The sequence below is a fragment of the Bradyrhizobium sp. Mp27 genome, from assembly GCF_029953005.1.
Lineage (GTDB): Bacteria > Pseudomonadota > Alphaproteobacteria > Rhizobiales > Xanthobacteraceae > Bradyrhizobium > Bradyrhizobium barranii.
Map to the genome: position 1 here is coordinate 57,543 of NZ_JASAUS010000008.1, position 56,693 is coordinate 114,235.

Genomic DNA, 56,693 nt, shown 5'->3' on the forward strand with positions numbered 1-56,693 from the left:
CCTGGGGGTCGTCACCGGCTCGATCCGTTTCAGCTATTTCCACGAATTGTTCGAGCGCCTGAACCTCGATCCCGACGATACCATCACCGTGCTGACGCGCGATCGCACCATCATGATGCGGCGGCCGTTCGATCTCGACGTCATCGGCAAGAATCTCGGGACGCAGCAGAGCTGGAAGGCCGACAATCTCAAGGCCGGCGGGTCCTATGCGGGCCAGGGCCCGGTGGACGCGACGCCGCGCCTCTACGTCCGCAGCACCGGCCCGGGTCCGCTGTTCGTGGTGGCAGGCAAGCCGCTCGCCGCCGTGTTCGAGCTCTGGCAGAAGGAAGCCTACCGCATCGGCGCCGTGGTCCTGGCGCTCATCCTGTTCATGCTGGCCTCGACGCTGGTGCTCGCCCGCGAGATCAGCCGGCGTGCCGAAGCCGAGCGCAAGCTCGAGGAGATGGCGACGACGGATGCGCTCACCGGCCTGAAGAACCGCCGCAAGTTCGACCAGGTCATCGACGTCGAATGGCGCCGCGCGATGCGCCAGAAGACGCCGGTCGCGCTGCTGATGATCGATGCCGATCACTTCAAGGCCTACAACGACACGTTCGGCCATCAGGCCGGCGACCAGGTGCTGGTCGGCATCGCGATCTGCATTTCCGATTCGGTGCGGCGGTCCGGCGACTGCGCCGCGCGCTATGGCGGCGAGGAATTCGCGGTGCTGCTGCCGAACACTTCGGCCGCCGAGGCCTTCAAGGTCGCCGAGACGATCCGCGCCAAGGTGCAGGGCTGGTCCGACGACCAGGCGGCGTCGACGGTCTCCTGCGGCATTGCGGGCCTGGTTCCTACCACCGGCCTGGACTGGCCGATCCTGGTCGCCGCCGCCGACAAGGCGCTCTATGCGGCGAAAGCCGGCGGCCGCAACCAGTCCGTGGTCGCGAGCCTTCCGAAGCTGTCGCTGGTGGCTTGAGGCCTCCGTGTCGTCCCCGCGAACGCGGGGATCCATACCGAGGAATCTATCAATCGTTGCCGGCAGCAGTACCGAACGGCGAGTCTTCGCCAAACTACTCCCTGTGATTATGGGTCCCGGATCTGCGCTTCGCTTGTCCGGGACGACACCGAGAGTGGCAGCTACTGCCCCAGATACTTCTTCATCTCCGCAATGAGCCCATCACGCAGTTCCGGCCGCTTCAGGCCGTAGGCGATGTTGGCGCGGAGGAAGCCGGGCTTGGAGCCGCAATCATGGCGCTCGCCCTCGAACTCGACGCCGTAGAATTTCTGCGACTTGGCGAGGCCGATCATGGCGTCGGTGAGCTGGATCTCGCCGCCGGCGCCGCGCTCCTGGGTCTCCAGGATCTTGAAGATCTCCGGCTGGAGGATGTAGCGGCCGGTGATGGAGAGGTTGGAGGGCGCGGTGCCCTTGGCCGGCTTCTCGACCATGCCGTCGACCTCGAACATCTTGCCGGTGCGCTTGCCGACGCCGCAGATGCCGTATTGATGGGTGAGATGGTCGGGCACGGCCTCGACCGCGATGACGTTGGATTTTTCGCCGAGCGTTGAAGCCGTCTCGATCATCTGCTTCAGGCAGCCGGTCGTGTTGAGCACGAGCTCATCGGGCAGCACCACCGCGAACGGCTCGTTGCCGACGATGTCGCGCGCGCACCAGACCGCGTGGCCGAGGCCGAGCGGCGCCTGCTGGCGGGTGAAGCTGACGGCGCCGGCCTCCGGCTGGTTCTGCGCCAGGATGTCCTGCTCGGCTTTCTTGCCGCGCGCGGCGAGCGTCGCGTCGAGCTCAAACATCTTGTCGAAATGATCTTCGATGACGTTTTTGTTGCGGCCGGTGACGAAAATGAAATGCTCGATGCCGGCTTCCCTCGCCTCGTCATAGACGTACTGGATCAGCGGCTTGTCGACGATGGTCAGCATTTCCTTCGGCATCGCCTTGGTGGCGGGCAGGACGCGGGTGCCGAGGCCGGCGACGGGGAATACGGCTTTGCGAATTTTCATGGGACAGATCGAATACCTGAGGACGTGAAGGGAGCAATGGTATCTTGCTAACTTGTTTGCAGCCGCTAACAAAGGCGGATGTGGGGCCTCGCGCTCACAGAGTTGAGAAAAAGGCCGACACCAAAATTTCACCTTTGTTAAGCTATTGGCAACCGGTACCGGGCCTCCTGAAGGCGGATTTTCGGCCGGACAGGTAGGGTATGATGCAATCAGTGGCAGCGCTGGCGAAACGTGCTGGATTTGTGACCGGCGCAATGATGCTTGCGGCCGCTGTGCTGCTGCCTGTCAGCGCGCACGCCCAGGCGCAGAACGGCTTGTCGAACCTGTTCGGCGGTATTTTCTCCGGCTCGAATCCAGCGCCCTCTCAGCCGGCGCCCGGCCCCGGCGGCGCCTTGCCGTGGACCGGCGAGGACGGCGCCTCCGGCCACCCGCTGATGACGGCCGCCGCGATCCGCGAAGCGGCCGCCAACTTCAACAATTGCGTTGCGGGGATGTGGCCCGATGCCGCACGGCGCAACATCACGCAGGAGAATTTCCAGCGCTTCACGGCCGGGCTTACACCCGATTTGCGCATCATGGATCTGATGGACTCGCAGCCCGAGTTCACCAAGTCGATCTGGGACTATCTCGACATCCTCGTGAACGACAACCGCCTCGCCAAGGGCCGCGAGGTCCTCGCCAAATACAAGGCGCAGTTCGACGCCACCGAAAAGGCCACCGGCGTCGACCGCTACATCATCGCCTCGATCTGGGGCATCGAGTCCAATTACTCGACGCAGATGGGCGACCGCAGCGTGCTGCAATCGACCGCGACGCTCGCCTGCATCGGCCGCCGCCAGGCCTATTTCAAGGACGAGTTTCTCTCCGCGCTGGAGATCCTCAACCGCGGCGATCTCAGGCCTGAGCAGATGCGCGGCTCCTGGGCCGGCGCCTTCGGCCCGACCCAGTTCATGCCGACCGCGTTCAAACGCTTTGCCGTGGATGGCGATGGCGACGGACGGCGCGACGTCGTCGACAATCCCACCGATCTGATCGCCTCGACCGCCAACAATCTGAAGAAGGACGGCTGGCAGGCCGGCCAGACCTGGGGCTACGAGGTCGTGGTGCCCCAGGGCTTCAACTACATGCTGGCTGATCGCGCCAAGGCGATGACGATGGCGCAGTGGGAGAAGCTCGGGCTCAAGCGCCCGGCCAACCAGCCCTTCCCGCATCCGGCCGAGAAAGCCTATCTGCTGGCGCCCGCCGGCGCGCAGGGTCCGGGCTTCCTGATGCTGCAGAATTACCGCGTCATCATGAAGTACAACCCGGCCGAGGCTTATGCGCTGGCGATCGGCCATTTCGCCGACCGCCTGCGCGGCGGCCAGCCCTTCGTGCAGCCCTGGCCGCGGCAGGAGCGCGAGCTGTCCCGCACCGAACGGCTGGAACTCCAGCAGCTGCTGGCCCAGCGCGGCTTCTACAAGGGCACCCCGGACGGCCAGTTCGGCGGCCAGACCCGGGAGGCGCTGCGCAATTTCCAGGCCTCCATCGGGGTCCCCGCCGACGGATTTGCCTCCTCGGACGTGCTGGACCGCCTCCGCGGGCGGTAAAACCACCCCGAAAGTAACCCTGAACAGGGATTTTGCCCGATCGCCTTGACGGGGACGGCTGTTCCCCGGTGTATGGCAGAAGAATCCGCAAAGAGAATCTGCCCGTTTGGCGCCTGATTCCGCTATTATATCGAGCCTGTCCCGATCCCCATTGCGCGTGCCTGAGATCGCATGTCGAAGAAGTCCCTGTTCAAGGCGCTGACCGAGACCGGCCCGCTGATCGCGCTGGGGACGGCGCTTGCGATTCTGGTCTCCGTCGCGGGACCCGCCTCGGCGCAGTTCTTCAACTTCCCCGGCTTCGGCGGCCCGCCGCAGCGGCAGGCCCCGCCACCGCGAAACGGTGGAGGCGGCGGCTGGTTCGGTGGCGACTTCTTCGCGCCATTCCAGCAGCCGCAGCAGCAGCAGGCGCCGCGCCAGGATTTTTCGCGCGCGCCGGCACCAGCCAAGCGCGACACCACGCCCGACAAGAACGTGCTGGTGATCGGCGACGCCATGGCCGACTGGCTCGCCTACGGCCTCGAAGACGCCTACACCGAGCAGCCCGACATGGGCGTGATCCGCAAGCACAAGACCACGTCCGGCCTGATCAAGTACCAGCCGAAGGGTGAGCCCGCGGACTGGACGGCAGCAGCGAAGGGGATTCTCGAGACCGAGAAGCCTGATGTGATCGTCGTCATGCTCGGCCTCAACGACCGCATCTCGATCCGCGAGGCCGCACCCGACAAATCCGACAAGGCGACGGACAAGAAGAACGACAAAGGCGCGCGCGCCAAGCCACCGGCCAAGCCGGGCGATGCTAAACCCGACACGGCCGCCAAGCCGGACGACAAGCCGGCCGACGCCGACCTGCCGCAAGACGATGCCGACAACGCCGACACGCCGGCCGTCGCAACACCGGAGAAGACCGCGCGCAACCCGAACGGCCTCTACGATTTCCGCGACGAGCGCTGGGTCGAGCTCTACGGCAAGAAGATCGAGGAGCTGGCCAACGTCCTCAAGTCGAAGGGCGTGCCGGTGCTCTGGGTCGGCCTGCCCGCAATCCGCGGCCCCAAGGGCACCGCGGACATGCTGTTCCTGGATTCGCTCTACCGCGAAGGCGCGGCCAAGGCCGGCATCACCTATGTCGATGTCTGGGACGGCTTTGTCGACGAAGCCGGCCGCTTCCTCCAGAAGGGCCCGGACTTCGAAGGCCAGATCCGCCAGCTCCGCAGCTATGACGGCGTCTATTTCACGAAACCCGGCGCACGCAAGCTCGCCCACTATGTCGAGCGCGAGATCACGCGCCTGCTCGCCGGACGCTCCGGCCCGTTTGCGCTCCCGAGCGAGCCTGCGACCCCCGACACCAGCGCCGAGCCCGGCAAGCCCGCGCCGCGGCCGCTGGCGGGACCGATCGTGCCGCTGGTAGCGGCCTCGATCTCGGCCGATCAATTGCTGGGCGGACCGGGTTCGCGTCCCGCTGCCGTCGATGCGCTCGCCGCGAAGACGATGGTGAAGGGTGAGCCGCTGGCCGCGCCCGCCGGCCGTGCCGATGATTATGCCTGGCCGCGCCGCGAAGTCGGCCGCGAGCAGGCCAAGGGCGATACGCCGATGGCTGCGACGACGCCGGATGGTGCTGCTGCGGCTCCCGGTACGCCAAGCGCTGCCGCTGCAATCGCGCCGCCAAGACTCGCGCCGAAGAAGCCGCCGGTACAGCAGCAGCCGCAGCAGCCGGCCCAGGCAACGCCGGCATTCCGCGATTTCTTCGGCTTCGGCTCTCCGCAACCACCGCCGCGTCAATTCGCGCCGGCGCCGCGTAATCCCAATCCCGCGATCCCGCGCCCGCCCGGTAACGTCGGGCGATCGGCGGAGATGTTCCGGTGGTAGTTTTTCTGAATTGAGATCTCGTGTCCCGGACGCGCTGCAGCGTGTAACGCTGCTGCGCAGAGCCGGGACCCAGCACTGCGACATTCACAAAAGATGGGCCCGGCTCAGCAAAGCGGCGTTACCGGACGATGCTACGCATCGCCTAGGCCGCGTGGCGTCCGGGGCACGAGAGACGGGAGCTTTGGCTCAGCCGTAATAGCGCCAGCGCGGCGGCGGGCGACGGGCGGGACGCGACATCAGAAGCGCGAGTGCGAAGCCGATCCCGCCGGCGATCAGCAGCGCACCGAGCGGATTGTCCTGCACCTTCTTGGCAATCGCCTGCGAACCGTCGCGCAAGGTCTCGGCCGGCTTGTCGTAGGCATCCTTGGCGTAGCCGGCCGCAGTCTCGCCGGCGTCGCGCACGGCGTCCTTGGCCTGGCCGTAGAGATTCTGCACGGTGCCGGCGGCTTCCCGCGCCTTGCCTGACGCCTGTGTCTGCGCATCGCCAGCGAGATCACCGACGGCGCCTTCTACGCGCCCAGCGAATTCCTTGGCCGATCCGACGATCCGATCCTTGTCCATGTTGCTCCTCCTCGGGGGTCAACCCAAGTAACCGATCAGGAGCAGCGCGGTTCCAAGTGTTTGCGAAAGTGTAGCCCGCACGAAGGTGCGTAGCCCGGATGGAGCGAAGCGAAATCCGGGGCAGCGTCAACCGTATTGAAGAATCCCGGATTGCGCTTCGCTCCATCCGGGCTACGGGACGGGCTACAAGATCAGTCCCCCATCGACCACCAGCGTTTGGCCAATGATGTAGGACGACAGCGGCGAGGCGAGGAACAGCGCCGCGCCCGCCATGTCAGCCGGCGTGCCCAATCGCCGCAGCGGAATGCGCGACAGCGCGCCTTCGAGCCGCTTGGGATTGTCGGTGGTCACCTTCGTCATCTTGGTGTCGACGAGGCCGGGCGCGATACCGTTGACGCGGATGCCATCCTCGGCCCAGGCCTCGCCCAGCGTCCGCGTCAATCCGACTGCGCCGGTCTTCGAGGCGTTGTAGGCGGGATTGCCCATGGTGGAATGATAGGCTGCGGTCGAGGACACCATGATCAGCGCGCCCTTGCTATCGCGCAGCATGGAGTGAAACCGCGTCGCGCAGGCCATCAGGCTCATCAGATTGACCTCGACGACCTTGCGGAAGCCGGCCATCTCGAACTCGCCGCGGCGATAGAGCACCGCGCCCTGCGCGAGCACGAGCACATCGAGACGATCGAAGGACGGCGTGAACGCTTCCACCGCGCCGGCGTTGCCGACGTCGAGCTGCTCATAGGAAAGACCCGTGAGATCGGAGCCTTCTTGCGCCGAATATTCCGCAGGATGAGCACGCGTGCCGCAGACTGCAACTTGCGCGCCCCTGGTGCGAAAGGCTTGCGCGATGCCATTGCCGATGCCGCTGGAACCGCCGACCACCAGCACCTGCTTGCCTGAGAAATCGAGCTCGTTCGCCATCGCGGCCTCCCCTTTTGTTTTGCTTGTTTGACCTGTCTGCGGATCGATGCCAGCCTTGTCCATCTCATAACAAGAAACAAGAGACGCGAGGAAACGGCATGTCCGAATTCAAGGAGCTCAGCCGGTCGGTGAGGGGCCTGACCGTTCTCGTCACGGGTGCGGCGAGCGGCATGGGGCGCGCGACAGCGCGCGTGTTCGCCGCTGACGGCGCGAACGTCGCCGTCACCGACTTTGACGAGCAGGGCGCGCTGTCCGTTGCCAAGGAGACTGCCGCGAACGCCGGATCCGCGAAGGCGTGGAAGCTCGATGTCGCCGATGGCGGCGAGATCAAGCGCGTCGTTGGCGATGTCGCGGCGCATTTCGGCGGGCTCGACATCATCGTCAACAATGCCGGCATCTCCGTGCGCGTCGCGATTGACGACGAGGCTTACGAAGACGCCTGGGCCAAGGGGATCGCCGTGATGCTGACGGCGCATCCGCGCATCATCCGCGCCGCGCTGCCGCACCTGCGCAAATCGAAGAGCCCGCGCATCGTCAACATCGCCTCGACCGAAGCACTCGGCGCCACCGCATTGCACAGCCCCTATTCGGCGGCGAAGGGCGGCGTGGCGAGCCTCACGCGCTCGCTCGCCGTCGAGCTCGGGCGCGAAGGCATCACCGTCAACTGCATCTGCCCGGGCCCGATCCGCACCGCCATCACCGACCGCATCTCCGAAGAGCACAAGACCATCTACGCCAAGCGCCGCACTGCACTGGGACGCTACGGCGATCCCGAGGAGGTCGCGCATATGACGCTGAGCCTGTGCCTGCCAGCTGCGTCTTTCCTCACCGGCGCGGTGATCCCTGTCGACGGAGGCCTGATGGCGCGCAACGCGTGAGCGGTATCAAAGGCGCGTAGCCCGGATGGAGCGTAGCGCAATCCGGAAAGGTCTTTCCGCGGGGCAAGAACCCCGGATTACGCTGCGCTCCATCCGGGCTACGGGCTGCCATGCGTGGCAAGCGTTGACATCTGCTAGTGCGGGAGTAGCTTTTTTCATCGGCAGAGCGGGACCAACCGCTCGCGGTTCGCGGGAGAAACACCATGACGATCGCCATCCGGCAGCTTCAGAAACATTTTGTCGGCGAGGTTTCGGGCCTCGACCTGCGAAAGCCTCTCACCGAGACCGAGGCGCGCGAGGTCGAGGCTGCCATGGACAAATATGCGGTGCTGGTCTTCCACGACCAGGACATCACCGACGAGCAGCAGATGGCCTTCGCGCTGAATTTTGGCCAGCGCGAGGACGCGCGCGGCGGCACCGTGACCAAGGAAAAGGACTACCGGCTGCAATCGGGCCTCAACGACGTCTCCAATCTCGGCAAGGACGGCAAGCCGCTGGCGAAGGACAGCCGCGCGCATCTGTTCAACCTCGGCAACTGCCTGTGGCATTCCGACAGCTCGTTTCGCCCGATCCCCGCGAAATTCTCGCTGCTGTCGGCGCGGGTGGTGAACCCGAAGGGCGGCAATACCGAGTTCGCCGACATGCGCGCGGCCTATGACGCGCTCGATGACGACACCAAGGCGGAGATCGAGGATCTCGTCTGCGAGCACTCGCTGATGTATTCGCGCGGATCGCTCGGCTTCACCGAGTATACTGACGACGAAAAGCAGATGTTCAAGCCGGTGCTGCAACGCCTGGTGCGCACCCATCCGGTGCATCGACGCAAGTCGCTGTATCTCTCATCGCATGCCGGCAAGATCGTCAGCATGAGCGTGCCGGAGGGGCGGCTGTTGCTGCGCGATCTCAACGAGCACGCGACGCAGGCCGAGTTCGTCTACGTCCACAAATGGAAGCTGCATGATCTCGTGATGTGGGACAACCGCCAGACCATGCATCGCGTCCGCCGCTACGACCAGTCCCAGCCCCGCGACATGCGCCGCGCGACGGTGGCGGGGACGGAGCCGACGGTACAGCAGCAGGCGGCGGAATAGGCGCGCGGCATATTCCGCTGTCGTCCCGGACAAGCGCAGCGCAGATCCGGGACCCATAACCACAGGCTGTGGTTTGGCGAAGACTAGTGGTGACCAGCCCGCTTCAACAACGACTTCCTGGGATTATGGGTCCCGGATCTGCGCTCCGTTCTGGACAACGCTACGCGTTGCCAGAAGCTCCGCTTGTCCGGGACGACAGCGGAGGTTGGCGCAACAGCTACGCGTGTCCCGCCTCGTTCGAGAGCATGCCGGGATCGATGCCGATCTTGCGCAGCGCGCGGCCGTACTTCTCGTCGACATCGTCGCCGAAAATCAAATCCGAATCCGCATCGCAATGCAGCCAGCCGTTGCCCTGGATTTCGGTCTCGAGCTGGCCCGGCGCCCAGCCGGCATAACCAAGTGCGAGGATGGCGTGCTTCGGGCCGGAGCCGTTGGCGATCGCCCGCAGGATGTCGACGGTCGCGGTGAGGCAGACGCCGTCGTCGATCCGGAGCGTCGCGTTCTCGATGTAGAAATCGCTGGAATGCAGCACGAAGCCGCGGCCGGTATCGACTGGGCCGCCGCGCAGCACCTTCATGCTTTCGGCGTTCTCCGGCAGCTTGATATGCTCGCCCTTCTTGATGATGCCGAGCTGCTGCAGCAGCTCCGGGAAGTCGATGCTGCCGGCGGGATGATTGACGATGATGCCCATCGCGCCCTCGGCGGAATGCGCACAAAGATAGATCACCGAGCGCTCGAAGCGCTCATCACCCATCACGGGCATCGCGATCAGGAGCTGGCCGTCGAGATAACCGGCCGAACTGGGGAGCGCGGGGGCCGCGCTGCGGGTGCTTTCGCCCGTCCTTTTGCCTGTGGGAGCCATCGGTGAAGCACTCCGGTTTCAATTCCTATCCTGATGTCGGGCCGGGCCGCTGTCAAATCAAGGCTTGCATGGACTTGATTCAGGTGCATCCATCACAAGCAATTCAATGGTTTGCCCAGGGGCGACCCTGTAAAGACGTGCCATGCTGACAAGAGTTCCCCTGCATGCGGCGATTGGCGTCGCAACAACCCTGCTTGCGTCGTCGATGACGCTTGCTGCCCGCGCCGACGACGCTTCGCCCTGGCAGCGCGACGGCCATTCCGCAGTGCGATTGCTGGCGGGATCGCGCAGCGGCGCCGTCCTGCTTGGCGGTATCGCCTTCCAGCTCCAGCAGGGATGGAAGACCTACTGGCGCATCCCCGGCGATTCCGGCGTTCCGCCGCGGTTCGATTTCTCCAAATCGGACAATGTTGAAGCGGTGACGGTGATGTGGCCGGCGCCGCTGAAATTCGATGACGGCGCTGGTGGGCATTCGATCGGCTATCACGGCCAAATCGTGCTGCCTCTGCGCATCGTACCCAAGGCGCCCGACAAGCCGGTGACGCTGCGCGCCGAGATCAACTACGCCGTGTGCGAGAAGCTCTGCGTTCCCGTCGAGGCCAATGTCGAGCTCGGCTTCAACAACGTCGCCTCGACCGAGGACGCCAATCTGCGTGCCGCGCTCGACACCGTGCCAAAGCCTGCCACGATCGGTGATCCCAATCCGCTGACCATCCGCGACGTCAGACGCGACGGGCCCAAGAATGTCGTGGTCGACGTGGTCGTGCCCGATGGCCGCGGCGTCAATTTGTTCGTGGAAGGGCCGACGCCCGATTGGGCGTTGCCGATCCCGGCGCCGGTCGAGCGCAGCCCACCCGGCGTGCAGCGATTTTCCTTCGAGCTCGACGGACTGCCGCCGGGCGCCAAGCCCGACGGAGCGGCGCTGAAGTTCACGCTCGTCGCGCCTGAGAAGTCGTACGAGTTCAATACGAATCTGGAGTGAGCCGGAGCTGAGTTGCGCTGCCAGCGCGACATATTCAGCTGTCGTCCCGGGGCGCGCGCAGCGCGAGCCCGCGACCCATAGCCACAGGGAGTGGTTTGGCGAAGACTCGGAGTTACCAGCCAGCGCAACAATTTCTCGCTGGGGTTATGGGTCCCCGCCCCCGTGCGCAATTGCGCATTAGGCAGGGACGACGCCGGTGGCTGGAGTGGCAGCATGCCTCACCCAACCCAATCTTAACGAATGGTTGCTAATCCCCAAGGGCTACCGCATCAGGCCTGCCGCAGCATGCGGGACGTCTGATACGGACGCCCTGGGGATCTCGAATTGGCCGTGATGGATGCAGAACCCGCAACGACCGGACCTGCCGGCCTCATCGCGCGGCTGCGCGCGAAGCTGACGGGCGGGTCGAACGAAGCGTCGCTGACGCGGCGGTTGGCCGGCACCATCTTCATCATCCGGGTGATCAGCGCGGGACTTGCCTATTTCTCGCAGGTTCTGCTCGCGCGCTGGATGGGGACGTCCGACTACGGCATCTATGTCTATGTCTGGACCTGGGTGCTGCTGCTCGGCAGCATGATGGACTTCGGCATCTCGGCCTCCGCGCAAAAGATCATTCCCGAATATCGCACCAGCGGCGAGCATGCGCTGCTGCGCGGCTTTCTCTCCGGCAGCCGCTGGCTGACCTTTGCCGCGTCCACGCTGATGTCGCTGGGGCTCGCCGGTATCGTCAAGCTGCTCTCGCCCTGGATCGATCCGACCGAGGTGCTGCCGCTCTATATCGGCTGCATGACGCTGCCCGCCTTCGTCGTCGCCAACACCCAGGACGGCATCGCGCGCTCGCATGACTGGATGCGGCTCGGCCTGATGCCGCAATTCATCATCCGCCAGGCGCTGATCATCGGCATCACGGCCGCTGCCTTCCTGCTCGGCTATCACCTCGGCGCGGTCGCCGCGATGGTCGCGAGCGCCGGCGCGGTGTGGATCGCGATGACCGGGCAGATGGTGGTGCTGAACCGCAAGCTCGCCGATCACATCGAGCCGGGGCCCAAGACCTACGACATCGGCGGCTGGCTCGCCGTCTCGCTGCCGATCCTGCTGGTCGAGAGCTTTTACCTGCTGCTGTCCTATACCGACGTGCTGGTGCTTCAGCAGTTCCGCCCATCGGACGAGGTCGGTGTCTATTTCGCGGTGGTGAAGACGCTCGCCCTGGTCTCGTTCATCCACTACGCGATGTCGGCGACCACAGCGCATCGCTTCGCCGAGTACAACGCGCTCGGCGACAAGGCGCGCCTGTCGGCCTATGTCGCGCATGCCATCAACTGGACGTTCTGGCCCTCGCTGGCCGCGACCATCGTGCTGCTTGCACTTGGCAAGCCGCTACTCTGGCTGTTCGGCCCGCAATTCACGGTCGGCTACGACATCATGTTCGTCGCCGCGATCGGCCTCGTGGTGCGCGCCGCGATTGGACCGGTCGAGCGCCTGCTCAACATGCTCGGCCAGCAGAAGATCTGTGCGCTGGCCTACGCGCTGGCCTTCGTGATGAACCTCGTGCTCTGCATCGCGCTGGTGCCACGCTTCGGCGGTCACGGCGCCGCGGCCGCGACCTCGATCTCGCTGACATTCGAGACAGTGCTGCTGTTCTGGATCGTGCGCCAGCGGCTCGGCCTGCACGTGCTGGCGTTTGGCAAATAGGCGCTGCCACCCGGGTTGCCGGCCTGGAGAATGGCTGTTTCGCGCCTTGCGCGGCGGCGACTAAAACCCCCTCCCCGCCCGCCGCCTGTAGCAAGATTTTTCTTATTCAACCCAAGAGGTTGCGCTTCAGGGAAATTTTATTCTACGTCATATTGCCCGACCGACGAGATAAACCTAAGATTCCCCAGACATGATTGATCCGCTCTATGTCGCCTCCGGATTTGGCGTCGGCCTGCTTGTCGGGATGACCGGCGTGGGTGGCGGCTCGCTGATGACGCCGCTGCTGATCCTGCTGTTCGGCATCCACCCCTCCACCGCCGTCGGCACCGACCTGCTCTATGCCGCCGCCACCAAGACCGGCGGCAGCGTGGTGCATGGCTGGTCGCGGAGCGTGCACTGGCCCGCCGTGCTGCGGCTCGCCTGCGGCAGCATTCCGGCGAGCGCGCTGACGCTGCTCGTGCTGTGGAAGCTCGACCTCAGGAGCGATTCCGAGCGCAGCCTGGTCAACTTGGTGCTGTGCTTTGCACTGCTGCTGACCGCGACCTCGCTGATCTTCCGCAAGGCCCTCATGGAGCGCTATCGCGGCCGGCTGGAACGTGTCGACGATCGTACCACGGCGATCGCGACCGTCGTCACCGGCATCGTGCTCGGCGTGCTGGTCTCGATCTCGTCCGTCGGTGCCGGCGCGGTCGGCGTCACCGTGCTGCTGCTGCTCTATCCGCGCCTGCCGATGGCGACCATCGTCGGCTCGGACATCGCGCATGCGGTGCCGCTGACGCTGGTCGCCGGGGCCGGACATTGGGCACTCGGCGACGTCGATTGGGCCCTGATGGGCGTGCTTCTGCTGGGCTCGTTGCCCGGCATCATCGTCGGCAGTCTCAGTGCGACGCGCGTCCCCGAGACGGTGCTGCGCCTGACGCTTGCCTGCGTGCTGTTCGTGGTCGCAGGCAAGATCATGTTCGCGGAGCTGAACCTGTCGTCGGCCATCGTGACGGCGCTGGCCTGGACGCATTAGGCCAGCCACCCGCCCCAGCTGTCATCGCCCGGCTTGACCGGGCGATCCAGTATTCCAGAGCCTGACGTTGGCGAACTCGCTCTTGCAACTTCCGCCGCGGCGTACTGGATGCCCCGCTTTCGCGGGGCATGACACCGGTCGTTACTCCGCCGTCCAGCCGCCGTCGATCGACAGGTTGGTGCCGGTGATCTGCGCGGCATCGTCGCCGCACAGGAACAGCGCGAGCGCTGCGACCTGCTCGGAGGTGACGAACTCCTTGGTCGGCTGCGCGTCGAGCAGCACGTCGTTGATGACCTGCTCGCGCGTGAGGTTGCGCGCCTTCATCGTGTCGGGGATCTGCTTCTCCACCAGCGGCGTCCAGACATAGCCGGGGCTGATGCAGTTGCAGGTGATCTTGTGGGTCGCGACCTCGAGCGCCACGGTCTTGGTCAGTCCGGCGATGCCGTGCTTGGCCGACACATAGGCGGACTTGAAGGGCGAGGCGACCAGAGAATGCGCCGACGCCGTGTTGATGATACGGCCCCAGCCCTTCTTCTTCATGCCGGGCACCGCCGCGCGGATGGCATGGAAAGCCGAGGACAGGTTGATCGCGATGATCTGGTCCCACTTCTCGACCGGGAATTCCTCGATCGGCGAGACGAACTGGATGCCGGCATTGTTGACGAGGACGTCGACGGAGCCGAACGACTTCTCGCCGAGCGCGATCATCCCGGCGATCTCGGCGGGCTTGGTCATGTCGGCCGGCGAATACACCGCCTTCACGCCGAAGTCGGACTCGATCTTGGCGCGCTCCTTCTCGATGTCTTCCGGCGAGCCGAAGCCGTTGATGACGACATTGGCGCCGGCGGCGGCGAAGGCGCGCGCATAGGCGAGCCCGATGCCGCTGGTCGAACCGGTCACGACGGCGTTCTTGCCTGACAGACTACCCATGTTATTCGCTCCTTTTTGGCGGGGGCGCGGTGACGTCCCCCGTGAGATCGTAGGTCACCATGGTCTCGCCGGACTGCGGCCGCTCGAGCCAGTCCTTGTGGCGCATCGACAGATGCACGTCGCGCACGCCCGCTTCCCAATGCTCGACCATGGCGACATGCGAGAAGTCGTAATCCTTCGACGAGGATTCGTAGTTCTTGCTGCGATAGATCAGGTGCACCACGGTGACCGTGCTTTCACGCGATACCTTCGCGAGGAACTCCACGGAAGGATCATTCTTCAGATAATCGGGCAATTTGGAAATCAGATCGCGCACGGCCCGGCGCGCATTATGGATCTGCTTGTTCTTGTCGGTGTTCATCCGCGTGCGGCTGGAGAAGCGGATGTCCTTCTCGCGCTCGGTCGCCTCGAGCAGCGAATTCGGCAGATCGCCGCGGGCGCTGAACAGGTCGACCTGGAAGATCAGCATGTCGCGAGCGACCTCGGCATCGAGCACGTAGTCGAGCGGCGTGTTGGAGGCGATGCCTCCGTCCCAGTAGTGCTCGCCTTCGATCACGACGGACGGAAAGCCCGGCGGCAGCGCGCCGGAGGCCATGATGTGCTCGGGGCCGATGGTCTTGCCGAGCTTCTTGAACTCGTAATTGTCGAAATATTTGAAGTTGCCCGAGGTGACGCCGACGGCGCCGACCGACAGGCGCGTCTTCAGATCGTTGATGCGATCGAAATCGACCAGGCGCTCTAGCGTCTTCTTCAGCGGCGCGGTGTCGTAATAGCTCTCGGCCTGCTTGCTGCCGGGCGGCCAGAGCGGTGCGGGCGGAATGCGCGGCGTGAAGAAGCCAGGCACGCCGAAGGTCGCGATCAATGCGGCACTGGTCGAATTGAACAGCTCGCGGCTGTGATCGCTCTTGCCGATCGGCTTCCACGGCACCGGCGCCGACACCATCTCCCAGAATTCCTTGAGCCGCTTGACGCGGGTTTGTCCCTCGTTGCCGGCGATGATGGCGGCGTTGACCGCGCCGATCGAGATGCCGGCGACCCATTCCGGCTCGAAGTCGAAATGGCACAGCGCCTGATAGGCGCCGGCCTGATAGGAGCCGAGCGCCCCACCGCCCTGGAGGACCAGGACGCGCTGCGCCTTCGCGGGGACTGTTGCGACTTCCGGGCTATGATCTGTCATCTGGGAACAATAGCAAAAGGCGAGCCACCGTGGCGACAGTCCGCCGCGGCGTCAATGCATCCCGGGATCAAGTCTGGCTTATCGGGGGTCGGTCGAGGCCAGGATCATGGTCCAGAACACCTTGTATTTGGTGCCGGGAGCATAGCCCGCCGCGATGCCCAGTTTTGTGACACCGCTCTTGAGCATGTTGGCGCGATGCGGGGGCGAGTCGCGCCAGCCGGAAAACGCTTCCGCCAGCGTATGATAGCCCGCCGAGACGTTCTCGACCGCCACCGTTGCCGGATAGCCGCCCGCGCTGAGGCGCTTGGCCAGCGGCGCGCGGACGTCATGGTCCATCTTGTTGGCCGCCGCCATGGCCTGGGACTGGGATTCGGCGAGCCGCATCAGATCGGGGTCGATCACGACGGTCCCGAGGGCGTTGTTCTGGCGGTATTGCGAGATCATGATCGCTGCCGCCTGCGCATCGAGCTTGGCGCCCGGGACCGACATGTCGGCATACATGGTCGGCTGCTGGACCGGTGCTTCGTTGCCCGCGCAGCCGGCGAGAAGCAAAATGATTGATATCGCGGCCGCGGCGCGCATTTTCAGGAGCCCCCAATGAGGGGCCGTTGTTGCATACCAACCGTGGCTGAAAGGTGAATATTGAGGAAGATTTGAGCTTTTGGCCGAGGCGCTTAGCCCGCAAATATCCGGTAGCGGCGCGGTTCGAGGCCGATCGTGTCGCCGGCGCGCAGTTCCCTGTCGCGGGGGGCGTCGATCTCGATGGTCTCGCCGCCGGATAGCTCCACCTCGGCCCGCTGCACCGGGCCGAAATTCCGGACGTGCTGCACGGCGCCCTCGAAGGCACCGCTTCCGGGCGGGCCGACCAGCATGTCATGTCGCCGCACGAACAGTTTTGACGCGCCAGGCGTAAGCCCGTCCGCCGCGAGCCGAAGCGGGCGGTCGCCGAGCCTGATGACGCCGCCTTCGACCTGGACCGGCAGCTCGATGGATTCGCCGATGAAGCCGTGGACGAAGGCGGTCGCTGGGCTTTCATAGACGTCGTCGGGCGAGCCGATCTGCTCGATCCTGCCCTTGTCCATCACCACGACGCGGTTGGCGACTTCGAGCGCCTCCTCCTGGTCGTGGGTGACGAAGATCGAAGTGACGTTGATCTCCTGGTGCAGCGAGCGCAGCCATCGGCGCAGCTCCTTGCGCACCTTGGCATCGAGCGCGCCGAAGGGCTCGTCGAGCAGGAGGATGCGCGGCTCGATCGCGAGCGCGCGGGCGAGTGCGATGCGCTGGCGCTGGCCGCCGGAGAGCTGGCTCGGATAGCGGTCGGCGAGCCAGTCGAGCTGTACGAGATCGAGCAGCTCCTTGACGCGCGCACGAATGGTGGACTCATCCTTGCGGCTGGCGCGCGGCTGCACGCGCAGGCCGAAGGCGACGTTCTCGAACACCGTCATGTGGCGGAACAGCGCGTAGTGCTGGAACACGAAGCCGACGTTCCGTTCGCGCGCGCCCCGCGCCAGCGCATCCTCACCATTGAAGGAAACCTCGCCGGAATCGGGCCAGTCGAGGCCGGCGATGATGCGCAGCAGCGTGGTCTTGCCGGAGCCGGACGGACCGAGCAACGCCAGCAGCTCGCCATTGTCGACCTTGAGATCGACGCCATCGAGGGCTTTGAAGCTGCCGAACTGCTTGACGAGATTCCTGACTTCAATGGTCACTTGCGTCGTGTCCTTCGTCGAGGTGACGTTCGAGAACGGTCTTGGCGATCAACGTGATCAGGGCCAGCATCGCCAGCAGCGAGGCGATCGCAAACGCAGCGACGAACTGGTACTCGTTGTAGAGAATCTCGACCAGCAGCGGCATGGTGTTAGTCTCGCCGCGGATGTGTCCTGATACCACCGACACGGCGCCGAATTCGCCCATCGCGCGCGCATTGCAGAGCAGGACGCCGTAGAGCACGCCCCATTTGATGTTGGGCAGGGTGACGCGGAAGAAGGTCTGCAGGCCCGAGGCACCGAGCGAGATCGCGGCCTCCTCCTCCTGCGTGCCCTGCTCCTGCATCAGGGGGATCAGCGCGCGCGCCACGAACGGGAAGGTCACGAAGGTGGTGGCGAGCGCGATGCCGGGCACCGCGAACAGGATCTGGATATCGTGATCCCTAAGCCAGCTGCCGAAATAGCCCTGCGCGCCGAACAGCAGCACGAAGACGAGGCCCGAGATCACCGGGCTCACCGAGAACGGCAGGTCGATCAGCGTGATCAGGAAGGTCTTGCCGCGAAACTCGAACTTGGCGATGGCCCATGCCGCGACGAGGCCGAATACGAGATTGAGGCCGACCGAGATCGCCGCCACGATCAACGTCAGCTTGATTGCAGCCAGCGCTTCCGGCTCGGCAAGCGCAGAGACATAGGCGAGAACGCCTCTCGAAAAGGCCTGCGCGAACACCAGAACCAGCGGCAGCACGACGAAGACGCTGAGGAAGATCACCGCCAGAGCGATGATGGCGAAACGTATTGCGGGCGGCTCGGTGCGGAGGCTGTCGCGTGCCGCAGCGGCGTGCGCACGTGCGCGCGCATCGGTCGAAGGCAGCGAGACGGAATCTGCGATCTGCATCGTCATGATCTGCCCTCAGCGCGCCGGAATCCGGCTCTGCGCCCAGCGCTGGAGCCGGTTGACGGCGAAGATGATGACGAAGGAGACGACGAGCATGACCACGGCGATGGCGGTCGCGTCGGCATAGCGGAATTCGGACAGCCGGATCACGATCAGGAGCGGCGCGATCTCGGAGACATTAGGCAGATTGCCGGCGATGAAGATCACCGAGCCGTATTCGCCGACCGCACGGGCGAAGGCGAGCGCGAGGCCGGTGAGCAGCGCCGGTCCGAGCGAGGGCAGGATCACGCGGATGATGGTCTGCCAGCGGCTGGCGCCGAGGCTGCCGGCAGCCTCCTCGATCTCTGGGTCGAGGTCCTGGAGCACCGGCTGCACGGTGCGCACCACGAAGGGGATGCCGATGAAGATCATGGCGACGAAGATGCCGATCGGCGTGAACGCCACCTTGATGCCGAGCGCGGCGAGCGGCGCGCCCAGCCAGCCCTTCTCGGCAAACAGCGCCGTCAGCGCCACGCCGGCGACCGCCGTCGGCAGCGCGAACGGCACGTCGACGATGGCGTCGAACAGCCGGCGTCCGGGGAAGCGGTAACGCACCAGCGCCCAGACGATGATGCTGCCCATGACCAGATTGACGCAGGCCGCCGCAAAGGCGAGGCCGAAGGAGACGCGCAAGGCGTTGAGGGTGCGGCGGCTGGACAGGATGTTCCAGAATTGCTCGGGGCTCAGCTCCAGCGATTTCAGGAACAGCCCGGCAAGCGGAATCAGAATGATGATGGAGAGCCAGGAAAGCGTCAGTCCCATCGTGAGACCGAAGCCCGGCAAAGTCCGTCGTCGTGCTGCAACTGCGCTCACCAGGCCCCCTGCTATAGCCTCCTAAGACGGCGCCCGATCAGTTCTTGTAGATCTGATCAAAGACGCCGCCGTCGGCAAAATGTTCCTTCTGCGCCTTGGTCCAGCCCCCGAAAACGTCGTCGATCGTGAATAGTTCGACCTTGGCGAAGGAGTTTTCGTACTTCTTGGCGATCTCTGCGTCGCGCGGACGGTAGAAATTGCGCGCGGCGATTTCTTGGCCTTCCTTGGTATACCAATACTGGAGGTACGCATCGGCCGCGTTGCGGGTGCCTTTTTTATCGGCAACCTTGTCGACGATCGCGACCGGCGGCTCGGCGAGGATCGATTGCGGCGGCGCCACGATCTCGAACTTCTGCGCACCAAACTCCTTCAGGGCGAGATAGGCCTCGTTCTCCCAGGCCAGCAGCACGTCGCCGACGCCGCGCTCGACGAAGGTCACGGTGGCGCCGCGCGCACCGGTGTCGAGCACCGGCACCTGCTGGTAGAGCTTGCCGATGAAGTCCTTGGCCTTGTCGGCCGAGCCGTATTTCTTTTGGGCAAAGCCCCAGGCAGCGAGATAATTCCAGCGCGCCCCGCCGGAGGTCTTCGGGTTCGGCGTGATCACCGAGACACCTGTCTTGAGCAGATCGTCCCAGTCCTTGATGCCCTTCGGATTGCCCTTGCGCACCAGAAACACGATGGTCGAGGTATAGGGCGATGAATTCTGCGGCAGACGCTTCTGCCAGTCGGTCGCGGTGAGGCCCTTGTTCGCGACGGCGTCGATGTCATAGGCAAGCGCGAGCGTCACCACATCGGCCTGCAATCCGTCGATCACGGCACGCGCCTGCGAGCCGCTGCCGCCATGCGACTGCTTGATCTCGACGCTCTTGCCGGTTTCCTTCTGATAGGCATTCGCGAACGCCTTGTTGAACTCGGCATAGAGTTCACGCGTCGGATCGTACGACACGTTCAAGAGATTGATGTCAGCGGCGAGAGCCGAGCTTGCCAACAATCCAGTCAAGAGCAGCCCTGCCGCGAGCGGAACGATACGGCGCATCATGTCCATCTCCATTCACCTCGACGACGTCATCGTCATCGATGGCACGCGGGCATAACTCGGGGCGAAACGCTCTCAAGTCAACGGAACCGGATTTTCTTGTTCGTAGCCGGACAGCTCGACTGTGCTACGAAGTCTTCATCGTGTGGATGCCGCATTCTGTCTTGGCCCGGCCGCGCCAGCGACCGGCGCGTGCATCCTCGCCCTCGGCCGTTCTGCTGGTGCAAGGCATACACCCAACCGACAGGAAACCGGACTCCACCAGCGGATGACGCGGCAATTTGGCGCGGACGAAAATGGCTTCGAGTTCCTCGCGCGAGACATTGGCGAAGGGGTTGAACTTCAACCGCGCGCCATCGTCCTCGACCACCGGAATGTCGGTGCGCGCATTGCCCTGAAAGCGCTTGCGGCCATTGAGCCACGCATCGAACGGCTTCAGCGCGCGCGCCAGCGGCTCGACCTTGCGGATGCGGCAGCAGGCGTCTGGATCGGAGAACCAGAGGTCGCGGTCGGGATCTTCGCGCGACAGCGTCTCCTCGGCAGGCTTGATCGAGCGGACGTCCTTCAAGCCGAGTTCCGCGATCAGCGTGTCGCGATAGGCCAGCGTCTCCTCGAACAGCCAGCCGGTGTCGAGGAAGATCACGGGGATCGCCGGATCGACGTCGGCCATGACCTTCAGCAGCGTCGCCGATTCCGTGCCGAAGGACGACACCAGCGCAAGCTTCTCGCGCCCGACCGCCTGCAACGCCGCGGATATGACCTCCGCGGGCGAAGCATCGCGCAGCGCGCGGTCGAGCTCCTTCGCCGAGGGCAGCGCAGACGCGGACACCGAAGCGACCTGGGGCGCGATTGCGTTCACGTGCCGACACCTTCGGAGTGACGCAGCTGCATGCGCCGGTGCAGCGCGGTGATGCGGCCGTCGCCGGTCGGCTGATAGAACACCGAATAGCGCTTCGCGGTCTGCATGAAGGCTTCCGCGTCGGCCTGCTTCTTGACCTCGAAGGAATCGAAGCCGGCGCGCAGCATGAACACGAACTGGTCGCGCAGGATCTGCCCCGTTGCACGCAAATCGCCGCGGTAATTGTATCGCTCGCGCAGCAGCCGTGCCTGGCTGTAGGCGCGCCCGTCGCGGAAGGTCGGGAACACCAGCGCCACCACTGCGATCCTGCCGAGATAGGGCACCAGCTCGGCGATGTCGCGGTTGTTCGGCCAGATCACCCCGACCTTGCCAGCGCGCGCGAGCAGCAATTCCGTATCGCTCAGGAAGCGCTCGGCCGGCACCAGGATGTCGCCGCCCTCGGGCAGCGGCGTGTCGACGGCCAGCTTGGCGAAGCTGTCGTCGGCGATTTTTCCGCCGTTAACGAGTGGCATAGACGCGCTCCTTGAAGGGTTCGACGCCGAGGCGCTTCACCGTGTCCATGAACAGCTCTTCCGGCCGCTCGCGCAGCGCCAGATAGGCTTCCACGATGTCCTCGACGACGTCGGCGACCTCGTCGAACTTGACGCCGGGACCGATCAGGGTCCCGAGCGCGGCGCCCTCGTCCGCGCGGCCGCCGATGGTGATCTGATAGACCTCCTCGCCGTTCTTCTCGACGCCGAGAATGCCGATATGGCCGACATGGTGATGGCCGCAGGCATTGATGCAGCCCGAGATGTTGATGTGCAGACGGCCGATCAGATTGGCGAGCTCGTGATTGGCGAAGCGCCGCGTCAGCTCCTGCGCGATCGGGATCGAGCGCGCGTTCGCCAGCGAGCAATAGTCGAGACCGGGACAGGCGATGATGTCGGTGATCAGATTGACGTTCGGCGTCGCCAGCCCGAGCTTGTCGAGCGCCTTCCACAACGCCGGCAGGTCGCGCTTGGCGACGTGCGGCAGCGCGAGGTTCTGCTCGTGGCCGACGCGGATCTCGCCGAAGGAATACCGGTCGGCGAGATCGGCGAGCGCGTCCATCTGCTCGGCGGTAGCATCGCCCGGAGGCGCGCCGATCGGCTTCAGCGAGATCGTGACGATGGAATAGCCCTGCACCTTGTGCGGGGCCACCGAGTTCTTGCGCCACGCCTCGAAATCAGGATCGGCCGCGGCCTGGCGCAGCTCGTCCGGATTGTGCGGCAGCTTCTCGTAGGACGGATAGGTGAAGCGCGAGCGGATGTCCTCGATCACCTCGTCGTCGATCTGGAGCGAGGAGTTGCGGATGTGCTGCCACTCCTCCTCGACCTCGCGCGAGAACTTCTCGATGCCGAGCTCGTGCACCAGGATCTTGATGCGCGCCTTGTAGATGTTGTCGCGGCGGCCGTACTGATTGTAGACGCGCAGGATCGCCTCGATGTAGCTCAGGATATCGCGACCATGGACGAAGTGCTTGATGGTCTTGCCGATGAACGGCGTGCGGCCGAGACCGCCGCCGACCAGCACCTCGAAGCCGGTCTCGCCCTTCTCGTTCTTGATCAGCTTCAGGCCGATATCGTGGATCTTGATCGCGGCGCGATCGTGGTCCGACGCGGTGATCGCGATCTTGAACTTGCGCGGCAGGAACGAGAATTCCGGATGCAGCGTCGTGTGCTGGCGGATCAGCTCAGACCAGATCCGGGGATCCTCGATCTCGCCGGGCGCGACGCCGGCCCACTGGTCTGACGTGACGTTGCGCATGTTGTTGCCGGAGGTCTGCATCGCATGGATGCCGACCTCGGCGAGATCGGCGAGTGCATCCGGCAATTCGGCGAGCTTGATCCAGTTGAACTGGATGTTCTGCCGCGTGGTGAAATGGCCGTAGCCGCGGTCGTATTTGCGCGCGACATGGGCGAGCGCCCGCAACTGGTTCGACGCCAGCGTTCCATAGGGAATCGCGACGCGGAACATGTAGGCGTGCAGTTGCAGATAGACGCCGTTCTGAAGCCGCAGGATCTTGAACTCGTCCTCGGTGAGCTCGCCGGAAAGGCGCCGCTTCACCTGGTCGCGGAACTCCGAGACGCGCTCGTTGACGAGCGTGCGGTCGATTTCATCGTAAGCATACATAAGAGAGTGCCTTAAACCTGGACCGACGACCCGATAGTCACGCCGGTGCGGCGGATCTGTTCGCGCAGATTGCCGGGTTCGATCTTGCCGTCGGCGCCGACCTGCACCGGTGCGATATAGGGACCGATCGCGCCGACGTCATCGGCAACGGACTCCGCAAGCAACGCTTTGGCCTCGTCCGAGTTGCGCACGATCGCGGCTTCCGACAGGTCCGCGGACCAGCTCTTGGCGGCAGTGCGGTAAACCACGATGCCATCCCAGGTGCGGTTGGCGGTCACGACCGACGGGCCGGCGATTTTGATCTTCTTCTGTTCAAGCGGGGAGGTCATTCGGCTGCATCCAATAGGTCAGAGATGATGTGTTGAGGTGTCTGGCGGCGAAGTGAACCGGCATGCCGGACCACGTCGCCGATGATGAGGATGGCGGGACCGCCATGGGTGCGCCGCACGAGCTCGGGCAGGTCGCGCAGCGTGCCGATCGCGCCTTGTGCGTCCGGCCGCGTGACGCGGGCGAACACGCCGACCGGCGTCTCCGGCGAACGGCCGGCCGCGAACAAGCCTTCGCGGATCGCGGGGGCAGCGGTCATGCCCATGTAAACCACGACGGTCATCTTGGTGTCGGTCAGCGTCGACCAGTCCACGTTCTCGGCATCGCGCGCCTTGTGCGCGGTGAGGAAGGTGATGCGGGTCGCTTCATGACGATAGGTGAGCGGCACCTCGAAATCGGCGGCGCCGCCGAGCCCTGCGGTGATGCCGGGAATGATCGAATAGGCGACGCCGGCCGCGCGCAGCGCTTCGACCTCTTCGCCGCCGCGACCGAATACGAAGGGGTCGCCGCCCTTCAGCCGCACCACGCGCTGGCCGGATTGCGCGGCCTCGATCATGCGCCTGTTGATGGCGTCCTGGCCGATGCCGGGCTTGCCGACGCGGCGGCCGACCGGAACGCGCGTGGTGTCGCGGCGGATGCGGTCGAGAATTTCGCCCGAGACCAGTTCGTCATGAAAGACGATGTCGGCATCCTGGAGCGCGCGCAGCGCCTTGATGGTGAGAAGATCAGGGTCGCCGGGCCCGGCGCCGACCAGCGCGACGGAGCCTTCCGGCTTGTCGGCACGCGCGAACGCGGACGGATCGGAGATCGCCTTGATCGCGGCGTCGGCCTCGCCCTTGCGGCCCGCGAGCACGGACGCGCCGATCGGACCGTCGATGACGCGCTCCCAGAAGCGGCGGCGCAGCGGAAACTCGGCGATGCGCTCGTTGATCGATTTGCGGAAGCCGCCGATGAACTCGGCGAGCTCGCCGATGCGGGCCGGCAGCAGCGCCTCGATCTTTTCGCGCACGCGCCGCGCCACCACCGGCGAGGTGCCGCCGGTGCCGACCGCGACCACGACGTCGCCGCGATCGACGATCGCCGGGAAGATGAAGCTGGAATGTTCGAGATCGTCCATGACGTTGACGGGCAGGCCGAGCGCCTTGGCGCGCGCCGACATGGCAACGCCGACATCGCCCGCGCCTGCGCAAACGATGGCAATGACGCCCGAGAGATCGGCGGTGAGCGGGTCGCCAGTGGCGATTTCGATCCGCGCCGCGTCGTCGGAGCTGAGGCTCAGGTCCTGATTGCCGTCGATCGCATGCACGCGGATGCGCGCACCGGCAGCGGCGAGCACGCGCAGCTTGGCGCGCAAAAGCTCACCCGCGCCGATGAGGACCACCGGACCGGCCTTGAGATCGAGGAACACCGGCAAGAACCGCATGCGATACTCGCTTCCCCCACATCCGGGGTTGACTGGAATTATTTTCTATATATGTGTCGTTTCGAGCGCGCAAAGAGAAAATTTTTTCTTCTCTTCTGCACCGCAACTATAGAAAATTCGCCTCCAAACGCAAAGTGGCAGAGATGCATCTTCTCAGGACCGATTCCGGTGCAGATGGACGGGACTCCGTCCCCCTCGTTTCCGAGCAAATTCCCGTCGGGCTGACCGTCCCCAGCATGGACCATTTGGACCAGCTTGAGGCGCAGAGCATCTACATTTTTCGCGAGGCCTTTGGCCGCCTGAAGAAGATCGCCCTGCTGTGGTCGCTCGGCAAGGACTCCAACGTCATGATCTGGCTGGCGCGCAAGGCGTTCTTCGGCCGGCTGCCGTTCCCCGCCCTCCACGTCGATACCGGCAAGAAGTTTCCGGAGATGTACCGCTTCCGCGATCATTACGGAAAGGAGTGGGATCTCGATTTGCGCGTCGAGCCCTGCCCGCCGATCGATGCCGTCGATCCAACGCTGCCGCCGGCCGCCCGTTCCGCCGCGCGCAAGACCGAGGGCCTCAAGATGGCACTCGGCAAATACGGTTTTGACGGCCTGATCGCCGGTATCCGCCGCGACGAGGAAGCAACCCGCGCCAAGGAGCGCGTGTTCTCGCCGCGCGGGCTCGAAGGCAATTGGGACGTCCGCGACCAGCCGCCGGAGTTCTGGGATCATTTCAATGCGTCGCCGCCGCAAGGCGCGCATTTGCGCATCCATCCGATCCTGCATTGGACCGAGGCCGACATCTGGGCCTACACCAAGCGCGAGAACATCCCGATCATCCCGCTCTATCTCTCGCAGAACGGCAAGCGCTATCGCTCGCTGGGCGATCAGGACATCACCAATCCGGTCGCGTCGACCGCGTCGACCATCGACGAGATCCTGGCCGAGCTCGAGCAGACCAAGGTGCCGGAACGTGCCGGCCGTGCGCTCGACCACGAGACCGAGGACGCCTTCGAGCGTCTGCGCGTCGCCGGCTATCTCTGATTCAAGGACGCAACGCGGCTATGAACATGATCGTCACCCCCGCTTCGCCCGCCACTCCGAACGGCACCACGCGTCCGCAGGTCCGCATCGTCATCGTCGGCCATGTCGACCACGGCAAGTCGACGCTGGTCGGCCGCCTCCTGCACGAGACCGGCAGCCTGCCCGACGGCAAGCTCGAGATGCTGAAAGCCGTCAGCGCGCGGCGCGGCATGCCGTTCGAATGGTCGTTCCTGCTCGACGCGCTCCAGACCGAGCGCGACCAGGGCATCACCATCGACACCACGCAGATCCGCTTCCGCACCAATTCGCGCGACATCGTGCTGATCGACGCGCCGGGCCATGCCGAATTCCTGCGCAACATGATCACCGGTGCCTCGCAGGCCGACGGCGCGGTGCTGATCATCGACGCGCTCGAAGGCGTGCGTGACCAGACCCGGCGGCACGGCTATCTCCTGCACCTGCTCGGCGTGAAGCAGGTCGCGATCGTCGTCAACAAGATGGACCGCGTCGATTTCAGCGCCGAGCGCTTCAAGGAAATCAGCGACGAAATCTCGGCGCATTTGCAGGGCCTCGGCGTGACGCCGACGGCCGTGATCCCGATCTCGGCCCGCGACGGCGACGGCGTCGCGGAGCGCACCGGCCGCATCGGCTGGTACAAGGGTCCGACCGTGGTCGAGGCGCTGGACCGGCTCGAACCGGCGCGTCCGCTGGAGGCCCTCGCCCTGCGCCTGCCGGTGCAGGCGATCTACAAGTTCGACGACCGCCGCATCGTCGCCGGCCGCATCGAATCCGGCAGCCTCATTGCCGGCGACGAGATCGTGATCATGCCGGCCGGCAAGATCGCCAGGATCAAGACCGTCGAGAGCTGGCCGGTAACGCCGGTCGCAGGACGGCAGGGCGCGGGCCGCTCGGTCGGCATCACGCTCGACCGCGAATTGTTCATCGAGCGCGGCGACATCGTCGCGCATGTCGGCTCCGCGCCGCGCGAGACCCGCCGTCTGCGCGCGCGGATCTTCTGGCTGCACGACAAGCCGCTCGCCAAGGGCGACCAGCTCCTGGTCCGCTGCGGCCCGAAGGAAAGCCGCGCCACCGTCGTCGCCATCGGGAAGGCGGTCGATCCCGGCGAGCTGTCGAGCGTCGAGAACAAGGCGATCGGCCGCAACCATGTCGGCGAGATCGACATTTCCCTTTCGAGCCCGATTGCCGCCGATCCCTACACCGAGAATCCGCGCACCGGCCGTCTCGTGATCGAGGTCTCGGGGCGCATCGCCGGCGGGGGTCTCGTGCTGTCGGTCGATGCCGGCCAGCGCGCCGTGCCGGTCGACATCGTGCCGGTGGAATCGGCGCTGCGGCCCGACGAACGCTCCGCGCGCTACCGCCACAACGGCGCCGTGGTCTGGCTCACCGGCCTGCCGGCGTCCGGCAAGTCGACGCTGGCGAAGGCGCTGGAGCGGCGGCTGTTCACCAATGGCGGCTCGCCGATCCTGCTCGACGGCGACACGTTGCGCGCCGGGCTCAACAACGATCTCGGCTTCTCCGCCGCCGACCGCAGCGAGAACATCCGCCGCCTCGCCGAGGTCGCGACCCATCTCGCCCGCAACGGGCACATCGCGATCGTCGCCGCCGTCTCGCCGGCACGCGAGGACCGCGCGACCGCGCGCCGCATCGCCGACACCGCATTCCGCGAGATCCACGTCGCGACGCCGGCAGAGGTCTGCGAGGATCGCGATCCCAAGGGCCATTACAAGAAGGCCCGCGCCGGCGCGCTCGCGTCGTTCACCGGCATCGGCAACGATTACGAAGCGCCGCAGGCTGCCGAGCTCGTGATCGACACGTCGGCCCGCACGGTTGCGGATGCCGCGGACGAGATCGAACGGATGCTGAAGACCACCGGCGTGCTGTTCGACGAGCTCGTGGACCTCGCCGCGAATATTTGAGGCCGTCCTATTTTCCCCGGCTGTCGTCGCCCGGCTTGACCGGGCGACCCAGTATTCCAGAGACAGCGTTGGGTCACGGAGAAGCCGCGGCGTACTGGATTCCCCGCCTGCGCGGGGAATGACACCGGTGCGTCGGGCTGCCCACCACGCCTTGACAATTTGACAACTTTTGGAGGCCTTCTCACGGCCCCGATTTTGGGGCTAATAGGCCCTGAAAGCCGCCCCCTATGGGCGCATTTTGCTGCCGTCGGGTCAAAAGCAGCCAAAAAACAGCCATTTCCAACAAGAAAGCCCATCATGAAACGCGTCGACGCCCACGGATTGAAGATCGCTCCCGTCCTTTACGCTTTCATCGCCAAGGAAGCGGCCCCGAAAACGGGGATCGCGCCGGACGCGTTCTGGGCCGGGGTCGCCGCCATCATCAAGGAGCTGGGGCCGAAGAACCGCGCGCTGCTGGCCGTGCGCGACACGCTGCAGGGCAAGATCGACGACTGGCACCGTGCCAACAAGGGCAAGGCGTTCGACCTCGACGCCTATACCGCATTCCTGAAGGAGATCGGCTATCTCGTCCCGGAGCCGGCGACGCAGAAGGTCGAGACCGCCAATGTCGATGAGGAAATCGGCAAGATCTGCGGCCCGCAGCTCGTCGTTCCGCTCACCAATGCGCGCTACGCGCTGAACGCGGCGAATGCGCGCTGGGGCTCGCTCTACGACGCCTTTTACGGCACCGACGCGATCCCGCATGATCCGTCCGAGAGCGGCAAGGGCTACAACAAGGCACGCGGCGACAAGGTGATCGCGAAGGCCAAGGCGTTCCTCGATGCCGCCGTGCCGCTCGCGACCGGCAGCCACACCGACGTCACCGCCTACAGCGTCGTGGCGGGCCAGCTCGCGGTGAAGCTGAAGAGCGGCAATGCCACCGCGCTGAAGAACGCTGCGCAATTTGCCGGCTTCCAGGGCGATGCAGCGGCACCTTCCGCGGTGCTGCTCGCCAACAACGGCCTGCACGTCGAGGTCAAGATCGACCGCAGCAGCACGATCGGCAAGGACGATCCCGCCGGCGTCGCCGATATGATCATGGAGTCCGCTGTCTCGACCATCCTCGACATGGAGGACTCGGTCGCCGCGGTCGACGCCGAGGACAAGGTGCTGGTCTATCGCAACACGCTCGGCCTGATGAACGGCACGCTCTCGGCCGATTTCGAGAAGGGCGGCAAGACCCTGACCCGTTCGCTCAATGCCGACCGCAGCTACAAGACGCCCGACGGCAAGGGCGAGGTCAAGCTGCACGGCCGCAGCCTGCTCTTGATGCGCAATTGCGGTCATCACATGTTCACCGACGCGGTGCTGGACGACAAGGGCGAGGAAATTCCGGAAGGCCTGCTCGACGCGGCCGTCTCCGGCCTGCTTGCGATCCACGACCTCAAGGGCAACTCCAAGGTCAAGAACAGCCGCACCGGATCTGCCTATATCGTCAAGCCGAAGATGCACGGCCCGGACGAGGTCTCGCTGACCTGCGAGATTTTTGACCGCGTCGAGAAGATGCTGTCGCTGCCCGAGAACACGCTCAAGGTCGGCATCATGGACGAGGAGCGGCGTACCACCGTCAACCTCAAGGCCTGCATCCAGCGTGCCTCCAAGCGCATCATGTTCATCAACACCGGCTTCCTCGATCGTACCGGCGACGAGATCCACACCTCGATGGAAGCGGGCCCGATGATCCGCAAGAACGAGATGAAGGCGCAGGCCTGGATCAAGGCCTATGAGGACTGGAACGTCGACATGGGCCTGATCGACGGCCTGCCCGGCCATGCCCAGATCGGCAAGGGCATGTGGGCGGCGCCCGACAAGATGGCGGACATGCTGCAACAGAAGCTCGCGCATCCGCAGACCGGCGCCACCACCGCCTGGGTGCCGTCGCCGACCGCAGCGACGCTGCACGCCCTGCACTATCACCAGGTCAACGTCACCGCGCGGCAGCAGGAACTCACCAAGGGCGGTCCGCGCGCGAAGCTGTCCGACATCCTCACCATTCCGGTGTCGAAGTCGAACTGGGCGCCTGATGACGTCAAGCAGGAGATCGACAACAACTGCCAGGGCATTCTGGGCTACGTCGTACGCTGGATCGACCAGGGCGTCGGCTGCTCCAAGGTGCCCGATATCCACGATGTCGGCCTGATGGAAGACCGCGCCACCTTGCGCATATCGAGCCAGCATCTCGCCAACTGGCTGCACCAGGGTGTCATCACCGAGGCGCAGGTGATGGAATCGCTCAAGCGCATGGCCGTCGTGGTCGACAAGCAGAACGCCGGCGACGCGATCTACAAGCCGATGGCGCCCGCCTTCGACGGCGTCGCGTTCAAGGCGGCCTGCGACCTGATCTTCAAGGGGCGCGAGCAGCCAAACGGCTACACCGAGTACATCCTCACCGCCCGCCGCCGCGAGGCCAAGGCTGCGGGCTAAAGCCCGATCATTCAAACACCAAAGCCCCGGCTCGCGCCGGGGCTTTGGTGTTTTCGGGCCGTAGCCCGGATGGAGCGCAGCGCAATCCGGGACCGGCGTTGCTTGGAGCAGGCCCCCGGATTGCGCTGCGCTCCATCCGGGCTACGCGTCCCACCCCGCTAAAACACCGTCAGATATTTCAGCAGCGACACCACGCCGATGATGATGACGACCACGCGCGCGATCTGCTTGGCGCGACCGTCCATGGGCAGCATGTTGATGAGATAGAGCACGAGAATGACAACGAGAAAGGTGACGAGTACGCCGACCAGCATCGCAAGGACCCCCCTTCAGGCAAATTGTCTGACGGTGTTCTAACGCCCATCTCCCGCGCAGGTTCCATCACGGCAACCTGCTGCAACTTCCAGTAAATACGTACTTCTACGATCAGGCGGCCTGCCTAAAACTTTACCCTTTTCGTTTCAGATGCAGAAACCGTTTGGGTGATGCGCCGCAAACGGCATGCGATTGCCGATCTGCGTGCCCCTCCGTTTTCGATGTTGCCGGGGCGTCTCGACGAACTTTGCAATGGGAATTTAGGGGGGCTTCGATGCTGAATCGTCTGACCGTGTCCGCGCTGCTGAAGGCGGTGATCGCCATCACATCGGTCTGTGTGGTGATTGCGCTCTCACTCACCGCCTACGCCTCCTGGGACCGCCTCAAGACCGCCAACCGCATCTCGCAGATCGCCGACGCCTCCGCCGATCTGTTCAAGGCGATGCACAATCTGCGCACCGACCGCTCGACCACGTCGCGGCTGCTGAACGCGACCGAGCCGATGGACTCCGAGATCGAGAGATATCTGCGCGCGCTGCGCGATGCGCAGATGCCGGCGATGGCCCGCGCGCTCGAGCTGCTGCCGAGCATCGACTTCCCGCAATCGGGCACGCTGGTGCCGGAACTCGCGCGGCTCTACAAGCTGCTGGGCGAAGAGCAGAAGCAGTTCTGGGAGGATGTTGCCAAACCGAAGGACCAGCGCCGCGCCGGCCTGACCAAGGAATACATGGAGACGACGCAGGGGCTGCTCGACGTGCTCGACAAGCTCTCGGGCGTCCTCGCCGCCACCGTCAACCACCAGGATGCCGTGATCGACCAGCTGCTGTCGATCAAGCAGAGCGCCTGGCTGCTCCGCAACACCGCGGGCGAGGCCTCACTGATCGTCTCGACCGGACTTGCGGCCGGCAAGATCACGCCGGAGGGCCGCTACAACTATACCCAGTTTGTCGGCGGTACGGCCGCGATGTGGAAAGCGCTGGAATTGTCGACCTCGGGCATGCAATTGCCGCCCGCGCTCGCATCCGCCATGACCGCGGCCAAGACCGCTTACTTCGAGCCGCAATATCTCACCTTGCGCGACCGTCTCGCGGACACCCTGGTCAAGGGTGAGAAGGCCGAGCTGACGGCCAACCAGTGGAGCCCGCTCACCGTCGGCCGTATGGCCAGTGCGGTCGCGGTGGCCGAAGCCGCGCTCGACGCCGCCCGGAGCTACACGCAGGAGCAGCGCAGTACCGCGCAGCGCGCGCTGATCGTGCAGCTTGCACTCTGGCGCTTGCCATCGGCCTCGCTGTCGGCGCAGTCATGCTGGTCAGCCGCCGCGTCATCCATCCCCTCAACACCATCCGCGACGCCATGCTCAAGGTCGCCGGCGGCGACCTTGCCGTCGACAGCGGCTATCTCGACCGCCAGGACGAGATCGGCGCGCTTGCTGGCGCGCTGGAAACCTTCAAGCAGCAGGCGACCGAGAAGCTCAAGATCGAAGAGCAGGAGCGCGAGCGCAATGTCGGCGCGGCCGCGCGCCAGCGCGCCGTCGAGACCTATGTCGGCGAGTTCGAGGGCGCGGTGCGCAAGACGCTCGGCGAGCTGAGCGAAGCGTCCGGCGAGATGCGCAAGACCTCGGGCGACCTGTCCGCGGTGTCGCGCCAGACCAACGACCGCGTCCAGATCGCCGGCAAGGCCTCCAACGACGCCTCCATGAGCGTCGACAGCGTCGCCGCCGCCGCCGAGGAGCTCTCTGCGTCGATCAACGACATCAGCCAGCAGGCGGCGCACGCCGCAGGCATTGCCAGCCGCGCCGTCAACCAGGCCCGCGAGACCGACGGTACGGTGCAAGGGCTGGCGCAGTCCGCAGGACGCATCGGCGAGGTCGTCGGCCTGATCAACACCATCGCGGCGCAGACCAATCTGCTCGCGCTCAACGCGACGATCGAGGCCGCACGTGCCGGCGAAGCCGGGCGCGGTTTCGCGGTCGTCGCCTCCGAGGTGAAATCGCTGGCCAGCCAGACCGCGAAAGCCACCGAGGAAATCTCCGGGCAGATCGCCGACATCCAGCGGGTGGCGAGCGACGCCATCAACGCGATCCAGACCATCGGCGGCATCATCGGCGAGGTCAACGAGGTGGCGACCGCGATTGCCGCCGCCGTGCAGGAGCAGGGCGCGGCGACCCAGGAGATCACGCGCAGCACGCAGTTTGCGGCACAGGGCACCAGGAACGTCTCCGACAACATCACCGGCGTGAAGGCCGACGCGGATGCTGCCGCCGGTGCAGCGGACAACGTCAAGCAGGCCTCGGAAACGCTGGAGACGCAGAGCCGCCAGCTCGGCCAGCAGGTCAGCGACTTCCTGGGGAAGATCCGCGCGGCGTAAGGCTCACTAGATTAGCGCGCCACTCTCGGTGTCGTCCCCGCGAACGCGGGGACCCATAACCACAAGGAGCCGACGTGGTGCAAGCTGGTAACTCCGAGCCATCGCAAAGCCACTCTCTGTGGTTATGGGTCCCGGATCGGCGCTTCGCTTGTCCGGGACGACAGCTGGGGTTGAGGCGATAGCGCGCGCCCCACTCAAGGCCCCCCTACTCCTTCGCGACCACCGGCACCTGGCGGAACCTGGCGCGCACCGACTCCGGCAGCGGCGAAAAATTCATCGCGACGCCGCGGCGGTCGTTGGCGTTGCGGTTGGCGACCACCAGGCCGTCGCTGCCCGCGACGATGTCACCCTTGCGCAAGGTCGGATCGTCCTCGACCTTGACCTGGGCGAGCCCTACCGGATCCTTGCCGTTGCAGGTGCAGCCCACGACGATCTCGTTGCGGTAGCGGAACGCATTGGGCAGGTCGGAATAGGATTTTCCCTTGTCCGTCGTGGCGTCGTCGATATTGCTGCCGTAGACCAGCGAGGTTTCGGACGTCGGGCAGAAGCTCTTGCAGGACTTCGCCTTGCTTTCGGCGTCGTTTCCTTGCGCCGGGAAGTAGCGGCCATCGCAACCGCGCACGCAATAGGCGGTGCCGCCACCATAAGAGGCCCGCTGGCGCGGCGTGTCGTAGCGCGGCATGTCATCAGTCGGGAACGGCATGCGGATCTCCGGCGCGGAGCGCGCGCGGAAGCCGCCGAACAGCGCCGAGAAGAAGTCTTCCGCATGCGCCGACGGCGTCAACGCGAGGCCGAGCGAGGCGACGGCGAAGCACGCCGCCGCGCCACCGGCCAGTTTGCCGATCGAACGTCTGTTCATATGACCTCGCTCAACTCTCAGTTCACTGCCGACGTCGTGATGTTCAGTGCCTGCCGTCCCGAAGGCAGCGTCGTCACGGGCGGGCGCTTGCGTACGGGGTCGCCGCCCTTGTCGTACCCCCTGGCCATCAGCGGGGCGTTCTTCGGCAGCACCACCACCTTGGCGCCGACATTGACGCGGCTGAACAGGTCCGTGACGTCCTCGTTGGTCATGCGAATACAACCGGAGGACACGAACTTGCCGATCGTGGTGGGATCGTTGGTGCCGTGGATGCGGTATTCGCTGGAGCCGAGATACATCGCGCGTGCGCCGAGCGGATTACCGGGACCGCCGGCGACGAAGCGCGGCAGATAGGGCTGACGCGCGATCATCTCGGCCGGCGGATGCCAGTCCGGCCACTCGGCCTTGCGGCTGACGCTCTGCACGCCGGCCCAGGTGAAACCTTGTCGGCCGACGCCGACGCCGTAACGGATCGCGCGGCCATTGCCGAGCACGTAATAGAGGTAAGTGTTGCCGGTATCGATGACGATGGTCCCGGCCGGCTCGTTCCGGTCGAAGCTGACGATCTGCTTGCGCAGCCGGTCGGGCAGCGCGGCATCCTCGTCGGCAGCCTGAGGCGCTGCGTTGACATAACCCCGCGAATAGCTCGGGTCCTGCGGATAACCCTGCGGCTGCATCGGCGCATAGCCGAGCGTCTGGGCCTGTGCCGCGAAGGGCACGGTCAGCAATGCTGTCGCGAAGGCAATGGCGGTGGTGGCGCGCAGCGAGAAGCGGCGACGGACTGGAGAGAACCTTGTCATGTGCTGCCCCGTTGAATGTGTGCATCAGGGTGATGCGGCTCCCAACAAACGCGGCTGGACCGACTCAAGTTCCACCGCTCGCTGCGGCGGCGACGTCACAGTCAAGCGAGCAAAACTTCACGAAACCGCGATGGAACCGGAACGTCCTCCCGGACGTTCTACTGCCAACAATGGGCGCGCGGAGGCTTCCGTGCGGGAGGAGATATTGTGCGCGTCCTTCCCACTGAACGTCTGATTTCCGGCAACAACGAGGGCGCTCCGCTTCCCGACAGCCATGTCGAGCTGCCGCCGGTGATCCGCCGCACCGAGTTCGTCGCCTTTGCGCTCGCCGGTCTGTTCCTGATTGCCGTGGTCGCCGTGCTCTACGTCGCCAGGGCATTCTTCCTCCCGGTCGTGATGGCGGTCGTCGCCGGCACCATGTTGTCGCCGGCCGCGAGCTTTCTCGAGCGGCGGCATGTGCCGCGCGCCCTCGGCGCCGTGCTGATCGTGATCGCGGTGACGACAGTGGTCGCCTTCGTCGTCGCGCTGATCGCCGTGCCAGCGATGGAGTGGAGCTCGCGCCTGCCGGAATTGGGCGCGCAGTTGAAGGAGAAGATGCACGTCTTCGACCGGCCGCTGGCGCTGTGGAAGGAATTGCAGACGATGGTGGGCGGCTCAGAGGGGCTGCCTAGCCTTCCGCTGCCGAAAGCCGAGTGGGTGCAACCGACGCTGGAATTCCTGTCGCCGACCTTCGCCGAATTCCTGCTGTTCTTCGCCACGCTGATCCTGTTCATCGCGAGCTGGCGCGACCTGCGGCGGGCGCTGATCATGAATTTCGGCGATCGCGATGCGCGGCTGCGCACGCTGCGGATCCTCAACGAGATCGAGGTCCATCTCGGCAACTATCTTTTGACGGTGACGCTGATCAACGTCGGCATGGGCGTCGCAACCGGTCTCATATGCGCCGTCACCGGCATGCCCAATCCGGCCGGGCTCGGCGCGCTTGCCGCGGCGCTCAACTTCATCCCGATCATCGGACCGGTCGCGATGTTCGTCATTCTGGTCGTGGTGGGGCTCGTCGCTTTCCCGACCATCGGCGGCGGACTGATGGCGGGGCTCGCCTTCGGCGGCATCACCTTCCTGGAAGGGCACTTCGTCACGCCGACCATCATCGGGCGCAGGCTTTCCCTGAACGCGCTTGCCGTCTTCATCGCGCTGGCCTTCTGGACCTGGCTGTGGGGACCGATGGGAGCATTCCTGTCGTCGCCGCTCCTGATCGTCGGGCTGATCCTGAAGGAGCATCTGCTGCCGGAGAATTCGCCGCAGCTGCCGCAGGCATGACGGGTTTCCCCGAACGGAACTTACCCGGGCACGAAACGTTTTCCGGCTATCTCAGCCGCCAACAGCTTTGGAGCTCCTGATGTCAACCAACGGCGAAACCGGGATGAGAGACTGGACCGACAAAGCCACCAGAGAACGCCTTGAGAAGGATGTAGCAGCCGTGAAAAGCGATATCGCCGCCCTCACCGATCAGATCACCGACGCGCTCAACACCTTTGCCAACTCCACCAGCAAGCAGGCCCGCCGCGGCTATCGCCAGGCCCGCGAGAGCGTGGATTCCGCGGTCGACGACATGTCGGATCGCGGCAGCGCCATGATGGAAGCTGCGCAAGACGCCTACGGCTCGATCGAGGAAACGCTGGAAGACGCCATCACGCAGCGGCCGCTCGCGACCGTCGGACTCGCGCTCGGCATCGGCTTCCTGATCGGCGTCGCCTGGCGCCGCTAGCGCGGGCGCAAGACGTTGACGTTACGGCGGCGCTGTCGCGCCGTCGCTGCCGGCTTGCGGGGATCTGAGGAGCAAGGCCATGTTACAGCGCATCATCGACGGCATCAGCGCATCGACGGGCGCGACCGTCCGCCTGACATCGCTCGCCGCGGGCGCAGCACTCGCGCTCTTCATCACCACGGGCTTTCTCTGCGCGGCCGCCTTCATCTCGGTCCTTCAGACCTACGGACCGGTGCAGGCCTGCCTCGCCGGCGCAGGCATCTTCTTCCTACTGACGCTTGCCGCGGCGGGGAGCTATTGGGGCTACAAGCGGGAGATGCGGAAACGCGCCCGGATCGCCGCCGAGCGCGCCGCGAAGTCGGCCGCTTCGAGCATGCTCGCCGACCCCATGCTGCTCGCGACGGGTCTCCAGATCGTTCGCGCCATCGGAATCAAGCGGCTGCTGCCGATCCTGGCGATCGGCGGCGTCGCCCTTGGAATCATGGCGAGTCGCGCTGGCGCATCCGACGAAGCGTCGGCTGAACCGGCCGAATAACGGTCGAAGCGCTAAGATAATTTCGTCGTCGGCAGAACGAGCGAGCTTGCGGGAATTCCATCCGGCGATCATGCGCAATTTTGCGCCAGATTGGACAATTCCAGCCCCCCTCACGCAAACGCTACTCGGATAGGCGGGCGGTTGCCGCTAAAAGCAGCGCCCGTGATTCCAAAAGTCATTTTCCGCGATGAAACCGTCCGTCAAGGCGAACCTCGCCGCATTCCATCACGATGCCAGATTGTATTTGACGCTCGGCATTGCCAACTGGTCGGTGTTCGTCGACCACATCCCGAACAACGTCGTTAATCTCCTGACGCTGCGAAATTTCGGCTTCAGCGGCGCCGCTGACCTGTTCGTGTTCGTGGTGGGTTATGGCGTCGCCATCATTCACGGCAGGATGGCGCTGGAGCGCGGCTACGTCGTCGCGGCGACGCGCATCTTCCGCCGCGTCTGGCGGCTCTACGCTGCGTATGTCGTGCTCTTCGTGATCTATATCGACACCATCGCCTATGTCGCCTCGCAATCGATGGCGCCGGAGATCATCCACGAATACAACATCTCGGGCATTCTCGATCATCCGCTGCGCATCCTGGTCCGCGGCCTCGTGCTCCAGGAAGAGCCGCTGAACCTCGACCTCCTGCAACTGATGATCCCGCTGATGGCGTTCTTTCCGTTTGCGCTATGGGGTTTGTTGCGGCGGCCGAACCTGACGCTGGCGGCATCGGTCGCGCTGTACGTTGCGGCGCGCTGGTTCGACTGGAATTTCCGGGTCTATCCGGACCAGGACTGGACCTTCAATCCGCTGTGCTGGCAGATGCTGATGGTCCTGGGCGGTTGGTTCGCCGTAACAGGCGCCTCCGGACGCGCGTTGCACGGCATGTCCTGGCTGCGGATCCTCGCGGGTGCCTATCTCATCTTCGCGATGGCCGTCACCTTGATGCGGCATTCGCCCGCGCTGGCCGTCTATTTGCCGGACTTCGTCGTCAACAGCATCGCGCCGACAGACAAGGAAAACCTCGCGCCCTATCGCGTGATCCATTTCCTCGCGCTCGCCTTCCTCGCGACCCATCTCATTCCGGCCGACCACCCCGGCCTGAAGTTGCGGCCGCTTCAGGCGGTGATCACATGCGGCGAGGAATGGCTCGCGGTGTTCTGCGTTGCCGTGTTCCTGTCCTTCGCCGGCCATCTCATCCTGATCACCGGACCGAACCTCCTGGTGATGCAGATCGCGGTAAGCCTCGTTGGCTTCGCGGCCATGACAGCAGTGGCCTATTACATCTCGTGGTCGAGGCGGCAGGACCTTCCGGCCGCCCTGCGGCAGCAGGCCTAGAGCTCCGTTCCGATTTAATCGGAACGGAGCTCCAGATTCCTGCCTTGACGCGTTTTCTTCACGCGAACCGGTATCCACTTCGCTCGAAAACGCTCTAGCCAAATAATCGTGCGATTCTGCTAGGCCGAGACCTGTGGCTGCGCTATGCGGGAAGCCTCTGCGTGAGGGGACCGGGCGTGGCGATGGCAAAGGGCGGGGGTGATGAGGCTGACAGCGCGCCCCGGCGCGGCCGGCCGCGATCGATCGAGACCACCAACGCCATTCTCGAAAGCGCCTATGCGCTGATGGCCGCCACCGGCCTTGCCGCCACCTCCATCGACGCCGTCGCACGCCACTCCAGCGTCTCCAAGATGACGATCTACAAATGGTGGCCGTCGCGGGAAGCGCTGCTGATCGACGCCTTCCTTCATCATGCTGCGCAGATGCTGCCGCTGCCGCCTGCGAGCTCCGGCAGCCCCGCGGCGCGCGCACGCCGCCATGCCGCGGCCTATGCCGAGGCGCTCCAGGGCGAGTTCGGCAAGGTGCAGCTCGCCGTCGTCTCCGAATGCATTTCCAAGACCGGCTCGGCGGAGCTGTTCTATGCCCGCTACCTGCAATTCCGCCGCGACGCACTGGTTGAGATGATCGCCGCGGGCCAGACGGATGGCAGCATCCTGGCGGAGGCAGCGCCCGAGGATCTCTACGACGCCATCTATGGCAGCCTGTTCTACCGCTACGTCTTCGGCATCGCACCGATCACGCCGGCCTACGCGCGCAATCTGGTCGACCTGGTGCTGCGGCCGAAGGGTTAGAGCATGATCCGGAAAAGTGCGAAGCGGTTTGCCGAAAAGATGATGCTCAAAACAACAATCTGAAGCGCGATCTCTATCGCACCGGCCTGACCGGAGCCGAGATCTTGTCCGTGCGGTCGCGCTCGGACATGTCGACCACCGTCTCCATCGGCGCCGTCAATTCATAGACGTAGGAGGCGTCGGTGAAGTAGCGCTTGGCGGTGCCGCCGAGCGCTTCGGGCGCGACACGGTCGAGCAGGATCAGACCGAAATCGGAATCCGGGCGGCGCGTCGCCTCGCTGGTGTTGAACTCCTCCCAGCGGAAATGGAAGACCTCGTCGGTCCCCTCGCCCGTCACCGTCCAATTCGCGGTGATGTGCGGATGCTTTCCGACCAGCGACAGACCTTCGTCGGAGTGCGAGGCGAGCTCGAAGAACAGGAGCGACAGGCTCTGCGCGGCGCGCGCGCTGACCGCGATGTCGGGGCCGGTGACGGCGATGCGGTCGGCATGCGGGATGGCGCGCGCCTCGAACAGGCCCTTCAGCTTGACGCCCTGCCACTGGCTCTCGCTGAGCAGTGAGACCACGTTGGACATGGCGTGGATGCGGCCGATCAGCAGTTCGCGCGCAACGTCGATGTCCGAACCGTGGCGCAGCGTGCGCGTCACGATCGACTGGATCACCGCCAGGATGTTCTTGACCCGGTGGTTGAGCTCGTCGATGACGGCGGTCAGCCGGCGCTCGAAGCCGATCCGCACCTGGATTTCCCGGCTGAGCCGCAGATTGTTGTAGGCGACATAGCCGAACAGGCCGCACACCATCGCGGTGATGGCAAAACCGATCGCCGCCACAATGATCGCCGTCTGCTCGGCGCGCCGCGCCGAATTGGTCTTGGCGTAGTAGCCGAGATGCCAGTCGCGTCCGCCAAAGCTCACCGTGCGCGTCGCCGACGGCGCCGGCCCGTCCGCTGCCGTCATGCGTGACGAGACCACGCCCTGGTCGTTGGCAACGAGCTCGCCACCTTCCCTGCGCGGATCCTTCAGCGCGACCGAGAACAACGACATGTCGTCATTGGTCAGCATCAGGGAGGCGAGCTCGTAGGAAAATGTGACGAAGCCGGCCGGCTCGGTCGCGCCCTCGGGAATGACGGGCGCGGCCACGATGATGCCGATGGGCCCGCCGCCCCGCAGCAACTGAACCGGGTCTGAGGCGACCGACCTCTTCTCGACACGTGCACGCGTCAGCATGGCGCTGCGCACCTGATCCTGCTCGTAACTGCGGCCGGGCAGCGCCTTGGTCTCGTTGCTGCGCGGCTCGAGGTCCATCAGCACGTCGATCGGCTGGGTGACCTTCGCAAGATCGATCGGCTTGTCGTCATACGAGCGGATCTGCGGATTGGGGAAGCCTGCGCTCGCGATCGCGTCCTCCGCCGGCAGAAGCTCGTTCGGCTTCAGCCGGGCGACCCACCCGGCGACCACGAAATCGGTCTTGAAGGCGTAGATGGCCGAGCGCAGCGGCTCCAGCATGTTCGGCTTGATGACCGACGGCGCACGGAACAAGCCTGAGGCGACACGCGCAAGCAGCTCGCGCTCGGTCAGCCGGTCCTGGACCAGGCTCGCGTGGACGTCGATCGCGCGCGCCAGCGCGATCCGGTCGAGTGCCAGCTCCTGGTCGTGGACGCGATAGGCCGCGAGCCCGGAGAGCAGGGCTCCGAGCAGGGCGATGAAACCGATGATAAAACCCAGCCGGACCACTTCGACTACTCAGGCGAAAACAGCAGGTCGGCAATAAACACGGAGCATATCAACGCCGCTCGAACGGCCATGTGCCGAAACAGAGTGGACCCCAGTAACGGAGATAATGAAGGAGGAGGCATCAGTACGCAACTTCGGTCGCCTGAAAAGCTTAATTCGCCCGGCCGATGGTCTGGCCATGAAGGCTTTGCTCCGGGCACCGGAGGTAGTTAATCGCCGTGTCCGAAATTTGTTCCGCGGATGCGGCTTTTGCCCCAGACGTTAACGGCGGGAAACGCCTGCGCCACGTCGTCGCGCCGTCAGCTCGCCCGTTTCAGGCCGCCTTTGGCCTCGATGAAGCCGACGATCTGGTCGAGCCCCTCGCTCTTTTTCAGGTTGGTCATGACGAAGGGGCGCGTGCCGCGCATGCGCCTGGCGTCCGTCTCCATCTTCTCCAGGGAGGCGCCGACATGGGGCGCGAGGTCGATCTTGTTGATGACCAGGAGGTCGGAGCGGGTGATGCCGGGGCCGCCCTTGGACGGGATCTTGTCGCCGGCCGCCACGTCGATGACGTAGATGGTGAGGTCGGCGAGCTCCGGGGAAAAAGTGGCAGCGAGATTGTCACCGCCGGACTCGATCAGCACGAGGTCGAGCCCGGGGAATTTTGCGCGCATGTCGGCGACCGCGGCCAGGTTCATCGAAGCGTCCTCGCGGATCGCGGTGTGCGGGCAACCGCCGGTCTCGACGCCGGCGATGCGGTCCGGCGTCAGCGAGCCCGAGCGCACCAGGAATTCCGCATCCCATTTGGTGTAGATGTCGTTGGTGATCGCCGCGATGTCGTAGCGCTCGCGCATGGTCTTGCAGAGCAGGTCCATCAGCGCGGTCTTGCCCGATCCGACCGGGCCGCCTATTCCGACACGCAAGGGGCCGTGAGATTTCGACATGTCACTCGCTCTCTCTTGATGGGCTAAAGGCCGCGCCGCTCACGAGCGAAACAGCCGCGTATATTGCGTCTCGTGCCGCAGGCTGGCGAGATCGGCGCGAAACGTCGCGCTGCCGAGGTCGTCCAATGTCGCATTCGACGCACGATTGGCGGTCGCGGCAACGGCGGCTTCCAGCTTCACCAGCACCCGCTGGCTGTCGGTCTGGCCGAGCGGAATGAGGCGGCTCGCCGCCGAAATCCAGTTCGAGACCAGCGCATGCAGGAAGGCGTGCAGCGTCGGCGCCAACGGCACGCCGTGCACCGCGGCAACCACGCCGACGGCGACAGGATAGATCAGTGCCGTGCGACATGCCGCAACCATGGCATCCAGCCCGTCGGCATCCCACGCGGCGCGGGAGATGTCGATGAAGGCGCGGCCCTGCGAGGTCGTCTCGAGCTGCCGCTCGCGCGACGGCACGAAGGCGGCAGCGAGCTCCGCGATATCGTTCAAGGTGGTGTCCTCGCCCAATTCAGTGGCGCGATAGGCGTGGACCAGGAACGTCGCATCGCAAAAGCCGGACCCGTCGCCCAGCATGGCGTCGAGCCAGTCGGCCAGGGTCGCGGTGTCGGTGATGTCGCCCGCCTCGACGGCCCATTCGATGCCGCTGGAATAGGAGAAGCCGCCGACCGGAAAGGCCGGCGACAGCCACGTCATCAGCCGGTACAGCGCCGCCGCCTCGCGCCCGGCGAGGTCACCGGCACTCACCGGCTCATTTGTGGTCATGAGCATGCTTGTGGCCGTGGTGGTGGTCGGGGTGGTCGCAATGCTCGTCGTGGTGATGATGGTGATCGTGCCCATGGTCATGCGCGGCATGATCATGATGCTCGTGGCCGTGATGGTCATGGTGATCGTGGTGGTGATGGCCGTGATCGTGATGCGCATGGTCGTCGTGGCCATGTGCATGGCCGGCATCGGCGTAAGCGCCGCCTTCGGGATCGAACGGCGCCTCGATCTCGACGACGCGCGCACCGAGGCCTTTCACCATGGCTTCGATGACATGGTCGCGGCGGATGCGCAGGCTCTTGGCCATGATCTGCGTCGGCAAATGGCGATTGCCTAGATGCCAGCCGACGCGAATGAGGTGGTGCGGATCGCGGCCGCGGATCTCCAGCAACGGCTCGGGCGCCGCGACCACTTCGACCAGCCGGCCGTCCTCCAGCACCAACGCATCACCGCCGCGCAGCGCGACGGCATTCTCCAGGTCGAGCAGGAATTCGAGGCCCCGCGTCCCCGTCATCGCCATGCGGCGGCGGTGCCGGTCGTCGAAATCGAGCACCACCGTATCCGCCGGCGTCTCCGTGAAGCCGTGCTGTCCCTTAACCTGCGTCGCCCGGATCATGCTTTTACCCCGTTACCGTGTCTCGACCTTCTCGGGCGTGATCACTTCAATCTTCGGCGGCGCCGTAAAACACTTCACCGCGACGCGGCCGAACGTCTTCATGTGCTCCATGGCGCGATGCGGCACCAGCGCCTCGGCGCTCTCCCACTGCTCGACGAACACCATCTTGGCGGGATCGGTGACGCTCTCGTGCAAATCATAGGCGATATTGCCGGGCTCCTTCCGCGTCTCCTTGATGCAGGCGGTGGCGGCCGCAATGAATTCGGCGCGCGTCTCGGGCTTGATGGTCAAGGTGGCAACGACGTAAATCACGAGAAATCCTCCCGGCTTTTCTTTTGAGGTAAGATACCGGGCGGGACCTTAGACCAGGCGGGGTCGAACGCAAAACCGGAAAAGCCGCCCCAGGACATGCAACAAGACATGCAATCGGGACATGCGCCGGGGGCATGCGTCCAGCCGCCATTTCAGTACATGAAATATCGCTGCGCCATCGGCAGCACCTCGGCGGGCGCGCAGGTCAGCAGTTCGCCGTCTGCGCGCACCTCGTAGGTCTCGGGATCGACCTCGATATTGGGCGTGGCGTCGTTGTGGATCATGCTCTTCTTCGAGATTTTTCCGCGGGTGTTCTGCACCGCATAGAGCTTCTTGTCGATGCCGAGCTTTCGCGCGAGGCCGCCGGTGACCGCCGCCTTCGAGGTGAACACCACGGACGACGCGGTGCGCGCCTTGCCGAAGGCACCGAACATCGGCTGGTAGTGCACCGGCTGCGGCGTCGGGATCGAGGCGTTGGGATCGCCCATGGGGGCGGCGACGATCGAGCCGCCCTTGATGATACAGTCCGGCTTGACGCCGAAGAAGGCCGGCGACCACAGCACGAGATCGGCGAGCTTGCCCTTCTCGACCGAGCCGATCAGTTTCGAGACGCCGTGCGCGATCGCGGGATTGATCGTGTACTTGGCGATGTAGCGCTTGACGCGGAAATTGTCGTTGTCCTTGCCCTTGTCCTGGGGAAGCGACCCGCGCTGCTTCTTCATCTTGTCCGCGGTCTGCCATGTCCGGATGATGACTTCACCGAGGCGGCCCATGGCCTGGGAGTCCGAGGAGATCATCGAGAGCGCGCCGAGATCGTGCAGGATATCCTCGGCCGCGATGGTCTCCTTGCGGATGCGGCTCTCGGCGAAGGCGAGGTCCTCGGCGATCGAGGGATCGAGGTGATGGCACACCATCAGCATGTCCAGATGCTCGTCGAGGGTGTTGCGGGTGAACGGCCGCGTGGGATTGGTCGACGACGGCAGCACGTTCTTCAGCCCCGCGACCTTGATGATATCAGGCGCATGCCCGCCGCCGGCGCCCTCGGTGTGGAAGGCATGGATGGTGCGGCCCTTGAATGCCTTGACCGTGTCCTCGACGAAGCCGGATTCGTTCAGCGTGTCGGTGTGGATCATCACCTGAATGTCGTAGTCGTCGGCCACCGACAGGCAGGTATCGATCGCCGCCGGCGTCGTGCCCCAGTCCTCGTGCAGCTTCAACGCACAGGCGCCGGCCTTGATCATCTCGACCAGCGCGGCGGGCCGCGACGCGTTGCCCTTGCCGGAGATGCCGAGATTGACCGGGAACGCATCGAACGACTGAATCATCCGCCCCATGTGCCACGGCCCCGGCGTGCAGGTGGTGGCGAACGTGCCGTGCGAGGGACCGGTGCCGCCGCCGAGCATCGAGGTGACGCCGGACATCAGCGCGTGCTCGATCTGCTGCGGACAGATGAAATGGATGTGGCTGTCGAAGCCTCCGGCGGTCAAGATCTTCCCTTCGCCCGCGATCACGTCGGTGCCGGGGCCGATGATGATAGTGACGCCAGGCTGGATGTCGGGATTGCCGGCCTTGCCGATCGCGGCGATCATGCCGTCCTTGATCGCAACGTCGGCCTTCACGATGCCCCAGTGGTCGACGATCAGCGCATTGGTGATGACGGTGTCGGCCGCGCCCTGCTTGTTGGTGACCTGCGACTGGCCCATGCCGTCGCGGATCACCTTTCCGCCGCCGAACTTCACCTCCTCGCCGTAGGTGGTGAAATCCTTTTCGACCTCGATGATGAGATCTGTATCGGCCAATCGCACCTTGTCCCCGGTGGTCGGGCCGAACATGTCGGCATAGACGGAACGCTTTATTTTGACGGACATCACAAGCCCCGTTTGCGTTTGAATTTTTGGTTGTTCACAGCGCAGCCCTCGCTGCTCTTACGGCATCGTCGAATTTTGCATCGAGCCACGAATTGCCGCCACGGCATCCGGCGACGACCTGCTCAGCCCAGCCCGTGTAGTCGGCGAGATCGTCGCGCTCCTCGGCGGACGGGTCGGAATGAATGCGCGCGCCGATATTGCTGATCTTGTCGGCGATCTTGATCAGTTTAGCGCCGGCCGATTTCTTCGGTGCATCGACGATCTGCCGGCGTCGTCGCTCTGATTTGGGCAGGCTCATGTCGTCGGTGCATTCAACGACGAGGGAGGCGACGCGGTCCGAGAATTTCCGTGCGAGCTCCTCGCGCGTCGTCTCGGTGTCCTCGATCACGTCGTGCAGCCACCCGGCCGCGACCAGCTCGGCATCGGCGCCATCCGTCGCTATCGCAAGCAGGTTTGCGACCTCGGCAAGGTGATTGATGTAAGGCTCGTTCCCCCGCCCCTTGCGCGCCATGCCATTGTGCCGGCGCGCGGCCAGCTCAGCGGCTTCGGAGATGAGGCGGACGGCGGGCAGCATGCCTCACAGCTTCCCCATCACGTCGCCACGGAATCCGTAGATCGTTTTCTTTCCCGCCACGGCGACGAGCTGGACGTCGCGGGTCTGGCCGGGTTCGAAGCGCACGGCGGTGCCGGCGGCGATGTCGAGGCGCATGCCGCGGGCTTTCTTGCGGTCGAATTTCAGCGCCGGGTTGGTCTCGAAGAAATGGTAGTGCGAGCCGACCTGGATCGGGCGGTCGCCGGTGTTGGCCACCGTCAGCGTCACGGTCTTGCGGCCGGCATTGAGCTCGATCTCGCCGTCCTGGATGAAGAGTTCGCCGGGAATCATGCTCTCGCTCCTACCTGATCGGCTCGTGCACGGTGACGAGCTTGGTGCCGTCCGGAAAGGTCGCCTCGACCTGGATGTCGTGGATCATTTCGGGAATGCCCGGCATCACCTGGTCGCGGGTGAGGACCTGCGCGCCGGACTGCATCAGCTCGGCGACGGTGCGGCCGTCGCGCGCGCCTTCGAGGATAAAGTCGGAGATGATCGCGATCGCCTCGGGATGGTTGAGCTTGACGCCGCGATCCAGCCGGCGGCGGGCGACGATCGCCGCCATCGAGATCAGGAGCTTGTCCTTTTCGCGGGGAGACAGGTTCATGCAGCATCTCTTCCGTTCAATGCATCAATTCAGCAGCCGTCAACTCAGCCACAGCCGCGGCAGCGCCGCGCCGGTCCGCGCCAGCACCGCCATCATGTCGGCGCGCAAGCGCGCCGCATCTTGGGCACAGAACCGCGCCATTGCAAAGCCATTCCAGGCGGAGATTCCGACCTCGCCGGCGAATGACTCCGAGGCCTCGCGGATACGCTCGATCAGCGGCTCGTCGCCGGGAACGATCAGCGCCGTACCGATCGCGGCACCGCCCTTGGCCACCGCCGATCGCCCAAGTTTTGCACCGATATTGCCGTCGAGCCTGACAGTTTCAGCGAACACCAGCTTGCCCCCACGACGCAGCCGCCAGCGATCAATGAACTCGCCCTGCTCCATCCGCTCGCCCATGGCGGTGCGGCCGAACACGACGATCTCGCAAAGCAGAAGCGAGGCGGCCTCGTCGAGCTCGATGTCGAAACGACGATGGACCCGGGCTCGATCGAACAGGATCGTCTCCTGGGGCAACCAGCCGAGATGCGCGCCGGCGGCGACCTTCAAGGCGATATTGAGCTGCGCCGCCGCCCCTGGCGCGCGATAGACCTTCTCGGCCGCAGCAGTGGTCAATGTCAGACGTGCCCCCTGGCCTACCGCGATCTCGATATCAAAACGATCTCCGCCGGCAACGCCGCCGGCCGTGTTGACGAACACGCCGGAGAGCCCCTCGCCCTCCGGCGAGGGAAAGCGCACGCGCAGGGAGCCGGACTCATGCAAGACGCCGCGCCGCGTCACGCCATCGCGGGCATGGACGTCGAAGCGCACCGCGCCACGGGCGCGGTTCGCCTCGAACACCGAAGATGTCGTCAAAGCGTCGCTGCGCATCCGTCTCCCCAGCCGGTCGCGGCAGAAATTTTCGGATTACAGCGCCATCTGGCGGCTGATTTCGGCCGGATCGAGATTGGATCGGTCGCAGGAGAACTTCACCGCGCCGCGATCCATCACCGCGAAACTGTCGCCGAGTTCGCAAGCAAAGTCGAGATATTGTTCGACCAGCACGATGGCGATGTTGCCGAGGTTACGCAGATACGAGATGGCGCGACCGATGTCCTTGATGATCGAGGGCTGGATGCCCTCGGTCGGCTCGTCGAGCAGCAGCAGCTTTGGCCGCATCACCAGCGCACGCCCGATCGCGAGCTGCTGCTGCTGGCCGCCGGAGAGGTCGCCGCCGCGCCGGCCGAGCATCGATTGCAGCACCGGAAACAGCGAGAACACGTCGTCCGGAATGTGCTTGTCTTCGCGCTTGAGCGGACCGAAGCCGGTCTTGAGGTTCTCCTCGACCGTCAGAAGAGGAAAGATCTCGCGGCCCTGCGGCACGAAGCCGATGCCCTTGCGCGCCCGCTCATAGGGCTTCAGGCCCGTGATGTCGCTGCCGTCGAGCACGATCGCGCCCGAGGAGATTGGATACTGGCCGACCATAGCGCGCAACAGCGAGGTCTTGCCGACGCCGTTGCGCCCGAGCACGCACGTCACCTTGCCGGGCTCTGCGGCGATGGAGACGCCGCGCAGCGCCTGCGCAGCGCCGTAGAACAGGTTGATGTCCTTGACCTCAAGCATCGCTCAGCGCCCCAGATAGACTTCGATGACCCGCTCGTTGGACGAGACCTGGTCGATGGTTCCTTCCGCAAGCACGGTGCCTTCATGCAGGCAGGTGACCTTGACGCCGAGCTCGCGCACGAACGTCATGTCGTGCTCGACGACCATCACGGTGTGGGTCTTGTTGATCTCTTTCAGCAGCTCGGCGGTAAGATGCGTCTCGACGTCGGTCATGCCCGCGACGGGCTCGTCGACGAGCAGCAGCTTCGGATCCTGCGCCAGCAGCATGCCGATCTCGAGCCACTGCTTCTGACCGTGGCTGAGGCTGCCGGCGAGGCGGTTGCGGGCATCGGTGAGGCGGATCGTCTCCAGCACCTTGTCGATGCGCTCGGACTCCGCCCTGCTGCCGCGCCAGAACAGCGTGCCTTTGACGCTGTGATCGACATTGAGCGCGAGCAGGAGGTTGTCCTGCACGGTCTGGCTCTCGAACACGGTCGGCTTCTGGAATTTGCGGCCGATGCCGAGCTCGGCGATGCGGGTCTCGTCCAGACGCGTCAAATCGGTGACGCCGTCGAACAGCACCGTGCCCTCGTCGGGCTTGGTCTTGCCGGTAATGATATCCATCATCGTCGTCTTGCCGGCACCGTTCGGGCCGATGATGGCGCGCATCTCGCCGGGCTCCAGCGCGAGCGAGAGGTTATTGATGGCATGGAAGCCGTCGAACGAGACGTGCACGCCGTCGAGATAGAGCATCGCGGAAGTCGCGCGTGTATCCATGACATTCATTGCGCCTACTCCGCCATCTTGGGTTCGGTGACGCCATCTTCGGCCGCGGCGCTCGCGCTGGTCGCGGCGCGCTTTTCCTTCGACGAGTCCCACCAGGCATTGAAGGTCCCGACGATGCCCTTGGGCAGCAGCAGCGTCACCAGGATGAACAGCGCGCCCAGCATGAACAGCCAGTAGGGCGCGAGCATGCCCGAGGTGAAGAACGTTTTTGCGTAGTTGACGACGACGGCGCCGAGTGCCGCACCGATCAGCGTACCGCGGCCGCCGACCGCGACCCAGATCACCGCCTCGATCGAATTGCCCGGTGCGAATTCGCTCGGATTGATGATGCCGACCTGGGGCACGTAGAGCGCACCGGCAACGCCGGCCATGCAGGCCGACAACGTGAACACGAACAGCTTGTAGGATTCGACGCGGTAGCCGAGGAACCGGCTGCGCGATTCCGCGTCGCGGATTGCGATCAGAACCTTGCCGAGCTTGGAGGACACGACGGAGCGGCAGATCAGGAAGCTCAGGATGAGCGCCAGGCAGCTCAGCGCAAACAGCGCGGCACGGGTGCCCTCGGCCTGCACGTTGAAGCCGAGGATGTCCTTGAAATCGGTCAGGCCGTTGTTGCCGCCGAAGCCGAAATCATTGCGGAAGAAGGCCAGCAGCAGCGCATAGGTCATCGCCTGCGTGATGATCGACAGGTACACGCCGGTGACGCGGGAGCGGAAGGCGAGCCAGCCGAAGCAGAATGCAAGCAGGCCGGGCACGACCAGCACCATCAGCGCCGCAAACCAGAACATATCGAAGCCGTACCAGTACCAGGGCAGCTTCGAATAGTTCAGGAACACCATGAAGTCGGGCAGAACAGGGTTGCCGTAGACGCCGCGGGTGCCGATCTGCCGCATCAGGTACATGCCCATCGCGTAGCCGCCGAGCGCGAAGAAGGCGCCGTGGCCGAGCGAGAGGATGCCGCAATAGCCCCAGATCAGGTCGATCGAGAGCGCGAGGATCGCGTAGCAGACATATTTGCCCCAGAGCGCGACCAGATAGGTCGGCACCTGCAGGACCGAGCCTGCGGGCAGCAGCAGGTTGGAGAGCGGGATGAGGATGCCGCAGGCCGCGACGATGGCGAGAAAGATCGTCGCGCCGCGGTCCAGCGACCTGGTCAGCATGTGGGGGGTCATGCTTCCACCGCACGGCCCTTGAGCGCGAACAGGCCGCGCGGCCGCTTTTGAATGAACAGGATGATGAGAACGAGGATCGCGATCTTGCCGAGCACGGCGCCGGCGACCGGCTCCAGGAACTTATTGGCGATGCCGAGCGTGAAGGCGCCGACCAGCGTGCCCCAGAGATTACCGACCCCGCCGAACACCACGACCATAAAACTGTCGATGATGTAGCTCTGGCCGAGATTGGGGCTGACATTGTCGATCTGCGACAGCGCCACGCCCGCGATGCCGGCAATGCCGGAGCCGAGACCGAAGGTCAGCGCGTCGACGCGCGAGGTGGCGATGCCCATCGAGGCCGCCATGCGGCGGTTCTGCGTCACCGCGCGCATCTCGAGGCCGAGCGCGGTATAGCGCAGCATCGCGAGCAGGATGACGAAGACGGCCAGGGTGAAGCAGAGGATCCAGAGCCGGTTATAGGTGATGGTGATCTGGCCGAGCTCGAACGCGCCGCTCATCCAGGAGGGATTGCCGACCTCGCGGTTGGTCGGGCCGAACATGGTGCGCACCGCCTGCTGCAGCACCAGCGACAAGCCCCAGGTCGCCAGCAGCGTCTCCAGCGGACGGCCATAGAGGAAACGGATGATGCTGCGCTCGATCAGCACGCCGATGCCGCCGGCGACGAGGAAGGCGAGCGGCACGGCGATCAAGAGCGAATAATCGAAGAGTGCGGGATAGCGGGTGCGGATCACCTCCTGCACCACGAAAGTGGTGTAGGCGCCGATCATCACCATCTCGCCATGGGCCATGTTGATGACCCCCATCACGCCGAAGGTGATGGCAAGCCCGATCGCGGCGAGCAGCAGCACCGAGCCGAGCGAGAGGCCGTACCAGGCATTCTGCACCGTGGACCAGACCGCGAGCGAAGACTGGATTGAGCCAATCGCGCTCGCGGCGGCGTTGGTCACCGAGGCCGGCTGGTCGCCCATGCCGGTGAGCAGCGCCATCGCCTCCTGGTCGCCGCGTGCCTTGAGGGTAGCGACCGCCTCGAGCTTCGCGACCTCGGTGGCATCGGACTTGAACAGCAGGATCGCCGCGCGGGCTTCGCCGAGCGCAGCCTTGACCGATTTGTTGGTTTCCTTGGCGAGCGCGCCATCGACCGCCTCGAGCGCGCTCTCCTCATGCGACTTGAAGACGGATTGCGCCGCCTGGAGGCGCGTTCCGACATCCGGCGACTGGAGCGTCAGGCTGCCGATCGCAGCGTCGACGCTGCGGCGCAGGCGGTTATTGAGGCGCACCGCGCTGGCGCTGTCGGGAACGTTGGCGACGGGCTCGCCGGTCGCAGCATCGATCGACTTGCCGTCGGCACCGGTGACGTAAACCTTCTTGCTGTCAGGGTCGGCCATGAGACGGCCGTCCTGGAGCGCGCTGATGATGGGGAAAGCCAGCTTGTTGCCGCTGCTCGCGACCACGCCGATCGCCTCTTCCGTATCGGAGTAGTCGTCGTTGGCGAATTTGGCGACCGCGTCCTCGAACGGACCGGCAAAGGCCGGCAGTGCGAACGCGATCAGGAATAACGAGAGGACAAAGGTCGAGAGACGGGCGGATAGATTGGTTGGCACTGTGGATCACCCCGGCAGAAGTGGGGAGAAGGCGGCGGAATAGCCGTCTTCTCCCGTCGTGCAATCAAACGTCAGATCCGGATCAGGAGCCGGAGCCGAGGCACTTGTTGGTCTTGGTGTTGAAGTTGCCGCACTTCTTGCCGACCCAGTCGCCGACCAGGTCCTTGGAGCCGTCGAGCTCCTTCGACCAGGCGTCGCCGGCAACGAGGCTCGGGGTCTTCCAGACCACGTCGAACTGGCCGTTGCCCTTGATCTCGCCGATGAACACCGGCTTGGTGATGTGGTGGTTCGGCAGCATCTTCGACACGCCGCCGGTCAGGTTCGGTGCCTCGATGCCGGGGAGCGCGTCGATCACCTTGTCCGGATCGGTTGACTTCACCTTCTCGACGGCCTTCACCCACATGTTAAAGCCGATCACGTGCGCTTCCATCGGATCGTTGGTCACGCGCTTCGGGTTCTTGGTGTAGGTCTGCCAGTCCTTGATGAACTTCTCGTTCGCCGGGTTCTTGATCGACTCGAAGTAGTTCCAGGCGGCGAGATGGCCGACCAGCGGCTTGGTGTCGATACCGGCGAGCTCTTCCTCACCCACCGAGAACGCGACCACCGGGATGTCCTTGGCCTTGATGCCCTGGTTGCCGAGCTCTTTGTAGAAGGGGACGTTGGCGTCGCCGTTGATGGTCGAGACCACCGCGGTCTTCTTGCCGGCCGAGCCGAACTTCTTGATGTCGGCCACGATCGTCTGCCAGTCGGAATGACCGAACGGCGTGTAGTTGATCATGATGTCTTCCTGGGCGACACCCTTCGACTTCAGGTAGGCTTCCAGGATCTTGTTGGTGGTGCGCGGATAGACGTAGTCGGTGCCCGCGAGCACCCAGCGCTTCACCTTCTCGTCCTTCATCAGATAGTCGACGGCGGGGATCGCCTGCTGGTTCGGCGCAGCACCCGTGTAGAACACGTTGCGCTCGCTCTCCTCGCCCTCGTACTGCACGGGGTAGAACAGGATGCTGTTCAGCTCCTTGAAGACCGGGAGCACGGACTTGCGCGACACCGAGGTCCAGCAGCCGAACACGACCGCGACCTTGTCCTTGGTGATCAGCTCGCGCGCCTTTTCGGCGAACAGCGGCCAGTTCGAGGCAGGGTCGACCACAACGGCTTCGAGCTTCTTGCCGTTGACGCCGCCCTTCTTGTTCTGCTCGTCGATGAGGAAGAGAATGGTGTCCTTCAGCGTGGTTTCGCTGATGGCCATGGTGCCGGAGAGAGAATGAAGGACGCCGACCTTGATGGTGTCGTCCGCGGCCTTTGCGCCGGTCAATGAAGCCAGACCCATCATCAGTCCAGCGGTCGCGGCGAGAACGCCACGGCGGCTAAATGACGCCGCTATATCGTGAGTGGATTTGTTAAGCATGGATGTATCATCTCCCTGACGCAGACGTGAAAAAGACGCTGCGAAACGGCCCCACGGCCGCCTGCGATTAACGGAATCGCAAGAACCATGCCATGGGCTGAGCACATGCCAACCTATTGGTCAGGCTAGATAATTTTGCTGCAATCCAACTTTCGCCGCAGTCCGATTGCCCAAATCTTGGGCGAATAAAATGTATGCCAATGCGGCAGACAGGCTATTTTTTGAGCAAACCAACAACTCTGTCTAAATTTCCGGCATAACTATTTCTGCACTGCAATCGCGGTTCGAGGCCGCATTGCCTTGAAACCGCCCCCTGAATGTTCCATATGGAGGTTCGAGACCTCTTGCGAATCAAGGGGTCGTAGCGAGCCGCGTGTTCTTAAGCCCTTTCCGGGCCTCTGGCTTGCCCCATCCCATCAAGCCATCCGACACCCCAAACACGCAGGTGTCTATTCGACACCCTTATTGCGTGTGCCCCGCTGATTGCGCCGGGCGCCCGCTTTCGACATGGAAAGAACCCATCTTTTGACTTCCTTTCAGGACTTCGGCCTTGCCGAACCCATCGCGCGTGCTCTCGCCGAAGAGAATTACGTCACCCCCACCCCCATCCAGGCCCAGACGATTCCCACGGCGCTGACCGGCCGCGACGTCGTCGGCATCGCCCAGACCGGCACCGGCAAGACCGCGTCCTTCGCGCTGCCGATCCTGCACCGCCTGCTCGAGAACCGCATCAAGCCGCAGCCGAAGACCTGCCGCGTGCTGGTGCTTTCGCCCACCCGCGAGCTGTCCGGCCAGATCCTCGATAGCTTCAACGCCTACGGCCGCCACATCCGCCTGTCCTCGACACTCGCCATCGGCGGCGTGCCGATGGGCCGCCAGGTTCGCGCGCTGATGCCCGGCCTCGAGGTCTTGGTGGCGACCCCCGGCCGGCTGCTCGACCTCGTGCAGAGCAACGGGCTGAAGCTTGGAAGCGTCGAATTCCTCGTGCTCGACGAGGCCGACCGCATGCTCGACATGGGCTTCATCAACGACATCCGCAAAATCGTCGCCAAGCTGCCGATCAAGCGGCAGACGCTGTTCTTCTCGGCCACCATGCCGAAGGACATCGCCGAGCTCGCCGACGCGATGCTACGGGATCCCGCCCGCGTGGCGGTCACCCCGGTGTCCTCGACCGCCGAGCGGATCAACCAGCGCATCATCCAGGTCGATTTCTCCGCCAAGCCCGCCTTCCTGACCAAGCTCCTGAAGGACGAGCCGGTCAATCGCGCGCTGGTCTTCACCCGCACCAAGCATGGTGCCGACAAGGTCGTGAAGACACTCGAGAAGGCTGGCATCGCCGCCAGCGCCATCCATGGCAACAAGTCACAGAACCATCGCGAGCGGACGCTCGCCCAGTTCCGTTCCGGCGAGATCCGCACCCTGGTCGCCACTGACATCGCCGCCCGCGGTATCGATGTCGACGGCATCAGCCACGTCATCAACTTCGACCTGCCGAACGTGCCCGAGACCTATGTGCACCGCATCGGTCGCACCGCGCGTGCCGGCGCCGACGGCACCGCGATCTCGCTGGTCGCCGGCGGCGAGGAACTGAGCTATCTCCGCGACATCGAGCGACTGATCAAGGTGGCGCTGCCGCGCGAGGATCTCCGCACCGATGCCGGGCGCCGCGATGCGGGTCCGCCCCCGCCGCAGCAACGACAGGGCCGGCCGGGCCGCCCGGGCCAGCGCCCGCAAGGCGCAAGGCATGGTGAGGGACGTCACACTGACGGACGACGCACCGACGAAAGGCATGCCGACGGACGCCACCATAGCGCCGCCAAGCATGGCGACGGAAGGCCCGGCGAAGGTCGGCACGGTGACGGAAGGCATGTTGACGGACGTCCCGGTGGTAGCCAGAAGGTCTCGAAGGGGTCTCGCCGCCACCGGTCCGGTGGTAAGCCGCATTCTTCCCCAACCGACCGCCCGGAACAGCGTTCCGCGCATAGCGCTGGCAAGCCCGATGGGATACAAGGCGTGGCCTTTTTACGCCGCGAGAGTCGGCCGATGGGCCAACCGACCCGCAAACCCTATTCGCACTAGCCGTCCACGACCTGGAGAAATTCATGGCTAAGGAAGAGCTGATCCAGTTCGAAGGACTGGTCACCGAAATCCTCCCCGACGCGCGCTACCGCGTGCAGCTCGACGCCGGGCACGAGATCGTCGCCTACACCGCCGGCAAGATGAAGAAGAACCGCATCAAGACGCTGGCGGGTGACCGCGTGACCGTGGAAATGTCGCCCTACGACCTTGAGAAGGGCCGGCTGATTTTCCGCCACAAGGACGAACGTCCGAGTGGCGTGGGCGGGCCTCCCCGTCCCGGACAGCGCGGTGGCCAGTTCCGCCGCCGCTGATCCGCTTCCGGCATCTCGGCTGCGAAAGTAAAATTCCGACCTGTATGCTGATCCGCCGTGTCGATCGCGGCGGATCAAAAAATCGTGCACGTCAGGATTGTTTTGGTGCCTTAATTCCAATAAAATCACTCATCGATTTTCGGCCGGACGACATTGGCATCCACCGGTACAGCCGGTTCAGACACGCTGACGACCCTTCCAGAAACTCGATCTAACCCGCCTGCGAAAGTAGGCTTCGACACTGCACATCTGAGAAGGAACTACCCCGTGAGCATGGGAACCGTGAAGTGGTTTAACGCGACCAAGGGCTTTGGCTTCATCCAGCCCGACGATGGCGGCCAGGACGTCTTCGTACACATCAGCGCCGTCGAGCGCGCCGGTCTCGGCACGCTGCGTGAAGGTCAGAAGGTCTCTTACGAGATCGTGGCCGACCGTCGTTCCGGCAAGTCGGCAGCGGACAACCTCCGCGCCGCCGGTTGAGCCCACGGGCCTTCGGCCCGGACGGCTCTAGCGAGCAAGCAAAAGGAAAAGGCCGTGCGCAACGCACGGCCTTTTTTCATGTCCTAAACAGCGGATGGACTCAGCAGGTCGCACCGGCCGCATCCGCGCTGTCGTAGACGCGCTGGACAACGCGTCGGTCTTGCCAGTTCGTCCTGCTAGTTCGTTTTGGCGGCCGCGCCGGCATTGCCGCTGGCGTTGTTGCTCAACGAACCGGCCTGGCTCATCGTGTTGTTGAAGTAGTTGTCGCTGTCGCCGAGCGTCACGCGGCGCTGGCACAGCGGCATGCAGCTGTAGGACTCGCGCTCGACCCCGCGATAGACAGTGACGAGCCGGTCGCTCGGACCTTCGACCTGGATCTGACGGTCGACCAGGATCTCACCGCCGCGGTCGAGCGCGATGAAATTGGTGGCACCGTAGCCCTTCCCGGTCACGACGATCATGCCGCCGGGCTGGAGCGTGACATCGGCGATCAGGGGATTGCCGACCACGATGGTCGCCACCTTGCCGGGCAGCTTGACCAGCTTGGCCTGGTCGACATTGACGGCGATGGTGTCGGCGGTCGCCTCGGCAAGGCTGGCGGCCGGCGATGCCAGCACCGCAGCCGCAACCAGAAGACAAACGCGCGCATGACGGCGCAGCAACTCTTTACGCATACTCTTACCCCCGGGACGTCACAAACCGGCAGAAGCGATTCGATACACAGCGGAGCCGGTGCCCGACCCGGCTAACCTGCCCTTAATTCGTGAACGTTCCGCAAACTCGCCGACTATTGTTTGAACGGACTGGGCGTTTTGCTGCCTCAGAAGATCCCTTACTGGCGGAACGGATAGGCGAGCTGGCCCCC

Annotated in this window: 55 protein-coding genes and 1 pseudogene (2 of these 56 cut by a window edge); 20 read left to right on the plus strand and 36 right to left on the minus strand. The window is 64.8% G+C overall.

The annotated features are described in order from the left end of the window. Positions 1-955: the 3' portion of a diguanylate cyclase gene (locus QJT78_RS07820; protein WP_038942101.1), read on the plus strand. Its footprint begins 542 nt before the window's first position; 955 of the gene's 1,497 nt are visible here — the last part of the coding sequence; its start codon lies off the left edge, out of view; it ends in the stop codon at positions 953-955. 161 nt (positions 956-1,116) lie between these two features. Here the strand turns inward: QJT78_RS07820 and galU are convergent, their stop codons facing one another. Beyond that, positions 1,117-1,992, minus strand: a complete 876-nt coding sequence (gene galU, locus QJT78_RS07825) for a UTP--glucose-1-phosphate uridylyltransferase GalU (protein WP_014498169.1) — start codon at positions 1,990-1,992, stop codon at positions 1,117-1,119. Between the two features lie 200 nt (positions 1,993-2,192). Here galU and QJT78_RS07830 point away from each other — a divergent pair, with 200 nt between their 5' ends. After that, on the plus strand, positions 2,193-3,578 hold the full coding sequence (locus QJT78_RS07830) for a lytic murein transglycosylase (protein WP_193375901.1): 1,386 nt from the start codon (positions 2,193-2,195) through the stop codon (positions 3,576-3,578). Between the two features lie 171 nt (positions 3,579-3,749). Next, positions 3,750-5,441: a DUF459 domain-containing protein gene (locus QJT78_RS07835; RefSeq protein ID WP_281460208.1), complete on the plus strand. Its 1,692-nt coding sequence runs from the start codon at positions 3,750-3,752 to the stop codon at positions 5,439-5,441. A gap of 186 nt (positions 5,442-5,627) precedes the next feature. Here QJT78_RS07835 and QJT78_RS07840 read toward each other — a convergent pair whose 3' ends face one another. Both QJT78_RS07840 and QJT78_RS07845 read right to left on the minus strand, forming a co-directional pair. Beyond that, a complete protein-coding gene (locus QJT78_RS07840; protein ID WP_028148416.1) occupies positions 5,628-6,002 on the minus strand; it encodes a CsbD family protein in 375 nt (124 codons plus the stop codon). Positions 6,003-6,185: 183 nt separating this feature from the next. After that, positions 6,186-6,923 (minus strand): SDR family oxidoreductase, encoded by a 738-nt coding sequence (locus tag QJT78_RS07845; protein ID WP_028148415.1) that lies wholly within the window; start codon positions 6,921-6,923, stop codon positions 6,186-6,188. Positions 6,924-7,021: 98 nt separating this feature from the next. Between QJT78_RS07845 and QJT78_RS07850 the strand changes: the two genes are divergently transcribed. Together QJT78_RS07850 and QJT78_RS07855 are read left to right on the plus strand one after the other, a co-directional pair. Next, complete coding sequence (locus QJT78_RS07850) at positions 7,022-7,801, plus strand: SDR family NAD(P)-dependent oxidoreductase (RefSeq protein ID WP_038942098.1); 780 nt, start codon at positions 7,022-7,024, stop codon at positions 7,799-7,801. Between the two features lie 203 nt (positions 7,802-8,004). After that, entirely contained in the window at positions 8,005-8,892 is an 888-nt protein-coding gene (locus QJT78_RS07855; protein WP_028148413.1) for a TauD/TfdA family dioxygenase, read from the plus strand. A 217-nt stretch (positions 8,893-9,109) separates the two neighbouring features. On the opposite strand, the gene QJT78_RS07860 is transcribed toward QJT78_RS07855, so the two are convergent. Beyond that, a complete protein-coding gene (locus tag QJT78_RS07860) occupies positions 9,110-9,754 on the minus strand; it encodes a YqgE/AlgH family protein (protein WP_028148412.1) in 645 nt (214 codons plus the stop codon). A gap of 142 nt (positions 9,755-9,896) precedes the next feature. Between QJT78_RS07860 and QJT78_RS07865 the strand changes: the two genes are divergently transcribed. From QJT78_RS07865 to QJT78_RS07875, 3 genes are all read left to right on the plus strand, one after another. Continuing rightward, on the plus strand, positions 9,897-10,736 hold the full coding sequence (locus tag QJT78_RS07865; RefSeq protein ID WP_028148411.1) for a protein-disulfide reductase DsbD domain-containing protein: 840 nt from the start codon (positions 9,897-9,899) through the stop codon (positions 10,734-10,736). 333 nt (positions 10,737-11,069) lie between these two features. Beyond that, positions 11,070-12,428 carry a flippase gene (locus QJT78_RS07870; protein WP_085967340.1) on the plus strand — a complete coding sequence of 453 codons (1,359 nt, stop codon included), beginning with the start codon at positions 11,070-11,072 and terminating at the stop codon, positions 12,426-12,428. A 190-nt stretch (positions 12,429-12,618) separates the two neighbouring features. After that, positions 12,619-13,443 (plus strand): sulfite exporter TauE/SafE family protein, encoded by an 825-nt coding sequence (locus QJT78_RS07875; RefSeq protein ID WP_038942097.1) that lies wholly within the window; start codon positions 12,619-12,621, stop codon positions 13,441-13,443. Positions 13,444-13,584: 141 nt separating this feature from the next. On the opposite strand, the gene QJT78_RS07880 is transcribed toward QJT78_RS07875, so the two are convergent. From QJT78_RS07880 to cysG, 12 genes are all read right to left on the minus strand, one after another. Further along, entirely contained in the window at positions 13,585-14,373 is a 789-nt protein-coding gene (locus QJT78_RS07880; RefSeq protein WP_028148408.1) for a 3-hydroxybutyrate dehydrogenase, read from the minus strand. Between the two features lies 1 nt (position 14,374). After that, complete coding sequence (locus tag QJT78_RS07885; protein ID WP_038942096.1) at positions 14,375-15,550, minus strand: patatin-like phospholipase family protein; 1,176 nt, start codon at positions 15,548-15,550, stop codon at positions 14,375-14,377. 78 nt (positions 15,551-15,628) lie between these two features. After that, positions 15,629-16,132, minus strand: a complete 504-nt coding sequence (locus QJT78_RS07890; protein ID WP_028148406.1) for a CAP domain-containing protein — start codon at positions 16,130-16,132, stop codon at positions 15,629-15,631. Positions 16,133-16,224: 92 nt separating this feature from the next. Further along, positions 16,225-17,259: a sulfate ABC transporter ATP-binding protein gene (locus QJT78_RS07895; protein WP_028148405.1), complete on the minus strand. Its 1,035-nt coding sequence runs from the start codon at positions 17,257-17,259 to the stop codon at positions 16,225-16,227. After that, positions 17,249-18,160 (minus strand): sulfate ABC transporter permease subunit CysW, encoded by a 912-nt coding sequence (cysW, locus tag QJT78_RS07900; protein WP_028148404.1) that lies wholly within the window; start codon positions 18,158-18,160, stop codon positions 17,249-17,251. The genes QJT78_RS07895 and cysW overlap by 11 nt, the downstream gene beginning before the upstream one ends. A 9-nt stretch (positions 18,161-18,169) precedes the next feature. Next, positions 18,170-19,006, minus strand: coding sequence for a sulfate ABC transporter permease subunit CysT (gene cysT, locus QJT78_RS07905; protein ID WP_080584160.1), 837 nt, complete (start codon positions 19,004-19,006; stop codon positions 18,170-18,172). A gap of 37 nt (positions 19,007-19,043) precedes the next feature. After that, a complete protein-coding gene (locus QJT78_RS07910; protein WP_028148402.1) occupies positions 19,044-20,045 on the minus strand; it encodes a sulfate ABC transporter substrate-binding protein in 1,002 nt (333 codons plus the stop codon). Between the two features lie 124 nt (positions 20,046-20,169). Then, positions 20,170-20,901 carry a phosphoadenylyl-sulfate reductase gene (locus QJT78_RS07915; RefSeq protein WP_028148401.1) on the minus strand — a complete coding sequence of 244 codons (732 nt, stop codon included), beginning with the start codon at positions 20,899-20,901 and terminating at the stop codon, positions 20,170-20,172. Beyond that, positions 20,898-21,413 (minus strand): DUF934 domain-containing protein, encoded by a 516-nt coding sequence (locus QJT78_RS07920; RefSeq protein WP_028148400.1) that lies wholly within the window; start codon positions 21,411-21,413, stop codon positions 20,898-20,900. Before QJT78_RS07920 ends, QJT78_RS07915 begins: the two co-directional genes overlap by 4 nt. Continuing rightward, positions 21,400-23,055, minus strand: a complete 1,656-nt coding sequence (locus tag QJT78_RS07925; protein WP_028148399.1) for a nitrite/sulfite reductase — start codon at positions 23,053-23,055, stop codon at positions 21,400-21,402. Before QJT78_RS07925 ends, QJT78_RS07920 begins: the two co-directional genes overlap by 14 nt. Before the next feature lie 11 nt (positions 23,056-23,066). Continuing rightward, complete coding sequence (locus tag QJT78_RS07930; protein ID WP_028148398.1) at positions 23,067-23,384, minus strand: DUF2849 domain-containing protein; 318 nt, start codon at positions 23,382-23,384, stop codon at positions 23,067-23,069. After that, positions 23,381-24,805 (minus strand): siroheme synthase CysG, encoded by a 1,425-nt coding sequence (gene cysG / locus QJT78_RS07935; RefSeq protein ID WP_028148397.1) that lies wholly within the window; start codon positions 24,803-24,805, stop codon positions 23,381-23,383. Before cysG ends, QJT78_RS07930 begins: the two co-directional genes overlap by 4 nt. A 236-nt stretch (positions 24,806-25,041) precedes the next feature. Between cysG and cysD the strand changes: the two genes are divergently transcribed. The 3 genes from cysD to QJT78_RS07950 all read left to right on the plus strand — a co-directional run bounded on the left by cysD (position 25,042) and on the right by QJT78_RS07950 (position 30,236). Beyond that, positions 25,042-25,836, plus strand: coding sequence for a sulfate adenylyltransferase subunit CysD (gene cysD / locus QJT78_RS07940; RefSeq protein ID WP_028148396.1), 795 nt, complete (start codon positions 25,042-25,044; stop codon positions 25,834-25,836). Between the two features lie 20 nt (positions 25,837-25,856). Continuing rightward, positions 25,857-27,773 (plus strand): adenylyl-sulfate kinase, encoded by a 1,917-nt coding sequence (gene cysC, locus QJT78_RS07945; RefSeq protein ID WP_028148395.1) that lies wholly within the window; start codon positions 25,857-25,859, stop codon positions 27,771-27,773. Positions 27,774-28,070: 297 nt separating this feature from the next. Next, entirely contained in the window at positions 28,071-30,236 is a 2,166-nt protein-coding gene (locus QJT78_RS07950) for a malate synthase G (RefSeq protein ID WP_028148394.1), read from the plus strand. Positions 30,237-30,394: 158 nt separating this feature from the next. Here QJT78_RS07950 and QJT78_RS07955 read toward each other — a convergent pair whose 3' ends face one another. Next, positions 30,395-30,550: a Thivi_2564 family membrane protein gene (locus QJT78_RS07955; RefSeq protein WP_011084288.1), complete on the minus strand. Its 156-nt coding sequence runs from the start codon at positions 30,548-30,550 to the stop codon at positions 30,395-30,397. Between the two features lie 275 nt (positions 30,551-30,825). Here QJT78_RS07955 and QJT78_RS07960 point away from each other — a divergent pair. Then, positions 30,826-32,918, plus strand: a pseudogene (locus QJT78_RS07960) (HAMP domain-containing methyl-accepting chemotaxis protein). A 205-nt stretch (positions 32,919-33,123) separates the two neighbouring features. Here QJT78_RS07960 and QJT78_RS07965 read toward each other — a convergent pair. Together QJT78_RS07965 and QJT78_RS07970 are read right to left on the minus strand one after the other, a co-directional pair. Further along, positions 33,124-33,777 carry a DUF2865 domain-containing protein gene (locus QJT78_RS07965; protein ID WP_028148392.1) on the minus strand — a complete coding sequence of 218 codons (654 nt, stop codon included), beginning with the start codon at positions 33,775-33,777 and terminating at the stop codon, positions 33,124-33,126. 17 nt (positions 33,778-33,794) lie between these two features. Then, positions 33,795-34,577: a L,D-transpeptidase gene (locus QJT78_RS07970; protein WP_028148391.1), complete on the minus strand. Its 783-nt coding sequence runs from the start codon at positions 34,575-34,577 to the stop codon at positions 33,795-33,797. A gap of 207 nt (positions 34,578-34,784) precedes the next feature. On the opposite strand from QJT78_RS07970, the gene QJT78_RS07975 reads away from it, so the two are divergent. The 5 genes from QJT78_RS07975 (at position 34,785) to QJT78_RS07995 (ending at position 39,001) form a co-directional block, all read left to right on the plus strand. Continuing rightward, positions 34,785-35,897 (plus strand): AI-2E family transporter, encoded by a 1,113-nt coding sequence (locus tag QJT78_RS07975; RefSeq protein WP_038942093.1) that lies wholly within the window; start codon positions 34,785-34,787, stop codon positions 35,895-35,897. Positions 35,898-35,973: 76 nt separating this feature from the next. After that, the gene (locus QJT78_RS07980) at positions 35,974-36,345 is read left to right on the plus strand and encodes a DUF883 family protein (protein ID WP_028148389.1); all 372 of its coding nucleotides are present in this window, start codon (positions 35,974-35,976) and stop codon (positions 36,343-36,345) included. Positions 36,346-36,424: 79 nt separating this feature from the next. Then, entirely contained in the window at positions 36,425-36,880 is a 456-nt protein-coding gene (locus QJT78_RS07985) for a hypothetical protein (RefSeq protein ID WP_028148388.1), read from the plus strand. A gap of 187 nt (positions 36,881-37,067) precedes the next feature. After that, complete coding sequence (locus QJT78_RS07990) at positions 37,068-38,210, plus strand: OpgC domain-containing protein (protein ID WP_038942092.1); 1,143 nt, start codon at positions 37,068-37,070, stop codon at positions 38,208-38,210. Positions 38,211-38,392: 182 nt separating this feature from the next. After that, positions 38,393-39,001 (plus strand): TetR/AcrR family transcriptional regulator, encoded by a 609-nt coding sequence (locus QJT78_RS07995; protein ID WP_038933493.1) that lies wholly within the window; start codon positions 38,393-38,395, stop codon positions 38,999-39,001. A 73-nt stretch (positions 39,002-39,074) separates the two neighbouring features. Here the strand turns inward: QJT78_RS07995 and QJT78_RS08000 are convergent, their stop codons facing one another. The 15 genes from QJT78_RS08000 to urtA all read right to left on the minus strand — a co-directional run bounded on the left by QJT78_RS08000 (position 39,075) and on the right by urtA (position 52,958). Further along, positions 39,075-40,733 (minus strand): HWE histidine kinase domain-containing protein, encoded by a 1,659-nt coding sequence (locus tag QJT78_RS08000; RefSeq protein WP_014498206.1) that lies wholly within the window; start codon positions 40,731-40,733, stop codon positions 39,075-39,077. Between the two features lie 299 nt (positions 40,734-41,032). Then, complete coding sequence (ureG, locus tag QJT78_RS08005; RefSeq protein WP_028148385.1) at positions 41,033-41,656, minus strand: urease accessory protein UreG; 624 nt, start codon at positions 41,654-41,656, stop codon at positions 41,033-41,035. Positions 41,657-41,695: 39 nt separating this feature from the next. After that, on the minus strand, positions 41,696-42,424 hold the full coding sequence (locus QJT78_RS08010; RefSeq protein WP_080586484.1) for an urease accessory UreF family protein: 729 nt from the start codon (positions 42,422-42,424) through the stop codon (positions 41,696-41,698). Further along, positions 42,405-43,034 carry an urease accessory protein UreE gene (locus tag QJT78_RS08015; protein WP_028148383.1) on the minus strand — a complete coding sequence of 210 codons (630 nt, stop codon included), beginning with the start codon at positions 43,032-43,034 and terminating at the stop codon, positions 42,405-42,407. The genes QJT78_RS08010 and QJT78_RS08015 overlap by 20 nt, the downstream gene beginning before the upstream one ends. Before the next feature lie 12 nt (positions 43,035-43,046). Then, positions 43,047-43,346 (minus strand): putative quinol monooxygenase, encoded by a 300-nt coding sequence (locus QJT78_RS08020; RefSeq protein WP_014498210.1) that lies wholly within the window; start codon positions 43,344-43,346, stop codon positions 43,047-43,049. Positions 43,347-43,498: 152 nt separating this feature from the next. Then, complete coding sequence (ureC, locus tag QJT78_RS08025; RefSeq protein ID WP_028148382.1) at positions 43,499-45,214, minus strand: urease subunit alpha; 1,716 nt, start codon at positions 45,212-45,214, stop codon at positions 43,499-43,501. Between the two features lie 34 nt (positions 45,215-45,248). Continuing rightward, positions 45,249-45,788, minus strand: coding sequence for an HD domain-containing protein (locus tag QJT78_RS08030; protein WP_028148381.1), 540 nt, complete (start codon positions 45,786-45,788; stop codon positions 45,249-45,251). Positions 45,789-45,791: 3 nt separating this feature from the next. Continuing rightward, entirely contained in the window at positions 45,792-46,097 is a 306-nt protein-coding gene (locus tag QJT78_RS08035; RefSeq protein WP_007599812.1) for an urease subunit beta, read from the minus strand. A gap of 10 nt (positions 46,098-46,107) precedes the next feature. Continuing rightward, positions 46,108-46,410 carry an urease subunit gamma gene (locus tag QJT78_RS08040; RefSeq protein ID WP_007605424.1) on the minus strand — a complete coding sequence of 101 codons (303 nt, stop codon included), beginning with the start codon at positions 46,408-46,410 and terminating at the stop codon, positions 46,108-46,110. A 39-nt stretch (positions 46,411-46,449) separates the two neighbouring features. After that, entirely contained in the window at positions 46,450-47,280 is an 831-nt protein-coding gene (locus QJT78_RS08045) for an urease accessory protein UreD (RefSeq protein ID WP_028148380.1), read from the minus strand. A 36-nt stretch (positions 47,281-47,316) separates the two neighbouring features. Further along, positions 47,317-48,012 (minus strand): urea ABC transporter ATP-binding subunit UrtE, encoded by a 696-nt coding sequence (urtE, locus tag QJT78_RS08050; protein WP_008131878.1) that lies wholly within the window; start codon positions 48,010-48,012, stop codon positions 47,317-47,319. 3 nt (positions 48,013-48,015) lie between these two features. Beyond that, positions 48,016-48,777 (minus strand): urea ABC transporter ATP-binding protein UrtD, encoded by a 762-nt coding sequence (gene urtD / locus QJT78_RS08055; protein ID WP_028148379.1) that lies wholly within the window; start codon positions 48,775-48,777, stop codon positions 48,016-48,018. Positions 48,778-48,782: 5 nt separating this feature from the next. Continuing rightward, positions 48,783-49,949 (minus strand): urea ABC transporter permease subunit UrtC, encoded by a 1,167-nt coding sequence (urtC, locus tag QJT78_RS08060; protein WP_038942091.1) that lies wholly within the window; start codon positions 49,947-49,949, stop codon positions 48,783-48,785. Continuing rightward, entirely contained in the window at positions 49,946-51,553 is a 1,608-nt protein-coding gene (gene urtB, locus QJT78_RS08065) for an urea ABC transporter permease subunit UrtB (RefSeq protein ID WP_028148377.1), read from the minus strand. The genes urtC and urtB overlap by 4 nt, the downstream gene beginning before the upstream one ends. A gap of 82 nt (positions 51,554-51,635) precedes the next feature. Continuing rightward, the gene (gene urtA / locus QJT78_RS08070; protein ID WP_028148376.1) at positions 51,636-52,958 is read right to left on the minus strand and encodes an urea ABC transporter substrate-binding protein; all 1,323 of its coding nucleotides are present in this window, start codon (positions 52,956-52,958) and stop codon (positions 51,636-51,638) included. A 507-nt stretch (positions 52,959-53,465) separates the two neighbouring features. Between urtA and QJT78_RS08075 the strand changes: the two genes are divergently transcribed. The 3 genes from QJT78_RS08075 (at position 53,466) to QJT78_RS08085 (ending at position 55,828) form a co-directional block, all read left to right on the plus strand. After that, on the plus strand, positions 53,466-55,037 hold the full coding sequence (locus QJT78_RS08075) for a DEAD/DEAH box helicase (RefSeq protein ID WP_028148375.1): 1,572 nt from the start codon (positions 53,466-53,468) through the stop codon (positions 55,035-55,037). Between the two features lie 23 nt (positions 55,038-55,060). After that, positions 55,061-55,348, plus strand: a complete 288-nt coding sequence (infA, locus tag QJT78_RS08080; RefSeq protein ID WP_008131890.1) for a translation initiation factor IF-1 — start codon at positions 55,061-55,063, stop codon at positions 55,346-55,348. A 267-nt stretch (positions 55,349-55,615) separates the two neighbouring features. Next, positions 55,616-55,828: a cold-shock protein gene (locus tag QJT78_RS08085; protein WP_028148374.1), complete on the plus strand. Its 213-nt coding sequence runs from the start codon at positions 55,616-55,618 to the stop codon at positions 55,826-55,828. A gap of 176 nt (positions 55,829-56,004) precedes the next feature. Here QJT78_RS08085 and QJT78_RS08090 read toward each other — a convergent pair whose 3' ends face one another. Together QJT78_RS08090 and QJT78_RS08095 are read right to left on the minus strand one after the other, a co-directional pair. Continuing rightward, positions 56,005-56,502: a pilus assembly protein N-terminal domain-containing protein gene (locus tag QJT78_RS08090; protein ID WP_028148373.1), complete on the minus strand. Its 498-nt coding sequence runs from the start codon at positions 56,500-56,502 to the stop codon at positions 56,005-56,007. Between the two features lie 158 nt (positions 56,503-56,660). Further along, positions 56,661-56,693: the end of a sterol desaturase family protein gene (locus tag QJT78_RS08095; RefSeq protein ID WP_028148372.1), read on the minus strand. The gene runs 795 nt beyond the window's last position; 33 of the gene's 828 nt are visible here — the last part of the coding sequence; its start codon lies off the right edge, out of view — the gene reads right to left on this strand; the stop codon is at positions 56,661-56,663.

Coding starts and splice junctions, on each gene's coding strand:
- galU (WP_014498169.1), bottom strand. CDS start 1,992: ATGAAAATTCGCAAAGCCGTATTCCCCGTCGCCGGCCTCGGCACCCGC.
- QJT78_RS07830 (WP_193375901.1), top strand. CDS start 2,193: ATGATGCAATCAGTGGCAGCGCTGGCGAAACGTGCTGGATTTGTGACC.
- QJT78_RS07835 (WP_281460208.1), top strand. CDS start 3,750: ATGTCGAAGAAGTCCCTGTTCAAGGCGCTGACCGAGACCGGCCCGCTG.
- QJT78_RS07840 (WP_028148416.1), bottom strand. CDS start 6,002: ATGGACAAGGATCGGATCGTCGGATCGGCCAAGGAATTCGCTGGGCGC.
- QJT78_RS07845 (WP_028148415.1), bottom strand. CDS start 6,923: ATGGCGAACGAGCTCGATTTCTCAGGCAAGCAGGTGCTGGTGGTCGGC.
- QJT78_RS07850 (WP_038942098.1), top strand. CDS start 7,022: ATGTCCGAATTCAAGGAGCTCAGCCGGTCGGTGAGGGGCCTGACCGTT.
- QJT78_RS07855 (WP_028148413.1), top strand. CDS start 8,005: ATGACGATCGCCATCCGGCAGCTTCAGAAACATTTTGTCGGCGAGGTT.
- QJT78_RS07860 (WP_028148412.1), bottom strand. CDS start 9,754: ATGGCTCCCACAGGCAAAAGGACGGGCGAAAGCACCCGCAGCGCGGCC.
- QJT78_RS07865 (WP_028148411.1), top strand. CDS start 9,897: ATGCTGACAAGAGTTCCCCTGCATGCGGCGATTGGCGTCGCAACAACC.
- QJT78_RS07870 (WP_085967340.1), top strand. CDS start 11,070: ATGGATGCAGAACCCGCAACGACCGGACCTGCCGGCCTCATCGCGCGG.
- QJT78_RS07875 (WP_038942097.1), top strand. CDS start 12,619: ATGATTGATCCGCTCTATGTCGCCTCCGGATTTGGCGTCGGCCTGCTT.
- QJT78_RS07880 (WP_028148408.1), bottom strand. CDS start 14,373: ATGGGTAGTCTGTCAGGCAAGAACGCCGTCGTGACCGGTTCGACCAGC.
- QJT78_RS07885 (WP_038942096.1), bottom strand. CDS start 15,550: ATGACAGATCATAGCCCGGAAGTCGCAACAGTCCCCGCGAAGGCGCAG.
- QJT78_RS07890 (WP_028148406.1), bottom strand. CDS start 16,132: ATGCGCGCCGCGGCCGCGATATCAATCATTTTGCTTCTCGCCGGCTGC.
- cysW (WP_028148404.1), bottom strand. CDS start 18,160: ATGACGATGCAGATCGCAGATTCCGTCTCGCTGCCTTCGACCGATGCG.
- QJT78_RS07910 (WP_028148402.1), bottom strand. CDS start 20,045: ATGATGCGCCGTATCGTTCCGCTCGCGGCAGGGCTGCTCTTGACTGGA.
- QJT78_RS07920 (WP_028148400.1), bottom strand. CDS start 21,413: ATGCCACTCGTTAACGGCGGAAAAATCGCCGACGACAGCTTCGCCAAG.
- QJT78_RS07925 (WP_028148399.1), bottom strand. CDS start 23,055: ATGTATGCTTACGATGAAATCGACCGCACGCTCGTCAACGAGCGCGTC.
- QJT78_RS07930 (WP_028148398.1), bottom strand. CDS start 23,384: ATGACCTCCCCGCTTGAACAGAAGAAGATCAAAATCGCCGGCCCGTCG.
- cysG (WP_028148397.1), bottom strand. CDS start 24,805: ATGCGGTTCTTGCCGGTGTTCCTCGATCTCAAGGCCGGTCCGGTGGTC.
- cysD (WP_028148396.1), top strand. CDS start 25,042: ATGGACCATTTGGACCAGCTTGAGGCGCAGAGCATCTACATTTTTCGC.
- cysC (WP_028148395.1), top strand. CDS start 25,857: ATGAACATGATCGTCACCCCCGCTTCGCCCGCCACTCCGAACGGCACC.
- QJT78_RS07950 (WP_028148394.1), top strand. CDS start 28,071: ATGAAACGCGTCGACGCCCACGGATTGAAGATCGCTCCCGTCCTTTAC.
- QJT78_RS07955 (WP_011084288.1), bottom strand. CDS start 30,550: ATGCTGGTCGGCGTACTCGTCACCTTTCTCGTTGTCATTCTCGTGCTC.
- QJT78_RS07965 (WP_028148392.1), bottom strand. CDS start 33,777: ATGAACAGACGTTCGATCGGCAAACTGGCCGGTGGCGCGGCGGCGTGC.
- QJT78_RS07970 (WP_028148391.1), bottom strand. CDS start 34,577: ATGACAAGGTTCTCTCCAGTCCGTCGCCGCTTCTCGCTGCGCGCCACC.
- QJT78_RS07985 (WP_028148388.1), top strand. CDS start 36,425: ATGTTACAGCGCATCATCGACGGCATCAGCGCATCGACGGGCGCGACC.
- QJT78_RS07990 (WP_038942092.1), top strand. CDS start 37,068: ATGAAACCGTCCGTCAAGGCGAACCTCGCCGCATTCCATCACGATGCC.
- QJT78_RS07995 (WP_038933493.1), top strand. CDS start 38,393: ATGGCAAAGGGCGGGGGTGATGAGGCTGACAGCGCGCCCCGGCGCGGC.
- ureG (WP_028148385.1), bottom strand. CDS start 41,656: ATGTCGAAATCTCACGGCCCCTTGCGTGTCGGAATAGGCGGCCCGGTC.
- QJT78_RS08010 (WP_080586484.1), bottom strand. CDS start 42,424: ATGCTCATGACCACAAATGAGCCGGTGAGTGCCGGTGACCTCGCCGGG.
- QJT78_RS08015 (WP_028148383.1), bottom strand. CDS start 43,034: ATGATCCGGGCGACGCAGGTTAAGGGACAGCACGGCTTCACGGAGACG.
- ureC (WP_028148382.1), bottom strand. CDS start 45,214: ATGTCCGTCAAAATAAAGCGTTCCGTCTATGCCGACATGTTCGGCCCG.
- QJT78_RS08030 (WP_028148381.1), bottom strand. CDS start 45,788: ATGCTGCCCGCCGTCCGCCTCATCTCCGAAGCCGCTGAGCTGGCCGCG.
- QJT78_RS08035 (WP_007599812.1), bottom strand. CDS start 46,097: ATGATTCCCGGCGAACTCTTCATCCAGGACGGCGAGATCGAGCTCAAT.
- QJT78_RS08040 (WP_007605424.1), bottom strand. CDS start 46,410: ATGAACCTGTCTCCCCGCGAAAAGGACAAGCTCCTGATCTCGATGGCG.
- QJT78_RS08045 (WP_028148380.1), bottom strand. CDS start 47,280: ATGCGCAGCGACGCTTTGACGACATCTTCGGTGTTCGAGGCGAACCGC.
- urtE (WP_008131878.1), bottom strand. CDS start 48,012: ATGCTTGAGGTCAAGGACATCAACCTGTTCTACGGCGCTGCGCAGGCG.
- urtD (WP_028148379.1), bottom strand. CDS start 48,777: ATGAATGTCATGGATACACGCGCGACTTCCGCGATGCTCTATCTCGAC.
- urtC (WP_038942091.1), bottom strand. CDS start 49,949: ATGACCCCCCACATGCTGACCAGGTCGCTGGACCGCGGCGCGACGATC.
- urtA (WP_028148376.1), bottom strand. CDS start 52,958: ATGCTTAACAAATCCACTCACGATATAGCGGCGTCATTTAGCCGCCGT.
- QJT78_RS08075 (WP_028148375.1), top strand. CDS start 53,466: ATGGAAAGAACCCATCTTTTGACTTCCTTTCAGGACTTCGGCCTTGCC.
- infA (WP_008131890.1), top strand. CDS start 55,061: ATGGCTAAGGAAGAGCTGATCCAGTTCGAAGGACTGGTCACCGAAATC.
- QJT78_RS08090 (WP_028148373.1), bottom strand. CDS start 56,502: ATGCGTAAAGAGTTGCTGCGCCGTCATGCGCGCGTTTGTCTTCTGGTT.